Origin of the sequence: Pseudoalteromonas sp. Cn5-37, assembly GCF_021532495.1 — a bacterium.
Lineage (GTDB): Bacteria > Pseudomonadota > Gammaproteobacteria > Enterobacterales > Alteromonadaceae > Pseudoalteromonas > Pseudoalteromonas simplex.
The window spans coordinates 173015-230685 of sequence record NZ_JAKGBA010000002.1 but is presented as its reverse complement, the minus strand read 5'-3'; the positions used below and the strand labels follow the sequence as shown (position 1 = coordinate 230685).

The 57671-nt window shown below is 41.9% G+C and carries 51 protein-coding genes (2 of these 51 running past the window's edge); 14 read left to right on the top strand and 37 right to left on the bottom strand.

Annotated features, from left to right (window positions below):
- The 6 genes from epd to L1266_RS05800 all read right to left on the bottom strand — a co-directional run.
- Window positions 1–482 carry the start of an erythrose-4-phosphate dehydrogenase gene (gene epd / locus L1266_RS05825; RefSeq protein WP_054551164.1) on the bottom strand. Its footprint begins 535 nt before the window's first position, so only the first 482 of its 1017 coding nucleotides appear in the window; its start codon is at window positions 480–482; its stop codon lies off the left edge, out of view.
- A gap of 529 nt (window positions 483–1011) precedes the next feature.
- Window positions 1012–1473, bottom strand: coding sequence for a methyltransferase family protein (locus L1266_RS05820; RefSeq protein WP_235377070.1), 462 nt, complete (start codon window positions 1471–1473; stop codon window positions 1012–1014).
- Window positions 1470–2093, bottom strand: a complete 624-nt coding sequence (locus tag L1266_RS05815) for a 3'-5' exonuclease (protein WP_235377069.1) — start codon at window positions 2091–2093, stop codon at window positions 1470–1472. The genes L1266_RS05820 and L1266_RS05815 overlap by 4 nt, the downstream gene beginning before the upstream one ends.
- Before the next feature lie 8 nt (window positions 2094–2101).
- Window positions 2102–3940, bottom strand: coding sequence for a DUF294 nucleotidyltransferase-like domain-containing protein (locus tag L1266_RS05810; protein WP_054551335.1), 1839 nt, complete (start codon window positions 3938–3940; stop codon window positions 2102–2104).
- 119 nt (window positions 3941–4059) lie between these two features.
- A complete protein-coding gene (locus tag L1266_RS05805; RefSeq protein ID WP_054551161.1) occupies window positions 4060–5784 on the bottom strand; it encodes a sodium:solute symporter family protein in 1725 nt (574 codons plus the stop codon).
- Between the two features lie 10 nt (window positions 5785–5794).
- Window positions 5795–6058, bottom strand: a complete 264-nt coding sequence (locus L1266_RS05800; protein WP_054551160.1) for a DUF4212 domain-containing protein — start codon at window positions 6056–6058, stop codon at window positions 5795–5797.
- A 386-nt stretch (window positions 6059–6444) separates the two neighbouring features.
- On the opposite strand from L1266_RS05800, the gene L1266_RS05795 reads away from it, so the two are divergent.
- Complete coding sequence (locus L1266_RS05795; RefSeq protein ID WP_199530159.1) at window positions 6445–9885, top strand: PAS domain-containing hybrid sensor histidine kinase/response regulator; 3441 nt, start codon at window positions 6445–6447, stop codon at window positions 9883–9885.
- Window positions 9886–9934: 49 nt separating this feature from the next.
- On the opposite strand, the gene L1266_RS05790 is transcribed toward L1266_RS05795, so the two are convergent.
- Window positions 9935–12538 (bottom strand): DUF2339 domain-containing protein, encoded by a 2604-nt coding sequence (locus L1266_RS05790; RefSeq protein ID WP_235377068.1) that lies wholly within the window; start codon window positions 12536–12538, stop codon window positions 9935–9937.
- A gap of 105 nt (window positions 12539–12643) precedes the next feature.
- Window positions 12644–14005: a hypothetical protein gene (locus L1266_RS05785; RefSeq protein ID WP_235377067.1), complete on the bottom strand. Its 1362-nt coding sequence runs from the start codon at window positions 14003–14005 to the stop codon at window positions 12644–12646.
- Window positions 14006–14345: 340 nt separating this feature from the next.
- On the opposite strand from L1266_RS05785, the gene purU reads away from it, so the two are divergent.
- Complete coding sequence (gene purU / locus L1266_RS05780; protein WP_054551156.1) at window positions 14346–15176, top strand: formyltetrahydrofolate deformylase; 831 nt, start codon at window positions 14346–14348, stop codon at window positions 15174–15176.
- Between the two features lie 52 nt (window positions 15177–15228).
- Here the strand turns inward: purU and L1266_RS05775 are convergent, their stop codons facing one another.
- Both L1266_RS05775 and acs read right to left on the bottom strand, forming a co-directional pair.
- Window positions 15229–15879 carry a response regulator transcription factor gene (locus L1266_RS05775; RefSeq protein ID WP_054551155.1) on the bottom strand — a complete coding sequence of 217 codons (651 nt, stop codon included), beginning with the start codon at window positions 15877–15879 and terminating at the stop codon, window positions 15229–15231.
- Between the two features lie 96 nt (window positions 15880–15975).
- Window positions 15976–17916, bottom strand: coding sequence for an acetate--CoA ligase (gene acs, locus L1266_RS05770; protein ID WP_138618556.1), 1941 nt, complete (start codon window positions 17914–17916; stop codon window positions 15976–15978).
- Between the two features lie 292 nt (window positions 17917–18208).
- Here acs and L1266_RS05765 point away from each other — a divergent pair, with 292 nt between their 5' ends.
- The 3 genes from L1266_RS05765 (at window position 18209) to L1266_RS05755 (ending at window position 22191) form a co-directional block, all read left to right on the top strand.
- Complete coding sequence (locus L1266_RS05765) at window positions 18209–19375, top strand: DcaP family trimeric outer membrane transporter (RefSeq protein ID WP_138618554.1); 1167 nt, start codon at window positions 18209–18211, stop codon at window positions 19373–19375.
- 191 nt (window positions 19376–19566) lie between these two features.
- Window positions 19567–21684 (top strand): TonB-dependent siderophore receptor, encoded by a 2118-nt coding sequence (locus L1266_RS05760; protein WP_235377066.1) that lies wholly within the window; start codon window positions 19567–19569, stop codon window positions 21682–21684.
- A 183-nt stretch (window positions 21685–21867) separates the two neighbouring features.
- The gene (locus L1266_RS05755; protein WP_235377065.1) at window positions 21868–22191 is read left to right on the top strand and encodes a hypothetical protein; all 324 of its coding nucleotides are present in this window, start codon (window positions 21868–21870) and stop codon (window positions 22189–22191) included.
- Window positions 22192–22392: 201 nt separating this feature from the next.
- On the opposite strand, the gene recA is transcribed toward L1266_RS05755, so the two are convergent.
- Window positions 22393–23439 (bottom strand): recombinase RecA, encoded by a 1047-nt coding sequence (gene recA, locus L1266_RS05750; RefSeq protein WP_054551150.1) that lies wholly within the window; start codon window positions 23437–23439, stop codon window positions 22393–22395.
- 58 nt (window positions 23440–23497) lie between these two features.
- On the bottom strand, window positions 23498–23995 hold the full coding sequence (locus L1266_RS05745; protein ID WP_138618550.1) for a nicotinamide-nucleotide amidohydrolase family protein: 498 nt from the start codon (window positions 23993–23995) through the stop codon (window positions 23498–23500).
- 21 nt (window positions 23996–24016) lie between these two features.
- On the opposite strand from L1266_RS05745, the gene mutS reads away from it, so the two are divergent.
- On the top strand, window positions 24017–26590 hold the full coding sequence (gene mutS, locus L1266_RS05740; RefSeq protein ID WP_138618548.1) for a DNA mismatch repair protein MutS: 2574 nt from the start codon (window positions 24017–24019) through the stop codon (window positions 26588–26590).
- A gap of 101 nt (window positions 26591–26691) precedes the next feature.
- Here mutS and rpoS read toward each other — a convergent pair whose 3' ends face one another.
- The 11 genes from rpoS to L1266_RS05685 are packed head-to-tail and all read right to left on the bottom strand — an operon-like array spanning window position 26692 to window position 34268.
- Window positions 26692–27675: an RNA polymerase sigma factor RpoS gene (gene rpoS / locus L1266_RS05735; RefSeq protein ID WP_054551147.1), complete on the bottom strand. Its 984-nt coding sequence runs from the start codon at window positions 27673–27675 to the stop codon at window positions 26692–26694.
- A 60-nt stretch (window positions 27676–27735) separates the two neighbouring features.
- The gene (locus L1266_RS05730; protein WP_054551146.1) at window positions 27736–28560 is read right to left on the bottom strand and encodes a peptidoglycan DD-metalloendopeptidase family protein; all 825 of its coding nucleotides are present in this window, start codon (window positions 28558–28560) and stop codon (window positions 27736–27738) included.
- A gap of 42 nt (window positions 28561–28602) precedes the next feature.
- Window positions 28603–29181 (bottom strand): YqaA family protein, encoded by a 579-nt coding sequence (locus tag L1266_RS05725; RefSeq protein ID WP_054551145.1) that lies wholly within the window; start codon window positions 29179–29181, stop codon window positions 28603–28605.
- Between the two features lie 11 nt (window positions 29182–29192).
- Window positions 29193–29831 (bottom strand): protein-L-isoaspartate(D-aspartate) O-methyltransferase, encoded by a 639-nt coding sequence (locus L1266_RS05720; protein ID WP_054551144.1) that lies wholly within the window; start codon window positions 29829–29831, stop codon window positions 29193–29195.
- The gene (gene surE / locus L1266_RS05715; protein WP_138599729.1) at window positions 29821–30585 is read right to left on the bottom strand and encodes a 5'/3'-nucleotidase SurE; all 765 of its coding nucleotides are present in this window, start codon (window positions 30583–30585) and stop codon (window positions 29821–29823) included. The genes L1266_RS05720 and surE overlap by 11 nt, the downstream gene beginning before the upstream one ends.
- Window positions 30586–31614 carry a tRNA pseudouridine(13) synthase TruD gene (gene truD, locus L1266_RS05710; protein ID WP_235377064.1) on the bottom strand — a complete coding sequence of 343 codons (1029 nt, stop codon included), beginning with the start codon at window positions 31612–31614 and terminating at the stop codon, window positions 30586–30588.
- Window positions 31611–32093 carry a 2-C-methyl-D-erythritol 2,4-cyclodiphosphate synthase gene (ispF, locus tag L1266_RS05705; protein WP_054551141.1) on the bottom strand — a complete coding sequence of 161 codons (483 nt, stop codon included), beginning with the start codon at window positions 32091–32093 and terminating at the stop codon, window positions 31611–31613. The genes truD and ispF overlap by 4 nt, the downstream gene beginning before the upstream one ends.
- A complete protein-coding gene (gene ispD, locus L1266_RS05700; protein ID WP_138618540.1) occupies window positions 32090–32791 on the bottom strand; it encodes a 2-C-methyl-D-erythritol 4-phosphate cytidylyltransferase in 702 nt (233 codons plus the stop codon). The genes ispF and ispD overlap by 4 nt, the downstream gene beginning before the upstream one ends.
- Window positions 32781–33071, bottom strand: coding sequence for a cell division protein FtsB (gene ftsB, locus L1266_RS05695; protein ID WP_054551139.1), 291 nt, complete (start codon window positions 33069–33071; stop codon window positions 32781–32783). Before ftsB ends, ispD begins: the two co-directional genes overlap by 11 nt.
- A gap of 22 nt (window positions 33072–33093) precedes the next feature.
- Entirely contained in the window at window positions 33094–33726 is a 633-nt protein-coding gene (locus L1266_RS05690) for a hypothetical protein (RefSeq protein ID WP_054551138.1), read from the bottom strand.
- A 59-nt stretch (window positions 33727–33785) separates the two neighbouring features.
- Window positions 33786–34268: a DUF2947 domain-containing protein gene (locus L1266_RS05685; protein WP_054551137.1), complete on the bottom strand. Its 483-nt coding sequence runs from the start codon at window positions 34266–34268 to the stop codon at window positions 33786–33788.
- Window positions 34269–34331: 63 nt separating this feature from the next.
- On the opposite strand from L1266_RS05685, the gene L1266_RS05680 reads away from it, so the two are divergent.
- From L1266_RS05680 to L1266_RS05670, 3 genes are read left to right on the top strand one after another with little or no spacing between them, the layout of a single operon-like run.
- Window positions 34332–34565: a DUF1653 domain-containing protein gene (locus tag L1266_RS05680; RefSeq protein WP_419177722.1), complete on the top strand. Its 234-nt coding sequence runs from the start codon at window positions 34332–34334 to the stop codon at window positions 34563–34565.
- 52 nt (window positions 34566–34617) lie between these two features.
- Window positions 34618–35466: an AAA family ATPase gene (locus L1266_RS05675; RefSeq protein ID WP_138618538.1), complete on the top strand. Its 849-nt coding sequence runs from the start codon at window positions 34618–34620 to the stop codon at window positions 35464–35466.
- 1 nt (window position 35467) lies between these two features.
- Window positions 35468–36655, top strand: coding sequence for a vWA domain-containing protein (locus L1266_RS05670; RefSeq protein WP_138618536.1), 1188 nt, complete (start codon window positions 35468–35470; stop codon window positions 36653–36655).
- 34 nt (window positions 36656–36689) lie between these two features.
- Here the strand turns inward: L1266_RS05670 and L1266_RS05665 are convergent, their stop codons facing one another.
- From L1266_RS05665 to tkt, 8 genes are all read right to left on the bottom strand, one after another.
- Window positions 36690–38867: a putative Ig domain-containing protein gene (locus tag L1266_RS05665; RefSeq protein WP_166340601.1), complete on the bottom strand. Its 2178-nt coding sequence runs from the start codon at window positions 38865–38867 to the stop codon at window positions 36690–36692.
- Window positions 38868–39049: 182 nt separating this feature from the next.
- On the bottom strand, window positions 39050–40282 hold the full coding sequence (locus L1266_RS05660; protein ID WP_235377063.1) for an NRAMP family divalent metal transporter: 1233 nt from the start codon (window positions 40280–40282) through the stop codon (window positions 39050–39052).
- Between the two features lie 340 nt (window positions 40283–40622).
- Window positions 40623–40979 (bottom strand): ribosome hibernation-promoting factor, HPF/YfiA family, encoded by a 357-nt coding sequence (hpf, locus tag L1266_RS05655; RefSeq protein ID WP_054551132.1) that lies wholly within the window; start codon window positions 40977–40979, stop codon window positions 40623–40625.
- 182 nt (window positions 40980–41161) lie between these two features.
- The gene (ppnP, locus tag L1266_RS05650) at window positions 41162–41473 is read right to left on the bottom strand and encodes a pyrimidine/purine nucleoside phosphorylase (RefSeq protein ID WP_054551131.1); all 312 of its coding nucleotides are present in this window, start codon (window positions 41471–41473) and stop codon (window positions 41162–41164) included.
- Between the two features lie 89 nt (window positions 41474–41562).
- Window positions 41563–41889 carry a hypothetical protein gene (locus L1266_RS05645; protein ID WP_235377062.1) on the bottom strand — a complete coding sequence of 109 codons (327 nt, stop codon included), beginning with the start codon at window positions 41887–41889 and terminating at the stop codon, window positions 41563–41565.
- A 173-nt stretch (window positions 41890–42062) separates the two neighbouring features.
- Complete coding sequence (locus tag L1266_RS05640) at window positions 42063–42548, bottom strand: winged helix-turn-helix domain-containing protein (RefSeq protein ID WP_235377061.1); 486 nt, start codon at window positions 42546–42548, stop codon at window positions 42063–42065.
- Entirely contained in the window at window positions 42502–42738 is a 237-nt protein-coding gene (locus L1266_RS05635) for a hypothetical protein (RefSeq protein WP_235377060.1), read from the bottom strand. Before L1266_RS05635 ends, L1266_RS05640 begins: the two co-directional genes overlap by 47 nt.
- A gap of 264 nt (window positions 42739–43002) precedes the next feature.
- The gene (tkt, locus tag L1266_RS05630; RefSeq protein WP_235377059.1) at window positions 43003–44994 is read right to left on the bottom strand and encodes a transketolase; all 1992 of its coding nucleotides are present in this window, start codon (window positions 44992–44994) and stop codon (window positions 43003–43005) included.
- 266 nt (window positions 44995–45260) lie between these two features.
- On the opposite strand from tkt, the gene metK reads away from it, so the two are divergent.
- Window positions 45261–46412 carry a methionine adenosyltransferase gene (gene metK / locus L1266_RS05625; RefSeq protein WP_054551125.1) on the top strand — a complete coding sequence of 384 codons (1152 nt, stop codon included), beginning with the start codon at window positions 45261–45263 and terminating at the stop codon, window positions 46410–46412.
- Window positions 46413–46453: 41 nt separating this feature from the next.
- Here the strand turns inward: metK and L1266_RS05620 are convergent, their stop codons facing one another.
- Entirely contained in the window at window positions 46454–47065 is a 612-nt protein-coding gene (locus L1266_RS05620; RefSeq protein ID WP_171041494.1) for an START domain-containing protein, read from the bottom strand.
- A gap of 37 nt (window positions 47066–47102) precedes the next feature.
- Window positions 47103–48623 carry a CYTH and CHAD domain-containing protein gene (locus tag L1266_RS05615; protein ID WP_054551123.1) on the bottom strand — a complete coding sequence of 507 codons (1521 nt, stop codon included), beginning with the start codon at window positions 48621–48623 and terminating at the stop codon, window positions 47103–47105.
- Between the two features lie 213 nt (window positions 48624–48836).
- On the opposite strand from L1266_RS05615, the gene L1266_RS05610 reads away from it, so the two are divergent.
- Window positions 48837–49436 (top strand): TIGR04211 family SH3 domain-containing protein, encoded by a 600-nt coding sequence (locus tag L1266_RS05610; protein ID WP_235377058.1) that lies wholly within the window; start codon window positions 48837–48839, stop codon window positions 49434–49436.
- Window positions 49437–49510: 74 nt separating this feature from the next.
- Here L1266_RS05610 and L1266_RS05605 read toward each other — a convergent pair whose 3' ends face one another.
- Complete coding sequence (locus tag L1266_RS05605) at window positions 49511–49711, bottom strand: hypothetical protein (protein ID WP_054551121.1); 201 nt, start codon at window positions 49709–49711, stop codon at window positions 49511–49513.
- A gap of 120 nt (window positions 49712–49831) precedes the next feature.
- Between L1266_RS05605 and L1266_RS05600 the strand changes: the two genes are divergently transcribed.
- Window positions 49832–50359, top strand: coding sequence for a TetR/AcrR family transcriptional regulator (locus tag L1266_RS05600; protein ID WP_054551120.1), 528 nt, complete (start codon window positions 49832–49834; stop codon window positions 50357–50359).
- A 72-nt stretch (window positions 50360–50431) separates the two neighbouring features.
- On the opposite strand, the gene L1266_RS05595 is transcribed toward L1266_RS05600, so the two are convergent.
- On the bottom strand, window positions 50432–50914 hold the full coding sequence (locus L1266_RS05595) for a winged helix-turn-helix transcriptional regulator (RefSeq protein ID WP_054551119.1): 483 nt from the start codon (window positions 50912–50914) through the stop codon (window positions 50432–50434).
- A gap of 166 nt (window positions 50915–51080) precedes the next feature.
- Between L1266_RS05595 and putA the strand changes: the two genes are divergently transcribed.
- A complete protein-coding gene (putA, locus tag L1266_RS05590; protein WP_235377057.1) occupies window positions 51081–54884 on the top strand; it encodes a bifunctional proline dehydrogenase/L-glutamate gamma-semialdehyde dehydrogenase PutA in 3804 nt (1267 codons plus the stop codon).
- Window positions 54885–55036: 152 nt separating this feature from the next.
- Complete coding sequence (locus L1266_RS05585) at window positions 55037–56245, top strand: HD-GYP domain-containing protein (RefSeq protein WP_235377056.1); 1209 nt, start codon at window positions 55037–55039, stop codon at window positions 56243–56245.
- A 20-nt stretch (window positions 56246–56265) separates the two neighbouring features.
- On the opposite strand, the gene L1266_RS05580 is transcribed toward L1266_RS05585, so the two are convergent.
- On the bottom strand, window positions 56266–57315 hold the full coding sequence (locus tag L1266_RS05580; RefSeq protein WP_138599683.1) for a general secretion pathway protein GspB: 1050 nt from the start codon (window positions 57313–57315) through the stop codon (window positions 56266–56268).
- 13 nt (window positions 57316–57328) lie between these two features.
- Window positions 57329–57671, bottom strand: the 3' portion of a protein-coding gene (locus tag L1266_RS05575; protein ID WP_138599682.1) for an ExeA family protein. Its footprint extends 578 nt past the window's final position; the window shows 343 of its 921 coding nt (coding positions 579–921); its start codon lies beyond the right edge, outside the window; the stop codon is at window positions 57329–57331.

Below are 57671 nucleotides of genomic sequence, written 5' to 3'. Positions count from 1 at the left end.
ACAATACAGTTTGTGGTACATGAACCGTTTGAAACAATCGTATGTTCAGCTTTTAGCTCATCATCATTAATACCATACACAATTGTGGCATCGACATCAGCATCTGCAGGCTGCGAAAACAATACTTTTTTTGCACCAGCAGCTAAGTGTAGTTCTGCATGTTCACGAGAGTGATACACCCCAGTACATTCAAGAACCACATCAACATCAAGCGTTTGCCATGGCAGTTCTGCAGGGTTTTCTTCTGCAAATAAGGCTATAGAGTCGTTAGCAACCGTTAAAGTATCTTCGCCAAGATTAACTGGAAATGAAAAGCGGCCATGAGATGTATCGTATTTAAGGAGATGGGCAATGCCCTTAGGGTCGGCTAATTCGTTAATAGCGACAATTTTGATTTGATCTTCAAGCCCAGACTCATACAGAGCACGGACGATGTTGCGCCCGATTCGACCAAAACCATTAATTGCAAGTTTGATTGCCATGAAGAAGAAAATCCACTCTATTTGCTTGCAGATAAAGGCAGCTGCCTTTTAGATGGCGGTATTGTAATCGACCTTTGAAGTTTTTATAAGAGGGCAAGGTAAATAAAACTACTTTAACAACCCTAGATGGCTCAATTTTGGTAATCGACCTGAAGAGTTTTTATAAGAGGTCAGGTGAAATAAAAGTTGCTTAGTATGTTTTAGATGGCGCAGTTTTGGTAATCGACCTTACACATTATTATAAGAGGTCAGGTGAAATAAAAGTTGCTTAGCATGTTTTAGATGGCTCAATTTTGGTAATCGACCTTTGAAGTTTTTATAAGAGGTCAGCCAAAATAAAAATTGCTTAGCATGTTTTAGATGGCGCAGTTTTGGTAATCGACCTTAGACATTTTTATAAGAGGGCAAGGTAAATAAAGCTACTTTAACAACCCTAGATGGCTCAATTTTGGTAATCGACCTTAGACATTTTTATAAGAGGGTAAGGTAAATAAAACTGCGTTAGCAACCTCAATCTTACTTTTTTCCTTTATAGCCAGCGACGAACAGATTTTTGGTATTGCTGGTATGCTGACCCAAACTTCTCAGCCATAAACGTTTCTTCTGGCATAATTTGAAATCGATTCATATAGAGAATAAATACTGGCAGCATTATAAAACTCGCAATATTACCAAGATAAATTCCCCAACCAACTAGCATTAATAACATACCAACATACATTGGGTTACGGCTAAAATGATAAACACCACTTGTAACAAGGCTCGCCGACTTTTCTGGAATTCGAGGGTCAACAGTCGTACCTTGCTTACGAAATTGATAAACACCTAATAAAGCAAACACCACACCTAAAAATGCAATGAGTAGTGCTACAAAAGATGATACGAAAAACGAGAAGCTAAAACTCGTAAACAACTCTGCTATGCCCCACATCATCAACGCAATGATCAGCAGTAGCGCGACTGGAGGAATTTTTAATTCTAACTGATTCACACAAGCTCCCCTACTTTCAATGCCTTACCACGACTGATTTGATGACACTGGGCTAAGAATAACTCGGCCGTTGCCATGGCATCAGTCAGGGCATGGTGCGAGCTGTAATGCGGTAAGTTGTAGCGTTTACGGCATTCGCTAAGTGTTAAATCATCGTGGCCAATTTCGTGGCCTTGCTGGTGCAGGCGTTTTTTTTCAATAACAAAGGTATCAAGAATTAAACGCGCTTTTGCATCTAAGCCAAGCGTTCTGCAGGCCTGTTTTAAAAACCCCCAATCAAGTGCCGCGTTATGAAACACTAAAATGCACTCACCAAAATGCTGATGCAGCTTGCCAAGAATGCTTTCGAGGCTTTCACCTGTATCTATATCTTGTTTTGCAATACCGTGATAAATCGGACTTTGCTCTAAGCTTTGCACGTCTTTATTTATTAAGTGCTGCGCACCGCTGAGTTTAATGCATTGATCTTCTATCATCACCCACGCCACCGAAACAATTTCGTGCTGGCGAGGATCTAGGCCCGTTAATTCCATGTCTATCACTATGTAGCGTTCTTTATAGGCATCGGCTGCCAAGAGTTGCTTGCGCGCTAAATACCGACTTAACCAGCGTTTAACCATACCCTCTCCTATAAACTACCGCGAGCAAATTTAAATGCGGCGGCTTGCTGTGCCTGTTTAACCAAATAAAATGCTTCTTTTAATTGATGTCGCTCTAATGAATTCAACGCATTTGGGTTAATACAGTTGCTTGGCAATCCCTCTTCGTTAATTTGTGTGCCTAAACGCAGCTGGGTTAAAAAGCGCCAACAGTCTTTTAGGTTATATAAGTCATCTTTATTGAGTAGCGAAAATTTCATTAATGCATCAATACGCTCTTGCGTATTAGCGCGCTGAATACCCGCTTTGAGGGAATATAAACGCACTATGTCGTTGATGATCACCACACCGCGTTTTTTTAAGTCGAGGTACTTATGCTGCTTTTCGTCTTTCTCTAATTTAAATTGATTAAACAAACCAATGGGCACTGGCGTATTTTTAATGTCGCTCGCCATAGCCGCATAGAATAAGTCATTTTTAGAAATGCGTTTTAGCTGCTCACAAAAGCGCGCATATAAGGTAGTGGAACCTTCAATAAAACGTAGGTCAAAAAATATCTTACAATTGAGCATCGCCTCTGGTGTAGGTGAGGTGATCCACTTATGAAACTTTTCTGTCCAAGCATTAATGCCCATACGGCACTGTGCATTGCTCGCCATAATATTGCCAGGGCAACGTTTTATACCGCACTCAATTAAATGCTCACAGACATACTCGCCCATGCGCTTAAAGTAATCGTGTTGTTCTTCTGTTAAATCATCAGGTAGCAACAGGCCATTATCTTGGTCAGAATGCAGTGTTTGTTCTTCTCGTGCTTGTGAACCAAAACAAATAAAACTAAAGCTGGTTGGTGCCGCACCATTATCTTCTTGGAACAAACGAATTAACCGCGAAGTCAACGCATCGGTTAAGCCACTTAATAATTTACCAATCAAGGAGATGTCATCAATATTGTTTGAAAAACCTTTTAATAAACCGGGTATCTCTTGCGAATAACGCTTTAAATCAACCACGCTGTGCGCTTTGTAAATTCGTCCAATTAATTGTACTGGGTCGCTTTTTTGCTGACGCAGTAAATCAGTACTGGTGAGCATACCAAGCGGTTTGTGATGTTCATCAAGCACAGGTAAATGGTGAATATTGTGCTTAAGCATTAAGTGTAGCGCCGAAAACACGCGGTTATTTTCAAAAATAAACTTGGGCTTACACGTCATGATGCTACTTACTGACTCTTGTGGGTCAACCTCATCGGCTAATACGCGGTTGCGTAAATCTCGGTCGGTCACGACTCCTACAAGACGCTCATGTTCAGTCAACATAATTGATGAAACACCCTGTTGTTTCATTTTTTTAGCGGCTTGACGAATACTTGCATCTGGCGCCAAGGTGACGGCTTTGCGATTCATCAACTCGCAAATTTTTTTCTCCGACCAACTGTCGTTTTGACTTTTATAATGAGACGACAATAAACGGTTTTTATGGGCACGAACAAAGTATTGCTCAAACACCTTATACTCACGGCGTAAGTAATCAAATGCCGCTTGGTTCAGCATGTAAACAATGCCTTCCTTTTGCACTGAAATACTATTTTGAATTGCTTCGCCAGTTAACAATGAAGGAAAACCAAAGTAATCGCCACTTGATAACTTAGTGATCACATCGCCTTTTGGGTCAACTAAATCATAATCGCCAGAGCGAATTAAAAATAATCTTAGATTATCCGAACTTAACCACTGATTTTGATTCTCACGGGTCAAATAAATAATATCGAGATGGTTTACAAAATACTCACTGGCAGCGCCATCAAGCTGATTAAATGGCGTTTGCTGCATCACAAATTGGGCGACTTCCTGTTGCTCGGTATTCATGGTCATTCTCGCTATAAAATAGAGACAATATCTACACTACCCCTGTTTGAAATAAATAAAAAGCCCGACTTAAGTCGGGCTTTTAAACGTCAAGAGTGTGTTCTTATAAAATGGTTTTATTAGTGCGCGTGTGCTGCGCTCGAACCTTTAGGGTTACGGATACCTTCAACCATTTCTTGGATTTCAACTGGTGTTTCAGCCGTTAGTTTAAGTACGATAGCTGCAACTACAAAGTTAACAATCATACCAATAAGACCGATACCTTCAGGTGAAATACCAAATAACCAGTTTGCCGGTGTATTCAACTCAGGGCTTACGAACTTGAAGTAGATAATATAAGCCGCTGTGAATGTAATACCTGTCACCATACCCGCAATCGCACCTTCTTTATTCATCTTCTTAGAGAAGATACCCATAATGATGGCTGGGAAGAAGCTCGCCGCTGCTAAGCCGAAGGCGAAGGCAACAACCGAGGCCACGAACCCTGGCGGGTTAATACCAAAGTAAGCTGAAATCACAATCGCTATCATCGCAGCTAAGCGCGCTGCAAGTAGCTCTTGTTTGTCACTTATATCTGGTTTTAAGGTGCGTTTTAATAAGTCATGCGATACCGAGGTCGAGATCACCAATAGTAAGCCTGCTGTTGTTGATAGCGCTGCTGCGATACCACCTGCTGCGACTAATGCAATCACCCATGCTGGTAAGTCTGCAATCTCAGGGTTTGCAAGTACCATGATGTCGCGGTCAACTTTAACTTCGTTTGCGCTATTTGGATCATCAATCTTACCTGCTGAGTAGAACATTTTGCCGTCACCATTTTTATCATTAAAGGTGATTAGGCCTGTTCTTTCCCAGTTTTTAACCCAAGCTGGTGCTTCTGCGTACTCGGTACCGCTACCGTCTTTACCGTTAATTGTATCAATCATGTTTACACGAGCGAATGACGCTACAGCAGGTGCTGTTGTATAAACGACTGCAATGAAAACAAGTGTCCATGCAGCTGAGATACGCGTGTCTTTAACACGTGGAACAGTGAAGAAACGAACGATTACGTGCGGTAAACCTGCAGTACCAACCATTAACGCGCCTGTAATTGCGAATACATCAATCATGCTCTTCGAGCCTTCGGTGTACTGCGCAAAGCCAAGCTCGGTACTCAGCCCATCTAGTTTATCAAGTACAAACTGTCCTGAGCCATCGCTAAGGGTTGCACCGAAACCGGTTTGTGGGAAGAAGTGACCTGTCATCATCATTGAAATGAAGATTGCTGGAACAAGGTAAGCAAATACTAGTACACAGTACTGAGCTACTTGCGTATATGTAATCCCCTTCATACCGCCTAATACAGCGTAGAAGAATACAATCACCATACCAATGTAAACACCGGTCTCAATATCTACTTCTAAGAAGCGAGAGAAAACCACACCTACACCACGCATTTGACCTGCGATATATGTGAAACAGATAAAAATAGCACATAAAATTGCAACAACACGTGCAGCTTGTGAGTAATAACGGTCACCGATGAAATCAGGTACCGTGAACTTACCAAACTTACGTAGGTAAGGAGCTAAACAAAGTGCAAGTAGTACATAACCACCTGTCCAACCCATTAGATATACACCACCGTCATAACCCGCAAACGAGATAATACCCGCCATTGAGATAAACGATGCCGCACTCATCCAGTCAGCAGCGGTTGCCATACCATTTGCTAGCGGCGGTACACCGCCCCCTGCAACATAGAATTCATTTGTTGACCCAGCACGAGCCCAGATTGCGATGCCGATATAAAGCGCGAAGCTTAAACCGACGATAATAAACGTGAGTGTTTGAACATCCATTGCTTAGCTCCTATTCGTCTACGCCGTATTTTTTATCTAACGTATTCATTTTGAAAACGTAAACAAAAATCAAAGCAACAAAGGTGTAAATAGCGCCTTGCTGGGAGAACCAGAAGCCGAGTTTAAACCCAAAGAAACGTATCTCGTTAAGTACGTCTACCAGTAAAATGCCGAAGCCAAATGACACGACAAACCAAATTGCTAATAATTTAAATAGCAGTGCGAGGTTTTCCGCCCAATAAGCTTTTGCTTGTTCTTCATCTTTAAAAGCCATTTTTATCCCCTTATGCATTACAAAAAAGTAATGAGTGGTATTAGTTGTCATTAACTAAGTTAGCAAGGGTTCTGATTTATGGAATTGAGACCATAGTCGTAACAGTTAGTTTACGTTTACGTAAACTGCAAAACACCGTTTGTTAACGAATGGTAAAAAACAATATTTAACAACAACTTAACCTATAAAGATAAATTTGCGAAATAGCGAAAATAGTAAAAACGAATGATCTGCGACATTAGTCTAATAACAGCGCATAAAACAGTACTATCTTTTAAATATCAATAACTTGCTTTTTATTAATTTTTATTGCAAAAAATCTAGCCATCGAAATCGCGCATAATTCTGGTAAGGTAGTGTTATTACAATAATTACTGAATTTAAACATGACAGCTGCGCTTTTATTTGTTGCACTCGCCTATATTGGCGTGTTGTTTTGGTTGGCAAATTGGGGAGACAAAACCACTCCTCTTGCAAAAAGAATTAGTCACCACCCATTTGTCTATTCTTTTTCACTAGGGATTTACTGTACGTCTTGGACCTACTATGGTTCGGTTGGTACAGCAGCCACCAGCAGTTGGAACTACTTACCTATTTTAATTGGCCCTGCGCTGCTATTTTTCTTCGGCCAAGGGTTTTTACGTAAATTAGTACTGGTCAGTAAAAAGCAAAATATCACGACCATCGCCGACTTTATTTCTGCTCGCTATGGTAAACGGCAAACCACCGCGATTATGGTAACGATTATCGCTTTATTAGCGACTATTCCGTATATCGCACTGCAATTAAAAGCACTAAGTAGCAGCTTCTTACTGCTGCAAAACGACGATCGTATTTCGGGATCTATGCTGGCCCTTTCAGCAACACTTATCATGGCAATGTTTGCGATATTCTTTGGTACTCGTAAGGTGGATGTAACCGAATATCGCTCGGGGCTGATGCTGGCTGTTGCCTTTGAATCTATGATTAAATTACTGGCTTTAGTGGCCGTTGCTGGGCTTGCTTTATACACATTATTTAATTTAACTACGGTGCAAACCGAGCAACTAAAGGGCTCTATTTGGCAGCACTGGCATAACTTCGACTTTTTTAGCTTTAACTTTATCGGTCAGTCATTAATGGCAGCTGCGGCGATTATCTGTTTACCAAGGCAGTTCCATGTAACTGTGGTCGATAACCAAGATAAACGCCATCTTTATACAGCCCGCTGGGCATTCCCCCTGTATTTGTTACTGACTGCGGCAATGATTTTCCCTATTGCAACAGCAGCTATACACCCAGGCATTGGTAGTGGCTTCTCTCCAGATAGCTTTGTATTAGCCCTACCGCTGATGCACGAAAACGCCTTTTTAACGACCTTTGTATTTATCGGGGGTCTATCAGCGGCTACAGCGATGATTGTTGTAGCCACACTCACGCTCAGCACTATGATCTCAAACGATGTGGTATTGCCGCTAATGCTGCGTCGTAAGTTTAAACGTAATCTCATCACCAGCAGCTATAAGTCGCAAATTCTATTAGTAAGACGCTTCACGATTGCCGGCATTTTGATTTTGTCGTATTTCTACCAACAATGGTTTGGTCATGGTAAAGCATTGGCTAGTATGGGTTTAGTGGCCTTTTCTTTGGTATCGCAATTACTGCCTGCTATTGTGGGTGGTCTATATTGGCGAAAAGGCCATGCTTATGGGGTTTATGCGGGATTATTAGCAGGCTTCATTTGCTGGGTTTTATTCTTAATGCTACCTATTTTAGATGCAGGCAATACCTTAAACGCAGAGCTACAACAAACACTCATTACTCGTGGCACCCTCATTGCTTTATTTGCCAATATTGGCTGTTACATTAGTTTTTCGCTCGGTGCAGATGAGCGTTTAATTGATAAAATTCAGGCAGCTGCCTTTGTTAATCCTAAAGATCAAGCTGTGTTTGCTAGACGCTTGAATAAAAATGTGAAAGCCACCGTCTACGACTTTAAGGTTCTGCTACAAACCTTCTTGGGCGTACAGCGCTCGCAACAAGTTTTAGCCCATTACTCCTTAACTCATAACTTAGATAATAATAACGCACACCCAGAACCTGAGTTTATTGCCTATTGTGAACGCGCCTTAACTGGTGTGCTTGGTGCCTCTTCAGCACAGGCGCTGATCCACACAGTTGCCTCTGGTAAACGCATGGCCTTTGAAGAAGTCGTTAACTTTTTTGATGAAACCACACAAGCTCTGCAATTTAACCAAAACCTATTATTCACCTCACTTGAAAACCTCAGCCATGGTATTTCTGTTGTTGATAAAGAGCTTAATTTAGTGGCATGGAATAAGCGCTACGCAGAAATGTTTGACTACCCAGAAAACTTTTTAGAGGTTGGTCAACCCATAGAGGAAGTGATCCGCTACAATGCCGAGCGCGGCGAGTGTGGTCCAGGTGAAGTTGAGCGCCATGTAGAAAAGCGCGTGCAGCATCTTAAAAACGGCACGCCCCACCACTTTATTCGCCACCGCCGTAATGGCCAAGTGTTCGAAATGATTGGTAACCCACTGCCAGATGGTGGCTTTGTAACAAGTTTCTCTGATGTTACCACGCATATCGAAACGCAAAATGCGCTTGAAGAAGTAAACATGGACCTTGAAAACCGTATTGAAGCGCGTACTCAAGAAATCCGTACTATCAATAAAGATTTACAAGCACAAATCGACAGCCGAGTACAAACTGAGCAAGCACTTACTTTAGCTAAAAAAGAGGCAGAACAAGCTAATGACAGTAAGACGCGATTTTTAGCCTTAGCAAGCCACGATATCTTGCAACCGCTAAATGCGGCGCGTCTGTACCTTGCAGCCATTGATGATAAAACCCTTTCGAGCAACAACTTAAATAACTTTGAAAAGCTTGGCGCAAGTTTAGATTCAACGGTGCATTTGATGTCTGCGCTGTTAGAAATTGCCAAGCTCGAGCAAGGGGCAATGACGCCGACTCCGCGTCACTTTAGTATTGATGACATACTTGCCCCGCTTAAGAACGAATACGCCATTATGTCGAGCGAAAAAGGCTTAAAACTCACGGTGCGTTCAAAAGGAGTTATCGTTCACAGTGATATCACTTATTTACGACGAATTATTCAAAACTTGGTGTCAAATGCAGTTAAATACACTGATAGTGGCCGAGTTTTAATTGCTTGTCGCAAACGCAAACATCATTTACGTATTGAAGTATGGGACACAGGCCCCGGCATTACAGAAGTAGAGCAAGCGAAGATCTTTAATGACTTTTATCGTATTGAAGCGGGAGATAACAAAGGGGTTGGCCTTGGCTTAGGAGTTGTAAAACGAATGGCCGACTTACTCTCTTTACGATTAGATGTCAGTTCAAAGCCTGGCAAAGGTAGCCGCTTTAGTATTGAAGTACCTTATGGTGAAAGCCAATTTATTCAACAAAAAGAGGCACCTAAAAAAGGTGTTGAGAACCGCAGTGCAATGAATATTATTGCGGTGGATGATGACCCAGAAAACCTTAATGCCATGGCAAGCCTATTGCAAAAGTGGCAGGCCAATTACCAACTCTTTGATCAAGTTGAAACCGTGATGGCCTATGCCAAAGAGCACCGAGCGCCCGATGTGATCTTAATGGATTATCAGCTCGGTCATGATTGCGATGGCATCACGCTTATTAAAACCCTACGAGAAATTTGGCAAAGCCCAGTACCGGCGATTTTAATCACAGCGGTACGTGATGAAGCGCTAAAACAGCAAACCAAAGAAGAGCAAATTCATTACCTTAGTAAACCTGTTAAGCCCGCAAAACTCAAAGCACTGCTTAACCACAGTACTTAACAAAAGCGCTTAACTAACGTTTTTAACAACAGCGCTTAACAATACCAATTTAAGGTAAAGCTGCGGGCTTTGCCTTAAATTTTTGGAACAACCAACTAAGCGCAACTAACGACAAGCCTAAGCCGATAAACGAAATAGCCCGCAATAATCCAGTTAAGTTTGCCATATCAATCAAGAACACTTTTAACACTACCAGCGCCAATAAGCCAAGGCCAAGCTTTTGTAATAACGTAATGGTTTTTAAATGCCCTATCACAACCACCAATGCACCGATAACAAGCCAAACTAAAGAATAACTGTAAAGCTCGGCATCTGAGGTTGGCAAAGCAATATTTATAAACTCGCCTTGCCAGTTGTGGCGAATTTCCGCATTGATATATAAAACACTCATCACACCTGCAAGTGCTGTAAACAGCTTTTGTAAATAGTGCTGAGATTTCGTCAGTCGGCTTGCCCAAATTGCAATTAAAGCTGGTACTAACCAAAGTAATAGTAACCAGTTAATAATCGGCCAGCTGCCTATATTTATCGGTTCAAAAAACGGATTTACAGCGGTAAAGCTTTTCACTACTAGCAAGCCGCTTAATGTTAATAACGCAAAACCAGCCATTTGATAGAGCTTAACCAATTGCGCAGTAAAGCGTGAGCGCAGTAAGTAAACACAGCCCAAGATGCCCCAGTTACAGGTCAGTAAAATATGCTCATACACAGACAAATTCTCAAAGTCAGGATAGCGCCCTACTAACTGATAGCTCGTCTCTGTGGTAATAAATAAAGCAATGCAATGTAGGGCTGCACCCTCTAGCCACATTCGAACAGATTGCTGCTGCCAATGCCTTGCTGCCAAGTAAAATAAGCAAGCACATACAGGATAAACAACCAAACTCCAATGTACACCGAGCAGCAGCGCATCACTGTAATCCGCTGACCAAGGTGCAAAACTTAATCTAATGAGTAAAGCACCAACTAAACCTTTAAGCGGCCAAGTCAGTATGCTGAGTGACTGTTTATTCACATAAAAACTGATCAACAACACTTGCACAGCAAGCGCTAAGGTCAAGCTGTTACCTTCAAGGAGCATGGTTAATGCCAAACTAATATTGGCATTACCGCCGAGCCAGTAACTAAATACTCGCATTGGATTTGTGCTATTGATGGATAACTTAAATAGCCAGGCAGACAGTGCCAGTAATACAAAGCACCAAACCGGGTATGCCGTCATCAAGGCATGGTCGGGAGTGATGAGATATAAGCAACTAATAATCACAAAACTTGAAAGTGATGCAAGTAACGTAAAGCCAAAGCGTTTAGGGTATTTACGACCAAATAAAAAACCATAGCCTGCAAACAGAGCAATAAAGAACAGCCCTGCTCCGTAGTTTTGCCGAAATACAAAAAGTTGCTCAGAATAATCAACAGTATTATTTTGCCCTGTCAGCAAACACACCACACTCACCACAGATATTATTAGCCAGTGATCCCATGCACTGTTTTTTAATACCAAAAACAACAGTAAAGCCACTAACAACAACATACTCAATTGCCAAGTAAGCAGTTGGTTACTACTCATGAGTAAAAGATAAAGTGGTACGACAACCGCTAATAACAGAGGGTTGTCGGGCAGTTGTTTCAGTAGCGTTTTAAAGCGATGTGGGCGGTATTCAATTTGCTTAAAGCCCAGCCCAAGGCGTGGAATAGCAATTAACAATATGATGCTAAATAGAGCATAAAGATTAATAAACCAATGCAGGTTTTTAGATACTGTAAATGCAACTAAAATGTACCAACCTAAATGACCTGCCCATAACAGATACCACAGCCAATGACGTTTTACATAATGCGCTACCAGCGAAGCAGAAACACTAACAAAAGCAACATAGGTAAGCAGCGCTATAAAATCATTATTCCCAGTATTGACCCAAACCGGCACGCTGTAGGCGCCAATAATACCAATGACCGCAAGCACTGGACCAAAACGCAGCGCCATCCAGCTTGCAGCTACAGAGATTAAGGTTAAAACGCTAAATGCAGGTAATGCTTGGAGTAAGCCATAATGGCTGTAGGCCAGTAAAGTGAGCGCAAAACAACTGATAAAGCCGCCGCTAGCAAGCGCAGCGGGAATATAGTTACTAAACCCATCAAAGATAATACCTTTACGATGTAACACCTCAGCCGCAACAATTAAGCTCAGACCAAAAATAGCCCCAAGTGTGAGTCGCATAGTTTCGGATAATAAGCCTGCTTCCAGTGAATAGCGGGCTAAAAAGATACCACCAAAGGCAAGTGCAACCGCTCCTACCCAAGTTAGCCAATTGGCTTTGATTTGTGTAACGAGTTGGCTTACTAGCGGATTTAAAATGGCAGGCTTGGGTTTTGTTGGCTCTGGCTTTTTAGCGATAACCTCAATCGGCTTAATAATGACTTTCGGCTTTGGTTCAAATTTTGCTGAGTCAGTCAGATCTTCGTTTGAATTTTCAAACGTGTTTGCAGTATTTGTTTGAGGGTTATTAACAAATGTCGCGTTAAGTTTTACTCGAAGAGCAGCCACCTCTCGCTTTAAACTGGAGAGTTGAAAAAAGGCAAAAATACCAGCAATTGAGCCACCTACAACAACTAGTGCTAGTAAGACTAGTAACGCAATACCGCCGTCCATACTCTCTCCTTGTGTATACTTTAAACAAAAAAGCAAAAGCCTTAATTGTTTATACAATAAACACTTAGCAAGAGTAAATAAACAACGATATTGCGTTTTAGCCGGTTAAGACTGTTCAGTCACCGTACGCTCTAAGGTCATCTTGTAACCTGAATCAGTGGTTTCATCGTGTTCAATCACCAAGATATAGTTACCTTCTTCGGTAAAATCCATATCACTTTGTTGCAAGAGCACAATCTGTTGGCCGTTATCTTCAAACACCACATAAGTTGTATAAACTTCGTTATCAACCACCTGCTCTTGTTGGTCGTATTGATCTAACCCTTCAACAACATTGCTAGTATCTTCAACCGTTTCGCCATTGAGGGTAAAGTACACATCGACTTCGTCTATCTCTTGCCCTGCATAGCTATCAATTAAGTTAACCACAGTAACTGCGTGGCTGTAGCTGCTTGGTGTTAGATTTTCTTCAATGGTCATCATACGAGGGCCGTAATCTTTGTCATTGTAGAAAAGACCAACCGCACTTTGCTCACGCTCTAATGTCATTAAGAAATTATCTACAATCGTGTCGCCAGCTTCATCTAACATGGCGACGCTGTAACTATTTGGCGACATGTTCATGTATTCAGAGTAACTATCGTTGCTAACAACTTCGGTGTTAGTCGCCGTTGTGCCTCGGGTTACTTTAAACTGGGTTTGTGTGTAATCATCAATAGTATTGATAAAACGCAGCTGACCTTGCGCGTCTTGGTGGTTTAGTTGTGTTACTGAACTACTTGCCGTCACGACGTCAAGCGTAATGCCATCTTCTTCTGTTGCATAACTTGGGCGGATCATCGCCATGTACGTTGCTTCATCATTAAAGTACACGGTTGGTGATTCAAAAATCACATCAGTGCTACCGCTAGCGGTAATATAAATAGTGTAATAACCTTCCTCAAGCGTCGCTAATTCTGGCTCAACGAGGTATTGCGAAGTCATTAATAACTCAGCGGTATCAAATAACCCGTCGTCAGTGGCAACATATACATCGTAAAGATTGTCTTCGCCAACGATATTAAAAAAGCCAACATTGAATTCATCTTCATCGCTTGACGTCGGCACACTTAGCTCAGTAAACATTGGTTCAGCAAAGTCACCATTCATTACTAATAACTGAGTTTGATCATTTTTTATATTGATAGTTTCTTCGTCAATCGTAATATAACTGTCGTTGGCATCAACATATTCAAAACTGAGATCATACTCCCCCGAACTGTAGTTATGACGAGTTGATACATCACCAAAGTCTGCCCCCGAGCGCTCAGTGTCATCAACAAATAAACGCGTGTATGGGCTGTTGTAAGAGCCATTGTACAGTTGCACATAGCCACTGTTGCTACTGCTGCTGTCATCGCTTGAGCAGGCAGCTAGTACCGAAAGCAAACTTGAGGCAACAATTGTTTTAAGCAGAGTGCTTTTCATGGAATTTTTTCCTTATTGTTTGTAATACCCCATTTTGACTTGAATAAATCGAAATAATTCTATGTTTTACAAACTATTACCTTCACTTACAGTTACTTACGATAAGGTTAAAAAGTGTAGAAAATGATGTAGAAAAGCACTTAATTAATCATAATTATGGACAGATAATCACATTTATAGTGAAAGCAGCTTACTTTTACACGAAAAGCAAATAATGGTTACATTTTAGGCGTTTATGCAATCAAATCAGATAAATTATTAGATAGTTAAATTTGCGCTATGCAGCACAAAAAAATTAGCAAATAATGGTGTTCACACAAACGGGATTAGAATGAGGACTATGAACACGATTTTAACCACTCAATGCGATGATGATGTTGGTCTAATAGCCAAGATCACTGGCCTTTGTCATCAGCATAATTTAAACATTACGCGTAATAACGAATTTGTAGATAAAGACGCTAAACGCTTTTTTATGCGTACAGAGTTAAGCGGTGTTATTGCTGAGGACTTTTTACCAAGGCTTGCTGAGCTACTTCCTGATGGCGCAGAGCTTGCCCTGCACAGCAGCGAAAAAACGAAAGTGGTATTGCTTGCCACTAAAGAAGCGCACTGCTTAGGTGGTGTATTACTTAAGCAGTTCGAAAAAGCCTTAAACATCGAAGTACTGGCTGTGATTGCCAACTACGCTGATTTAGCGCCATTGGCTGCAGGCTTTGGCGTGCCATTTCATGTGGTATCGCACGAAGGTTTAAGCCGTGCGGAGCATGATCAACAAGTCGGTGATTTAATTGCCAGCTATCAGCCTGATATTATCGGCCTTGCAAAATATATGCGTATTTTAAGCCCTGAATTTGTGGCGCGCTTTGAAGGTAAGATTATTAATATTCACCATTCATTTTTGCCTGCCTTTATTGGTGCAAAGCCTTACCATCAGGCGTTTGAACGCGGTGTAAAAATTATTGGTGCGACCGCCCATTTTGTTAATAATGAGCTTGATGAAGGGCCGATTATTTTACAAGATGTGACGCATGTCAGCCATGCGGATACCGCAGAGATGATGGCAAAAATGGGTAAAGATGTAGAGAAAACAGTATTCTGTAAAGCGCTGCAACTCGCATCTGAACATAAACTGTTTATCAATGGTAATCGAACCGTGGTGTTCGCTTAAGCAATAAAATGAAGAGGCTGAATGGCCTCTTTATTATTTTTATTATCGTTTGTTATGCCGACTCAATAGGCTCTAGTTGCAATTTAGAGGCAATTAATACCGCTTGAGTACGGTTATACACACCTAGCTTTCTAAAAATTGCTGTAATGTGTGCTTTAACGGTTGCTTCAGAAATATGTAACTCGTAAGCAATCTGTTTGTTTAACAAGCCTTCGTGCAAGTATTGCAACACCTTGTATTGCTGCGGTGTCAGTGAAGCCACTTGCGCTGCAATTTCTTTGTCTTCGCCATCTACGGCAGCCACTTTATCTTTAAGTTCAAGTGGCAGCCAAACATCGCCTTCAAGAATGTGGTTGATTGCCAGCGCAATATCATCTGATGAAGATGATTTAGGAATAAATCCCATCGCACCATAACCCATTACTTTAGAAACTACATTGATGTCTTCGCTGCCAGAAACAACAGCTATTGGTAAGCTTGGATAGTCTTCGCGAATGCGAATAAGGCCGTATAAATCGCCATTGCCTGGCATGTGAAGGTCTAGTAGTAAGATATCAAGATCTTCTTGCTCGCTCAGCACCTGCAAGGTGGTATCAAAGTTTTCCGATTCAAACACTTCTAAATCAGCGAACTTAGCACTCAATGCCCCTTTCAGCGCTTCACGAAATAACGGATGATCGTCCGCTATTAAAAACTGACTCATGGTTCACTCCTAATAAATTCGGCTGACACCTATTTCTAAGTGACAGCCGATATATTACGTTTAGAATCAACTTCTAATCAAGTTTTTAACGCGATTTTAACGATTTAATCGGTTTTCGATTAGCTCATCAACAACGCTCGGATCGGCTAGTGTAGAAGTATCTCCAAGCTGTTGGTGCTCATTTGCCGCAATTTTACGTAAAATTCGACGCATGATCTTACCAGAACGAGTTTTCGGTAAACCCGGAGACCATTGGATCATATCTGGTGATGCAATTGGGCTTAACTCTTTACGAACCCAGTTACGTACCTCTTTTGTTAGTTCATCACTCACTACAACACCCTCATTTGGAGTGATGTAAACATAGATGCCCTGACCTTTAATATCATGCGGGTAACCAACTACAGCCGCTTCTGCTACTGCTTCGTGAGCAACCAATGCACTCTCGATTTCGGCAGTACCTAGGCGGTGGCCTGATACGTTAAGTACGTCATCTACACGGCCTGTGATCCAGTAGTAGCCATCTTCATCACGACGACAACCGTCACCAGTGAAGTACACACCAGGGTATGCTGAGAAATAGGTTTGTTCAAAGCGCTCATGGTCGCCATAAACTGTGCGAGCTTGTGATGGCCAGCTGTCTAAAATAACAAGGTTACCGTCAACCGCGCCTTCTAATGTGTTGCCTTCAGCATCAAATAGTGCCGGTGCAATACCAAAGAACGGACGAGTTGCAGAACCTGGTTTCATATCTGTCGCACCTGGTAATGGTGTGATCATGATGCCACCAGTTTCTGTTTGCCACCAAGTATCGACGATTGGGCAGTTTTCGTTACCAATATGCTCGTAATACCATGCCCACGCTTCTGGGTTAATTGGCTCACCTACAGAACCCATAACACGAAGACTTTTACGAGTTGAAGTCGCTGTTGGCTCATCGCCTTTCGCCATTAGAGCACGAATAGCAGTCGGTGCTGTGTAAAGGATAGTCACGTTGTGCTTATCAATTACTTCACCCATACGCCCCGCTGTTGGGTAAGTTGGTACACCTTCAAATACGACTTGCGTGCAGCCATTCACTAATGGGCCATAAGCAATGTAGCTGTGACCTGTGATCCAGCCCACATCGGCACTACACCAGAAAATATCGTCTTCTTTAAGATCAAACACATATTCATGTGTCATCGATGCATAAACAAGGTAACCACCGGTAGTATGAACCACACCTTTTGGTTGACCCGTTGAGCCTGAAGTATAAAGAATGAAAAGCGGATCTTCTGCATTCATTGGTTCAGGTTCGCACTCAGCTGGTAAATCAGCGACAAGCTCATGCCACCAAACATCATGACTATTCCATTCAACTTCACCACCCGTTAGCTGATGAACAATAACGTGCTCAACGGTGGTTACCGAGTCTTGTGATACCGCTTCATCAACATTTGCTTTAAGTGGTACGCAGTTGCCAGCACGGCGACCTTCGTCTGAAGTAATGACCACTTTAGCGCCTGAGTCATTAATTCGGTCAGCAATCGCTGATGGAGAGAAACCACCAAATACTACAGAGTGAATCGCACCAATACGCGCACACGCTTGCATAGCGTAAATAGCCTGCGGTGTCATTGGCATGTAAATAGCGACACGGTCACCTTTCGATACACCTAATTTTTTAAGGCCATTAGCTAATTTAGCGACTTCGTCGTGAAGCTTTTGGTAGCTGATGTTTTCGTTATGTTCAGGGTTGTCGCCTTCCCAAATGAGGGCTGTTTTATCGGCTTTAGTAGCAAGGTGGCGGTCAATACAGTTATAAGATGCGTTTAGTTGGCCGTCTTCATACCAGCGAATACTGATGTGGCCTTTGTCGAATGAAGTATTCTTTACTTTATTGTAAGGAGTTGACCAATCAAGGCGTTTACCGTGCTCTCGCCAAAATCCCTCAGGGTCATCAATCGATTGCTTATACAGTGTATTATATTTATCGTTATCAACTAATGCAGCATTCTTGATATGCGCTGGTACTGGATAGATACTTTCTGACATTGTTGTCGTCTCCATTTTAATTACTTGCCTACGGCCTGCATCAAGGATCACTCAGCAAAGCCCCTGAAAGTATTAGACCTTAGTTGTATATCTTGTCATTTAACAAAAAACGTCGAAATCGCCTTCTATAATCTAGTTCAATGTTAGATTGGTTGTGATTTAACCAGATATTCCACCTTAGTCTAATAGACCAATAGATAATTGAGAGAAGTCTTATCTTAAACAACAGTGGTACAACAACATTATTAAAAAATCATTAATGCAACAAGTAGCTTCGACAGGAATACACATTATGACAACAACAAAAGTAACCGCATTAAAAACACTAGCAGCTTCAGCTGTTTTATCAGCACTTGCCAGCAATGCTAACGCTGCAAACATTGGTAACACAGAGGTTTCTTATGGTGGCTATGTAAAACTTGATGCCATGTGGAGTGATTACTCAGCAGGCGTACCAGCCGGTGGTAGTATTGGCCGTGACTTCTATGTACCAGGTACAACACCAGTAGGCGCAGACAGCGACAGCGATGCTGTATTTGACATGCACGCGCGCCAATCTCGCTTTAACCTAGGTACCGCAACAAAGTTAGACGATGGCAAAACCATCAAAACTAAAATTGAAATCGACTTTATTGCTTCAGCACCAGGCGGTAACGAACGTGTAAGTAATTCTTATGCACCACGTATTCGTCAGGCATTTGTAACTTATGATGGCTGGTTATTTGGTCAAGCATGGTCAAACTTTCAAAACGTAGGCGCATTACCTGAAACACTCGACTTCGTGGGACCTGCTGAGGGTACCGTGTTCGTACGCCAAGCACAGGCACGTTACACTACTGGCAACTGGTCATTCTCTATCGAAAACCCAGAGAGCACAGTCACAGTAGACGGCGCTCGCGTAGCCACTGATGATGCATCAATGCCAGACTTTACAGCACGTTATGCACATAAAGCTGATTGGGGGGAATTAGTATTTACCGGTCTTGCTCGTCAATTAACTTACAAGCAAAATGGCATTGATGCAGATACATCATCGTTCGGTATCAGCGCCTCAGGTAAAGTTAATTTTGGCCAAAACAACCTAAAATTCATGCTAACTCAAGGCTCAGGTTTAGGCCGCTACATTGGTTTAAACGTAGCAAATGGTGCTGTGCTTGATGGTGATGATTTAGATGCGATTGATTCAACATCAGGTTTTATTGCCTACCAACAACACTGGAACAGCCAATGGCGTTCTACTTTCCTTTACTCATTCTTCTCAGCAGATAACAACACAGATTTACTTGCAGTGACTGGCGACCCTACAGAAATGAGCCAAAGCTATAGTGCCAACCTTTTATACTCGCCTGTTAAAAAGCTCACCTTTGGTGTTGAGTTTAAACATGCCGAGCGTGAGTTAGAAAGCGGTGCTGACGGTGATATGGATCGTCTACAGTTTTCTGCAAAATACGTTTTTTAAGATTTAAACTTATTTACTTCCTGAAGCGGCTTCGGCCGCTTTTTTTATATCTCCTTTTTATATTTCTGTGCCCTTTAAACTTTTTTGCAATCAATTATTCATTAAAACAGCAAACCTTAATTGCAAATTATTTTCATTTAGATTAGATTACGCATTAATTTCACTATTCATTGAACTAATTGGAACTTTGCATGTCATCAACAAAATTTTTGCGCTTATCTCAATTAAGCCTTGTGACCTCAGCACTTTTAAGTGGCCACGCTTTTGCAGAACAACAAAAAGAAGAACAAGCAATTGAAAAAATTGCCGTGTATGGCCAGCATCATAAAAACTACATCACTGAAGAAGCACAGTCAGCGACCAAATTAGGGCTAACAATTAAAGAGACACCACAGTCAATCTCTGTTATTTCACGTGCATTAATGGATGACTTCTCACTCGATAACCTTAACGCAGTTCTTGAAAGCACACCGGGTGTGACTGTTGAGCAAATTGAAACTGATCGTACTTATTTTAAAGCTCGCGGTTTTGAGATCACTAACTTCCAAGTTAATGGCATGGGTATGCCGCAAGACAACGGTTCAATCCAAGGTACTCTTGATACCTCTATTTTTGATAGTGTTGAAATTGTACGTGGTGCCAATGGTTTAATGACAGGTGCGGGTAACCCTTCAGCAACCGTGAACATGGTTCTAAAACGCCCTACTTATCAAACACAAGTAAATGCGTCTGTATCGTATGGCTCTTGGGACAACAAACGTTTAGAGCTTGACGCTTCAACAGCTATCAACGAAAACCACGCTGTACGTGCAGTATTCACTAAGCACAAAACTGAGTCATACCTTGACCGTTACGAGCAAGATAAAACAATTTATTACCTAGCCTACGAAGGTCAATTAACTGATAGCACAGTAGTCACTGCAAACTATGTAAATCAAAAGAAAGATGCCGACAGCCCACTTTGGGGTGCCTTACCACTTTATTACAGCGATGGTTCAGCAACAAACTTTGATGCGTCAACCAGCACTGCTTCAGATTGGTCATATTGGAATAACACAACTGAGCAGCTGTTCTTATCAATTGAGCAAGCAATCACCAATACTTGGTTCTTAAAAGCCAGCTACGCGCACTTAGAAAATGAGCAAGATTCTGAGCTTTTCTATGTTTACGGCACACCAGACAGAGAAACAGGTCTTGGCCTAACTGGTTATGCTAGTGAATATGACCACAAAGATAAGCACGACATTTTAGATATCTACGCAACAGGTAAATTTGATTTATTTGGTATGGAACATGATCTGTCGTTTGGTGTAAACCAAGCAGATATGGATAACAAAGATAAATCATTGTATGACTACACTACAGGCAATGGTTTCCCTGCAATGCCTGAGCTAGGTGGTTGGGATGGTGTTGCACCAGTGCCAACACTAACCGATGGTTTAACAGGTGCTGATATCACTAGCCGTCAACGCTCTGCATATATTTCAACACGCATTCGTGCAACTGACGCATTCAGCATTTTAGCGGGTGTAAGCCAAGTAAATTGGGAAACGGAAGGTGCCTCTTACGGCGTTGCAAAAGACAAAGATAGCGACCAAACGGTGCCTTACTTCGGTGCTGTGTATGATATCAACGAAAGCTTCTCAACTTACGCAAGCTACACAGAAACCTTTGTTCCGCAAACAGAGCGTGACGTAAACGGTGATTATTTAGATCCAATCACAGGTAAAAGTAGCGAAATTGGTGTAAAGGCACAGCTACTTGATGACGACTTATTTGTAACTGTAGCCTACTTTGATGCAAAACAAGTTGGCCTTGCTGTTGCTATCCCAGGTTCATTACCTGATGACACTCGCTACTATGGCGCAGATGGTATTAACAGTGATGGTATTGAAGTAGAGCTTAGTGGCAAAATCAACGAAACGCTGAGCGCGAGCTTTAGTTTCAGCAATCTAAACATTGATGGTGATGAATTAGTTAAAAACTACACACCTGAAAACCAATTTAAACTTGCTGTCACTCATAAGGTACCTGAGGTTGACGGCTTAACCTTTGGTTTAAACTACCAATGGCAAGACGACACTAAACGTGTACAACCTACTCAGCCGTCTGGCGTTGTTCCTGTTACTAAGCAAGATGCTTACGGCTTATTAAATCTAATGGCAACATACGATATTAATGACCACATGAGCGTTAACTTAAACGTTAATAACGTAACTAACGAAAAGTACTTACATAGCTTGTTCTGGGAGCAAGGTTATTACGGCGCACCGCGTAGTTATTCAGTATCTTTCAACTGGCAGCTATAATTTTATAAAGCGACAAGTTTTAAGCTTTAAGTACATGAAAAGCCGCATCATATGCGGCTTTTTTATTACTCCATTTTACTCTAAGAGCAAAAAACATAGCGAATAGCCTTCACTTCATTGCACCTTATAAATTTTTCTGTAGTTTATTAAAAAATGAATATTTTAGTTATTTGGTACAGATTAATGGATGCTAAAAAATCGAAACGCTCTAGAAGATGTCCAGATTGTGGATGGAAGTTTCTAATAGCCAAAGCGAGAACACCAATAGACAGGGTTGACGGTAAACTATTCACTTGCCCTGATTGCCAAACAGCTCTCATATATCGAACTGATACAGAACTTATGTATCGAATTTTCACGCTGATGACAATTCCGGCTATTACCTTGGCATTCATATATGACGATAATGCGCTATTTGAAACAATAGCGATTTTTTTGATAATCCCTCTGGCAACCCTTGCTGCTATTTTATGGCGTCGTAGCGAATATATTGAACGTGTAAAATAACTTAAAATTGTCACTGAATTGAAAATGAGACAAACTACTTCCTACTCCAACAACTGCGTGTATATCCCGCATTAAGTTCTGCAATTAAACGCGATATAAAATCGCAACTACAAGCAACCATAAAAAAACCGCTAACTGTGTAGCGGTCTTTTTGTGTTAAGTGCGGGTCAAATCACGCTTAACTATACTCTTTTGCGGTGTTTATAGCTCGTCTTCAGCTAATAGGCCTGCATCTTCACCATCTTCTGGTTGCACAGTTGCTTGAAGTAATAGCATCTCACGTAACTTACCTTCGATCTCATCTGCGATCTCTGGGTTGTCTTTTAAGAACTTAATTGAGTTTGCTTTACCTTGACCAACTTTGCTGCCATTGTAGCTGTACCAAGCACCTGATTTTTCAACAATCTTATGCTTAACGCCTAGATCGATTAGTTCGCCTTGTTTAGAAATGCCTTCGCCATACATGATGATGAACTCAGCTTGTTTAAACGGCGGAGCAACCTTGTTTTTAACAACTTTAACGCGGGTTTCGTTACCAACAACCTCATCGCCTTCTTTCACTGAACCAATACGACGAATATCGATACGTACTGAAGCGTAGAATTTAAGTGCGTTACCGCCTGTTGTTGTTTCAGGGTTACCAAACATAACACCAATTTTCATACGGATTTGGTTGATGAAAATACATAGTGTGTTTGAACGCTTGATGTTACCTGTAAGCTTACGTAAAGCTTGTGACATTAAGCGAGCTTGTAGACCCATGTGTGAGTCACCCATGTCACCTTCGATTTCAGCTTTAGGTGTTAAAGCTGCTACCGAGTCAACAATCACAACATCAACAGCACTTGAACGAACTAACATGTCACAGATTTCTAATGCTTGCTCACCCGTGTCTGGCTGAGAAACAAGTAAATCATCAATGTTTACGCCCAATTTTTGTGCGTATACAGGATCTAAAGCGTGCTCAGCATCTACGAATGCACACGTTTTACCTTGCTTTTGAGCTTCAGCGATAACTTGTAAAGTAAGTGTTGTTTTACCTGATGATTCAGGACCATACACTTCAACAATACGGCCTGTAGGTAAACCACCAATACCTAGTGCGATATCGATACCAAGTGAACCTGTTGAGATTGCTTCAATATCTAGGGCTTTGTTGTCGCCCAGTTTCATAATTGAGCCTTTACCAAATTGACGCTCAATTTGTGATAAAGCAGCGTCTAAGGCTTTTTGTTTGTTATCGTTCATTCTGTTCTCCAAATCCGGCTAATGCAGACAGTATACTGTATGAAATCACAGTATCAAGCTAATTTTCAGATTTTATCAATTCAATTATGTTTTTTAACGAATAAACAATAGCTTGCAGTCTAACTTCAGCTCTATCACCAGCGAAAACCTGTTTGCTTGAGTAGTTTTGACCAGCCAAATGAATACAAAACCACACTAATCCCACAGGTTTATCCAGTGTTCCACCACCGGGGCCTGCTATCCCCGAAATAGCTATTGCAATATCGGCGTTTGCAGCTTTTGCCGCCCCCGATGCCATTTCAACAACGGTTTGTTCACTCACCGCGCCAAAGCTGTTTAAGGTTTGCTCGCTAACGCCAATGAGCTCATGTTTTGCTTGGTTACTATAAGTAACAAACGCTCGGTCAATATAATTAGAACTGCCCGGGGTATCGGTGAGCGCATAACTCACTCCACCGCCAGTGCATGATTCTGCGGTAGTGATCCATAAGCGTTTATCCGTTAAAATAGCTCCTAATTTCGCAGCAAGTGTTTTAATCTCTTGATGTAATTCCATATTCAGCCTTTGGGTAAATACATGTCGTTTGATCTTTATGCACCGCACACTATAAAACAACAAACCCCTATGATGCAGCAGTATCTAAAAATAAAAGCCGAGCATCGGGATATTTTATTGTTTTATCGTATGGGCGACTTTTACGAACTTTTCTTTGATGATGCCAAGCGTGCAGCACAACTTCTTGATATTTCTCAAACCCACCGAGGTAAAGCCGGTGGCGATCCCATTCCAATGGCGGGTGTGCCCTATCACGCAGTAGAGAACTATTTAGCTCGCCTTGTACAAATGGGTGAGTCGGTGGCTATTTGTGAACAAGTTGGCGACCCAGCTACTAGCAAAGGCCCTGTTGAGCGTAAAGTTGTGCGCATTGTTACACCGGGCACTATTTCTGACGAAGCGTTATTACAAGAACGCCAAGACAACTTGCTAACCAGTGTGTGGCAAAGTAAACAAGGCTTATATGGTATTGCTTATTTAGATATTAACTCTGGCAGATTCAATGTGTTAGAAGTAAATACTGATGAAGCATTTAGCTCAACATTACAACGTTTAGCCCCTGCTGAGCTGCTCTATAGTGAAACATTTGCAAATGTGCATTTAATTGAACATATCAAAGGCGCACGTCGTCGCCCAGAATGGGAATTTGATTTAGATACTGCACAGCATTTACTTTGCGACCAATTTGGCACCAAAGATTTAGTTGGTTTTGGTGTAGACAAAGCACACGCTGCATTGGTGGCTGCGGGCTGCTTAATGCAATATGTAAAAGACACTCAACGTATTGCCCTGCCGCATATTCGTGCGATTACCCTTGAGCAAAACGAACACGCGGTGATCTTAGATGCCGCAACCCGTAAAAACCTTGAACTAACAGTTAATTTATCAGGCGGCTACGAAAACACGCTTGCACAAGTACTTGATAAAACAGCGACTGCGATGGGTTCACGCTTATTAAAGCGTCGTATTCATACACCAGTGCGCAGCAAAACAGAGCTCAACTCTCGACTAAACGCTATTAGTGCAATTATCGATGCGCAATTATGTGGTGAGCTACAAGAGTCATTAAAGCAAATTGGCGACATTGAGCGTGTTATCGCCCGTTTAGCGCTTTGCACAGCACGCCCGCGTGATTTAACGCGCCTGCGTAGCGCACTGCAAGCTCTGGCACCATTACACGAATTACTTTTGGACGCCAACGATCCGCGTATTAGTCAAATAATAGCGCAATCACAGCAATTACCTGAGCTACAAGACTTACTAGAGCGTGCTGTCATCGAAACCCCACCGGTGCTTATTCGTGATGGGGGTGTTATTGCCCCGGGTTATAACAGTGAGCTTGATGAATGGCGTGCCCTAAGCCAAGGCGCAACCGATATTCTCGAAAAGCTTGAAGAACGTGAGCGTGAACGCACAGGCATTAGCACTTTAAAAATTGGCTATAACAAGGTGCATGGCTTTTTTATTGAAGTAAGTCGCGCTAACTCGCACTTGGTTCCTGCCGATTATATTCGCCGTCAAACGCTAAAAAATAATGAGCGCTATATTATCCCTGAGCTTAAAGAGCACGAAGATAAAGTACTTGGTAGCCAGTCAAAAGCGCTAGCACTTGAAAAACAGCTTTACGAGCAACTCTTTGAGTTTATTGCTCCGCACATTGAGCAGTTACAAACAATGGCAGCAGTTTTAGCAGATTTAGATGTACTTAATAATTTAGCCGAACGTGCGCAAGCGCTAAATTATGCTAAGCCAACACTGTGCGACAACGATAATATCAGTATTAAACAGGGCCGCCACCCAGTGGTAGAACAGGTAATGAAAGACCCGTTTATTGCCAACCCTGTAGAGCTTAATAACGACCGTAAAATGTTGATTATCACAGGTCCAAACATGGGTGGTAAATCAACCTATATGCGCCAAACCGCACTTATTGTTTTGATGGCTCACATTGGTTGTTACGTTCCTGCTGATAGTGCAGAAATTGGTAATATTGACCGTATTTTTACGCGTATTGGCGCAAGTGATGACCTAGCATCAGGGCGCTCAACCTTCATGGTTGAAATGACCGAAACGGCAACAATTTTAAATAACGCCACAGCACAATCACTGGTACTGATGGATGAAATTGGTCGCGGTACTTCGACTTATGATGGCTTATCGCTTGCCTATGCAACGGCTGATTATTTAGCATCAAAAATTGCCGCTAAAACCTTATTTGCAACTCACTATTTTGAGTTAACCGAACTGGCCGAACAAAAAACGGGATTGGTTAATGTGCACCTAGATGCTATTGAACACAACGACACCATTGCCTTTATGCATACCGTGCTTGAAGGCGCAGCAAGCAAGAGCTTTGGTTTACAAGTTGCTGCTTTGGCTGGTGTACCAAAAGCGGTTATCCAACAAGCAAAACAAAAGCTTAAAATGCTTGAGAATCATCAACCTGTTACTGCCCCTATTGAGCAACAACAGCAAACATTAAGTTTTGATGATGAACCTTCAGAGCTTGAATTAACCTTAAAACAGCTTGATCCAGATAGCTTAACGCCAAGACAAGCACACCAACTACTGTATCAATTAAAAGATTTACTTTAAATTTTGAGTGGATATAAAAAAAGCTGACGTAACGTCAGCTTTTTTGTGTGTTCTGAACCCGTGGGTTCGATACCCTTGATCAGGTATACATTGTTGTCAAATCAGGTGAATTGGTCGAATAGGCTATCTGTACTTAAACCTTCGTGTTGCAAAATGTCTTTTAAGCGACGTAATGCTTCCACTTGAATTTGTCTTACACGTTCACGTGTTAAGCCAATTTCACGACCAACATCTTCAAGGGTTGATGGCTCATAGCCCAGTAAACCAAAACGACGAGCAAGTACTTCACGCTGTTTCGGGTTTAACTCTCCAAGCCAATCAACAATGTGCTTGTTGATGTCATTGTTTTGTACTTCGCCTTCTGGACCGTAGTCTTTCTCATCGGCGATAATATCTAATAACGCTTTGTCATTTTCACCACCGATAGGTGTATCCACCGAGGTGATTTTTTCGTTTAAACGCAGCATCTTAGTAACATCTTCAACCGGCTTATCTAAGCACTCTGCAATTTCTTCTGCTGTGGGTTCATGGTCAAGTTTCTGCGTTAATTCACGGGCTGTTCTTAAATAAACATTAAGCTCTTTGACCACATGAATAGGTAAACGAATCGTACGTGTTTGGTTCATGATGGCACGTTCAATGGTTTGACGTATCCACCAAGTTGCATAAGTTGAAAAACGGAAACCTCGTTCTGGGTCAAATTTCTCAACGGCTCTGATAAGGCCTAAATTACCTTCTTCAATAAGGTCTAGTAGCGCAAGGCCACGGTTGTTATAGCGGCGGGCAATTTTCACCACTAAACGTAAATTACTTTCAATCATTCGCTTGCGAGAGGCTTCACAGCCTTTCAGTGCTTTTCGAGCAAAATAGACTTCTTCTTCTGCGCTTAACAGCGGAGAAAAACCAATCTCACCAAGATACAGCTGTGTAGCATCTAAATTCTTGGCAACTTCTTCTTTTGCAAAAATTTCATCTTCGTTGTCGACTTCTTCAAGTAATTCAGAAGACTCTTCTTCGACTACCGTGTCATCAAATTTATCGTCAATCGCGTCAGTTTTTTTCTCAAGTTTTGCTGTGTGACCCATAAGCGTCCTCCCGAGCAAATATGTGATTGAGCTAAATCACTTTATCAATACCCTAAATGGCTAAGGTAGATACTTAGCAGGATTGACTGCTTGACCCCGATAACGAATTTCAAATCTCAAAGCCGTAACCGTAGAGTCTGAACTGCCCATTTCTGCTATTTTCTGCCCCGCCTTTACTTCCTGTTTTTCCTTTACAAGCAACTTTGAATTGTGCGCGTAAGCACTTAGGTAATCATCATTGTGTTTCAAAATGATTAAATTACCATACCCCCTCAATGCGTTGCCCGCGTATACCACAGTTCCATGTGCAGCAGCTACAACAGAAGCCCCTTGTTTATTAGTGATCTGTAACCCTTTAAAGCCGTTCTCTTTATTAGAGAAGCGTTGCGTTACTTTACCTTTAGCAGGCCAGTTCCATACAACTTTTGCATTAGAATTACGTTTTTTTTCACTAATTATTTTGTTGGCTTGTTTCTGAACATACTCTCGTTGTTTTGGCTGATCAAGCTCTTTCTTTAATTTTTTGTTATTTTTTTGTATAGAAACGGTAGACTTTTTACTCGAATTCGTATATTTTTTCGTCTTTTTTTGTTTTTGTGCCGATTTTATGAGCGAAATATTCTGCCCAGGGAAGATGGTATAAGGTGCTGGAATATCGTTTATTTTTGCGAGGGTTCGAAAATCTTGCTGAGCGCTAAAAGCAATTGAATATAAAGTATCGCCCTTTTTGACTACATATTTTGAGCCAGAGATATTTACTTTGCGAGTGGCGGGTTTAACTTTATTGTCTAAACTACTAACCGGTGCTGGGGCTTCGCGAGAAGTACAACCAAAGAGCAAAATACTAAGAAACAAAGTAACATAGACTGTTATCTGCCTGCTCATCGTAAAATGCTCCTTATCGTACTAGTTTAATGGTTTTACGGGTTATCGCAGTAAAAAGTACGCAACCACAACTAAAACAACTAACCCCCAGCCAAGCGCTTCAACATATTGACGTAATTTCTGCTCCATTTTAACGCCGCCCCACTTCATTAAAGCCGACACTAAGAAAAAGCGTGCGCCACGACCAATTGCCGAAGCAATTAGAAACGGCAGAAATGCCATTTGCATCAAACCAGCACCTATGGTGAAAACCTTATAAGGTATGGGGGAGAAGCCCGCTAAAAACACCACCCACACACCGTAGTTTTCAAACCAACTTAGCGCTGTGTCAAATTTCGCTTGCCAACCCATTTGCGCAATCAGCGGCTCGACCACAGGTTCGAATAACCAAAAGCCAAGTAAGTAACCTAAAATACCACCAATCACTGAAGCAATCGTCGTAAAGCTGGCAAAACGCCATGCTTTATCTGGTTGAGCAAGTGACATAGGTGCTAGCATGACATCCGGTGGTACCGGAAAAAAAACAGATTCAGCAAAACTCATCCCTGCTAAATAACGCTCTGCATGGCGATGTTTAGCCCATACCAGTGCCATATCATATAACTTAGTAAACAACTTCAAAGTTTAACGTCCTATTCAATATCACCAGGTACCAAAGGTACAAATCTTACTGGTGCAACTTTATGTTCTGTGAAAGTATCGCCATTTCTAACAACCATCATTAATTGCTGATCTTGCTCACCGATAGGTGCAATCATAACGCCCCCATCAGCAAGTTGAGCAAGTAACCCTTGTGGCATAGTGGCGGCTGCAGCTGTAACAATAATCCCCTCAAACGGCGCTTGTGATTGCCAGCCTTGCCAACCATCACCATGTTTCATGGTGACATTATATAAATCGAGTTTGTGCAAACGGCGTTTTGCTTGCCACTGTAGTGCTTTTATACGCTCTACCGAGCACACTTTAGTGAACGTTTTTGCCAGTATTGCCGTTTGGTAGCCAGACCCTGTGCCAATTTCGAGCACTTTATCACGTACGCCCGCTAAGCGAAGTAGCTCAGTCATACGTGCGACAATATAAGGCTGCGAAATCGTTTGTCCTTGACCAATTGGCAATGCAGTATTTTGATAAGCTTTGTGCTGTAAAACATCATCGATAAAAATGTGTCTGGGTGTTGAGGCTATCGCTTCAAGCACAGTGCTGTCTTCTACACCTTCGCGTTTCAATAACTCTGCTAATGCCAGTGCGCTGCGATTATAATTAGTCAGCACTATTAATCTCCATATTTGCTAACCAGCTATCGACTGCTTGTAAACTTTCTTTCGCTGTCATATCAACACTAAGCGGGGTCACTGATGCGTAACCATTATTTATGGCGTAAAAATCAGTGCCTTCACCTGCATCACTTTCAGCACCAAGGGTACCATACCAATAAATGTCACGGCCCCATGGGTCTTGTTGTTTCGTCATGGTTTCAGCTTTATGACGCGAACCTAAACGGGTTACCTTAACTCCTTTTAGCTCAGTAAGTGGAATATCTGGTACGTTTAAGTTGATGATTTGATCTTTCGGTAATGGGTGCGATGCCAACTCTTTGATAATACTCACCGCAATCGCAGCTGCAGTTTCAAAGTGATTTCCTTCTTTAGAGCATAACGACACAGCAATCGCTGGTAGTCCTAGGTGGCGGCCTTCAGTGGCGGCGGCAACAGTACCTGAATACAAGGTGTCATCACCTAAATTGGCACCGTGGTTTATTCCTGCTACCACGAGATCTGGCTGCTGCTCAGTTAACTCGTTAACCCCTAAGTGCACACAGTCAGTCGGCGTGCCATTAATTGAAATGAAACCATTATCAAGGGTAGTTGCACGCAGTGGATTCATTAACGTTAATGAATTACTTGCGCCACTGCAATTGCGATCTGGCGCCACTAAGGTCACATCTGCAATTTGCGTTAATGCATGATACAAAACCGCAATCCCTTTAGCATGTACGCCATCATCATTGCTCAATAAGATTTTCATTTACGCATCCTTTTGTTTTTGTTCTCTGGGACTTGCATCTTGATAGTCCACCAACTCACGCAGTAAGGCGGTAGCAAAACAGCCTTTTGGTAAACCAAAGCTTAACTTTAAAGTAGTTTCATCAATCGTTTCAACAGCTAATGAATCAGGAATAAGGCGTAACATTCTACGCTCATTCTTAAGGCCAAGTTCGCTAAGGCCCTCTATCCAAGATTGATAAGGCTCGAGCCACACTTTTTCGGTTTCGGTTAGGCCTTTTTCGCCTTTACCAACCATAGGGGCCGACATCACAATATCGCCAGATGCTAAGCGAGCAATATTGTCATCACTAATGTTATCTTCAAAAAAAGCATTACTACCGCTGAGCATAAACACTTCACGGTGCATTGTTTTTGCAAGACCATGCTCTTCAACTCGCATGCTCACGATTTCATTAAACACATAAGAGCGCGCCGCTGAAATAACTAAACCACGCAATTTTTTATCGCGGATACGCTCTCCAGCAAACATGCGCTTTGCCATTTCAAGGTTGTGACCACCATGCCCAAAGCGCTGCTCACCAAAGTAATTAGGCACCCCTGCACGCACCGCGTTGATACGGCACAAAATATCCAGCGGCTCAGTCACGTTGCGTAACGTAATGGTAAAGCGATTGCCTTTATGGCAACCCGTTCTGAGCTTACGATTATGGCGCTGTTGCGAAATTACAAAAAATTGCTCGTTATTCAGTTCACTAAATTCTATGTGCTTTTTAATTGGTACTGGCACGCTAAACCACTGTGTACACACGCCATGACGGTCTTTTAAGCCTGCATAACTCACGTCACGAGGGGATACCCCTGCTTTTTCGGCAATGCGTTTCGCAATAAACTGAGTATTTTCGCCTTTTTTTACAACCTGCAAGCAAACATGCTCACCAGAACCAGTAAACTCAATACCTAAGTCTTCATCAACCATGAAGTCTTCGGCGTGAGTTTTAAAGTCAGCCTTAGAAAGAGGTTTACCGTATAGGTAGTTTAACTCACTCATGCGCTTAGTTTGCTCATAATCACCACTGCGTGGCTTGAAATACCTTCTTTGCGGCCTTCAAACCCAAGCTTCTCTGTGGTTGTTGCTTTCACATTAACTTGTGAAATATCAGCTTCAAGGTCTTGGCATAAGTTTTCACGCATTGCTTGAATATGTGGCAACATTTTTGGTGCTTGCGCAACAATCGTGACATCGGCATTGCCAAGTACGTAACCTTGCTCTTTAGCAAGCCCAACCACGTGGCGTAGTAAAATTCGGCTATCAATATTTTCGTATTCGCTCGCAGTGTCTGGAAAATGCTTGCCAATATCCCCCATTGCTAATGCACCTAAAATAGCATCACACAATGCGTGAATGGCAACATCACCATCTGAATGCGCTAAAAAGCCTTGTGGGTAATCTATTTTTTCACCACAAATTACCAACGGGCCTTCGCCGCCAAATTTGTGTACATCAAAGCCATGGCCAATTCGAATCATGAGGTACTCTCGTTTTGTTGTTTTTGCAGTAAAAATGCTGCTAAATCTAAATCTTCTGGGGTGGTGATTTTAATGTTGTCACTGCGACCGGCAACCAGCTTAACAGGCTGCTTAGCCCATTCAATTGCCGATGCCTCATCAGTGATAGTCACACCATTTTTAAGGGCACTCGATAGCGCATTAGTCAGCGCTTGATAAGGGAAAAACTGAGGAGTGAGTGCCTGCCATAAATCATCACGAGGCACTGTTTGCTCACTGTGGGTATGACCGCGCTTAATGGTGTCTTTTACTTTTGACGCTAAGATACCGCCTTCATTGGCAGCGATGCATTCTGTCATTAAACGCTGAATATCAGCCAAACACACTAACGGCCTTGCCGCATCGTGCACAAGTACCCAATCAGGTGGATTATCAGCAAGTGATAGCAAGGCGTTAAGCACTGAATCAGCGCGCTCTTTACCACCACTCACACGCTCAATACGCTTATCTATGTGTGGTAAATCAGCAAAGTAGCCGTCATCATCACTAACTGCTACTTTGATGGTGTTTAATTCGTTAAGTTCTGCAAGTTTACTCAGGGTGTGTTCTAAAATAGTTTTACCCGCCAGTTCAATATACTGCTTTGGCGCCGAATGCTGCATTCGACTCCCTACCCCCGCAGCGGGAACAATGGCGGTTATAGTTTGCTTAATTTTCATTTTGTTGTTGGCCCGGCAAAACGCGAATAAAGGTTTCGCCAGGTTTAATCATTCCTAATTCATTACGCGCGCGCTCTTCGATACCTTCTTGACCAAGCTTTAGATCTTTTATATCTGCTTTAAGTACAGTATTGCGCTTTAATAATTTCGCGTTAGTGTCTTGATGAGAGGTAACCGCTTGTTTCAGACGAGTGTAATCTTGCACACCATTATGCCCAAACCATAAACGATATTGCAGAAATAAAGCCAAACATAACAAGGCGAATTGAAAAACCCGCATTGAACACTCCTTCGCGGTAAAATTAAGTCAAAGGGCGTTTTAAATTACGCCAATTTATATTGCTTGCTAGTAGCATTTCTCTTAATGACAAACGCTTAGGTGTGATGCGTTTATTAAATTGCCATTGATGACCGCAACACGCCGCCGCCATCACTGCCTTTGCAGGCTTAAGCAGTTGAATATGCGTGCTTTCTAGCGATTCACCTGAAGTATCAAACCAACCAAGCTCGTTGCAATGTACCTTATTGTCGCTTACTTGATCTAAGCTGTCTATGCGCACAGTTGTACATTGCTCGTCATTAATTAGCACGGGAACAATTAACCCGCGCTTAGCATGTTGACTATAAAAGTCTTTTGAGTCTTTTTTATTATAAACAGGTGGCGTTGTTTTTTGTTTTTCAAGCCAACTGCCATTTTGTGAATCAAGCTGTAATGGTGCATCGCCACTAACTATACGCATGGCTAAACGCTCAATATAGTAAGGCAAACTTGCTAATAAGCGTTTAAGTCTTGCAGTATCAGGTTCATCGACTAAACGCGGGATCTCACGAGCATAAAATGCATTACATAACTGCGCATACAAAGCACGCTCGGCATCAGTTTGCCAAATTTCGGCTTGTTGCGAGTGTTCGCTCTGTGAAGTTGGTTTAGACAATGCGCGCTCTTATAAAACAATTGCTTGACTGTTTTATAGCATAGAGCGTTTATTGAGCGCTACTTTACTGCGCCTTTTTTACCCAATTTTGCGTTACCAGTTTCTAAAAACTGCACCACCGCATCACGCTTTTTACCTAGTAACAAACTACCATCAGCTAAAAACATAAAGTTTTGCCAACAACGCTTAAAAACGGCAAAGCTGGTTTCAATGATATTGTCGCGAGCCATACAAAAATAAACAGTGGTATTAGCTTCCCACGCTAAGTGGTTTAGGATTTCTTCTGGTAACTGCTCATCACCCGCTTCCCAAGCGTTTTCCCAATTAATAGTCTCTGAAAAGCTGTCGTCTTTGCCGCACCAATCTGTTTTATCAAAAAAGTCAGGGTGATCATGTTCGCGGCTCACCATAGTAGTCCATAAGACCGCAGCGCGTTCAACGCTCATTGGTTTTATTTGCGCTGCGTCTTCGCTGCTTATCGGCATATCTTTATGACGAAAAACCCAGGCTTTTTTGTATTCATCTAACGAAATATAATTCATAGTTTAGGCAGTTTGTTTCAGCGTAAAATGTGCAAACTGCAATTATACCCAAATGACTCCAAGATGCGAGATAAACACATGACAATCAAACCCGGTATTTACCAACATTACAAAGGCCCAAAATACAAAGTTGAATATATTGCTACCCACAGCGAAACGAATGAGCCACTGGTAATTTATCAAGCGCTATATGGCGAATTTGGTATGTGGGCACGCCCACTTAGTATGTTTACAGAAACAGTTACTGTAGAGGGTAAAACAGTACCGCGTTTTGCATACCTTTCAGACGCCGACTAACTGTGGCATCATGACGTTATTAATCACTGCTCAGACCAGATAAGGTGACATCGTGCTTTTTAATTCAACCGATAACTACATTGCCAGTAACTCATTAAAACAAGCGGTTAACGCAGCAATATTGCTCGAAAAACCCCTGCTAATTAAAGGTGAACCTGGCACAGGTAAAACCATGCTGGCCGAGGAGCTTGCTAAAAGCTTAGACACCACGCTAATTCAATGGCATATCAAATCAACCACTAAAGCGCAGCAAGGCCTGTATGAATATGATGCGGTATCGCGCCTTCGCGATAGCCAGTTAGGTGATGAGCGTGTGCACGATATCAGCAACTACATTGTAAAAGGGAAATTATGGCAAGCCTTTACCTATGGTGAGCAACATAACAAGCGCCCTGTGCTATTGATTGATGAAATAGACAAAGCCGATATTGAATTTCCCAACGACTTGCTATTAGAGCTCGATAAAATGGAGTTTCATGTTTATGAGACTGGCGAGCGCGTGGTTGCAAAGCAGCGTCCGATTGTGATCATTACGTCAAATAACGAAAAAGAACTGCCAGACGCCTTTTTACGTCGTTGTTTTTTCCATTACATTGATTTTCCAAGTAGTGAAGAAATGGCACAAATTATCGATGTACATCACCCGCATGTTAAACAAGATTTAGTTCGCCAAGCACTTGAGGTGTTCTTTAATCTACGTGACGTAAATGGCATTAAGAAAAAGCCATCAACCAGCGAACTACTCGATTGGTTAAAGCTACTGATGGCCGAAGATATAGACGCTAAAACACTGCATGATAAAAGCCAAAAAGGCGGCTTAATGCCCATGTTTGGCGCACTATTAAAGAACGAGCAAGACATTAGCTTAATCGAAAAACTTGCGTTTATGAGCCGCCGTTAAGATGTTAATTGCGTTTTTCTTTAAGCTTCGCGAATACCGCTTACCAGTTAGTTTGCGAGAGCTACTTGATTTGATCAATGCGCTCAAGCAAGGGGTTATTTTTGCTGACGTTGACGCGTTTTATTATTTAGCGCGTACCATCATGGTCAAGGATGAAACCCACTTTGATCGTTTTGATAAAGCCTTTGCAGATTACTTTAGTGGCGTGGCCGACCTTGATCTGCTCGAAAGCTTAAAACAGCAACATGCCTTGCCTGATGATTGGCTACGCAAAGAGTTTGAAAAGCACTTAAGCGAAGAAGAAAAAGCGCAATTACAAGCCATGGGCGGCCTTGATAAACTCATGGAAACCCTCAAGCAACGCCTTGAAGAGCAGCAAAAGCGCCATGCTGGAGGTAATAAGTGGGTAGGTACCGGTGGCACTTCGCCATTTGGCGCCTATGGGTATAACCCTGAAGGTGTGCGCATAGGCCAAGACGGTAACCGACATCGCCGTGCGGTAAAAGTGTGGGATAAGCGCAGCTACCGAAACCTTGATAGTGACCGTGAAATCGGCTCGCGCACCATTAAACTCGCTCTAAAAAAACTGCGTAAATTTGCCCGTACTGGCGCCAGCGACACTCTCGATTTAACCGAAACCATCCGCGCAACCGCAAAACAAGGCGGCATGCTCGATGTGAAAATGGCACCTGAGCGCCACAATGCAGTAAAAGTATTGATGCTATTTGATATCGGCGGTTCAATGGATGATTACATTCATACCTGCGAAGAGCTATTTAGCGCCGCCCACAGCGAGTTTAAACACCTTGAGTTTTACTATTTTCATAACTGTTTATATGAGCATGTTTGGCAAGACAACGAGCGTCGTCACTCAAACATCATTGATACCATGACCTTGATTAACAAGTTCACCAGCGACTACAAGGTGATCTTTGTTGGCGATGCCACCATGGGTCCCTACGAAATCGCCTACCCCGGTGGCAGCGTTGAGCATTGGAATGAAGAGCCCGGTAGCGCTTGGTTAAACCGCATAACCAATCACTTTGATAAAGTCGCTTGGCTCAACCCACAACCCGTTGAACACTGGCGCTATTATCAATCAATTGATTTTATAAAGCAGTTAATGGACAACCGCATGTACCCACTCACGCTAGATGGGATTAGTAATGCGATTAGGGAGTTGAGTTAATAAGCCTCAAGTACCTATTGAGGCTTATTATTAGTTATTTTGCGTAATACTTACCACTAACTAACTTTTTGAACATTTGCTCATAAGGCTGAGCTTTTCTCTGAGTTGAAAACTGACGATTTTGCGCTGAAGTATACAAAATTAAGTCATCTTCAAACTTATTCACTTCGACAATTTCAACAGCCCCTGTTTCACTTACAACCAAATCAAATACATACCACAAATCCTCGACTCCACTACTCGGAGGTGTAAACACACGGCGTTGGTTGTTTATAACAAGCTCTACTTTTGCTGTGGTGCTGTCAATCTCTGGTGTATTTGAATAATTGTGTACTTTATAGGTGTAAGTTCCAGGTAGCGGAAATTCTGGGATTGAAATAACCTCAGGGCCATAACTTGTTATGTCATCAACGTCTAAAAACATAATAATATCGTTTACAGTCGCTGTATCACTACCAAAATAAATATGGAACTGTTCACCTTCTGTCGCTGTTGGGCCCCATAAATGAGAATCTAGATCCGATGGAGTCGCCCCCCAGTTAAGCTTAATTTTGGTAAATACTTCATCTAACACAATACATTCATCAAGAGTTAAATCGGTTAAATTCGTTTCGACAGAGAATGTGCGGCTCAAACCACCTGAAGTTGATGAAATTAAGACGGTACTGTCCATCTTAACAGGAATTGAAAAGTCTCCGTTAACGTCTGTTACAGCAGATGATGACCCGATGTAATCACGTCCTTGGGAGTTCACTAAAGCACCCGCGATTCGATTTTGGTTATTATCTTCTAAGCAACCATGAATAAATACCGTTTCATAAATTCGGTCGGCATTCCAAGTAGTAAAGTGCGAAACGGAACCTGTGTAGAAATTACCTTCTGCGCTGTTAACAAGTTGGGCTTCACCCTCTTTAACCCATAAACCTGTCTGCTCATTGTAATAGTAAAGCGGCACGGTACTCGCTAGCTCTCCTACAGCAGGAATATTGATAATAGCTTGGTTATTTTCAGCAAGATTTAGGGGTTCACCATTTTCATCTTCAAATGTGACAGTTATAGCTCCAAATGATTCGATTGGTTTTATTTCTCCATTCTCATCCGTTGTGAGCATTTCACCCGGCATCAAAGACACATCAACCGCAGGATTAATAATCGTTAACTCTGCGCTCACAGGCCCCGTTACTAGCGAGTTGTCAGCTCTAACTAAACTATTCGCTGGTAGTTCAACCAACACAGCACCTTCTACTTGTAAGTTGCTGGCAATGGTGGGATCAAATGTTACTTGCGCATGTATAGGTTGCAATAAAATATCAGTGGGTAAAGATAAACGTGTTTCGTTTAATAGTGCAGCCATTTCTGCATAACCATTAGCATGACTTGTTATAACCATATGGTTAGTAATTGTTATATCTTGGACTGAAAAAGATACCTCACCGTTACCATCGGTAGTTCCTGTTGCCAATATCCCATTACCATTTGTTATCGATGCGGTTGCGTTAGAGATAGCATCTTCTGTGTAGTAATCTTTAATTCGCGCAGTAACATCTACAAAATATTGAGCATCAAGATTGAAAGACGCGGTTGCAGCACTAGCATTATCTTCACCGCCATCATTTATTTTAATATTTACGTTATATGCTGTTGTTTCAGTATTATTGGCTTGATAGCTTAATAAGCCAGTGTCAGAAACAGCCATGCCTTCAGGACCAGACAATAATGTGAAACTTATCCCACCTTCAATAGTATCATCAGGATCTGTTACATTAAGCTGGTAATTAAATAACTCACCATTTTTGATAATCTGATCTTCGATATCAGCAACCATAGGGGCATCATTGACTGGTGTCACCGTAATTTCGAATATTTGAGTCACCTTATCGTTGTGATTATCACTAACACTTACGATCACCTCACCTGAAGTTAAAACGCCTTCTGTAGGCAGCCACTCAATCTTACCCGTTTGAGATATGGTCATGCCTGTAGGTGCTGTATCTAATGCAAAACTTAACTCAGAGTCGTCGTCTTGAACTAAAACCGTGTAGCTATAGTTTTCGTCTTCAGTTGCAGTAGTTACTGCTTCTGAAGTGATGGTTGGGATAGAATTACCAGATGATGTATCTTTATCATCATTTGAGTCTGATGAGCCACATGCTGTTAAAAAAGCAAAAGCGGGTACGATAACAAAAGGTTTGAGCTTAAATATCCTTTTCATAGGAATTTCCTTATATAGTTACAAATCGAAACATATGTTAACCAAAAAGTACCACTTTTGGCAACACATAAGAAACACCTAATTCTCAAGCTATTTTATTATTGAGTAGTCAAACCTTGAACTTTATAGTTTTGTAGCCTTAAACCACAATATTCCTTACGCATAGTTAAATGCCAAGTAATCTACATTACCTTCCAAACCAAAAACACTAGCGCAAAGCCCACTAAATAAACTAAGCCTAGCCAGCTTAGGGTGCGTAATAAAGGTGAGTGATGAATGCTGGGTTCTGAGCGCACTAAACTAAAGTTCAGCCATGCAAATACAGGAGTGGTTACAAAAGCGAGGGTCATGGCAAAAGTAAGCATTGGGCCAAGGGCTGATTTAAAGAATAAAATCACTGCCATACCTGCAAATGCTTGTAGTAATAACCACATATTTAAACTGTGCTTAGATTGTTTAATCGGTAGCAGTTTATGTGACTCATTTAATGTTCTGGCGTAGCCGTCAAGTACCGTAAGCGTGGTGCCAAACATACATAAAAAAGCGATACCTGAAACCAGTGGCCTTGCCCACTCGCCCATAGTAAGGGCATACATATCAATTAGCTGCTTTGCAAAGGCGACTCCACCTAATTGCACAGCTTGTGCTTGGCCATATTGCACTAATACGCCTAATGAGAAAAACACTAACGCAAGTGCTGCGGTAAGCCAGTAGCCCAAATTAAAATCAAACAAGCCTTGTTGTTTTGTCACTGGTTGTTGGTGCTGCTTTTCTTTTAGCCACAGTGAGCTAATTGCTGATATTTCGATAGGCGCAGGCATCCAGCCCATGAGAGCGACCATAAAGCCGAGCATAGCAAGTTCGTACGGCGACGGCCCCACATAGTCAACTGGCGCCATAGCACCATTATTAATTGCCACTACCAACGCAGCCACAGTTGTAACCGTTAACAGCCCCATAATGAGCTTTGAGACATTATCGAGCGCTTTAAAATGCCCTAACAACAAAATAAGCAAACACACAGCTAAAATCAGCCAGCATAATAAGGTTACAGAAACAGTGACAGGTAATGCATAGTGCAGTAGGCTGGCCGTTAATAATAAAACTCCCGCAGTATTTACTACGGCGGCGACAATATTAAGCGCAATAAAGCTATAGAAATACCCAGGTCCTTTTTGCTTGTAGCCCTCAACTAAACTTTGTTTGGTCGCAAGGGTGTACTCCATACCGAATCGAAAGAATGGATACTTCAATACGTTTACTACAATGATTAGCCAAAATAGCTGCCAGCCAAATAACGACCCAGCCTGTGTTGACGCCACTAAATGTGAACCACCAATGGCGGCTGTGGCCATTAAAATCCCCGGCCCTAAAGCATTTAATTTAGACTGCCAATTTGATACTGCTGATTGCATAAGTTGTGTGTGTTTTATTCTTAGTAACAAGCAACTTACAGCGTTTTAGGTGAGATTGGAAGCTGAGCAAGTTAGCAAGTTAGCAAGTTAGCAAGTTAGCAAGTTAGCAAGTTAGCAAGTTAGCAAGTTAGCAAGTTAGCAAGTTAGCAAGTTAGCAAGTTAGCAAGTTAGCAACACTAGACTGCCAACCACTTGTGTCAAGCCGTTGTTTTTAAAATCTGACTTCTAACGACTGATAGCTGATAGTTAAATATTAAAACCAAAAAAGCCAAGCGTTTCGCAACGGTTGGCTTTTTCAGATTTAGTTTTAAGTCTAGCCGCTTAGGCTAGTGCTCTGTAATTAGCTCAGGTTCATTTCCTGAATGATTTCGTGGGCAATTTCCGGAGTTGTACTGACCGGCTTTTCGTGTAGCTTGGCTTTCATTTGCCCTTTACGATGTTTCAGTGATGCATCGAGTTTTTTTGCAGCACCTGCGATAGCTGGGTACATCACATCATCTTCAGCTTTTACTGATAAACGTGCGCCTTCATAGGTTGTACTAATCTCAGCCTGATACTTATTGTGTTCTTTTGAAAGAATAATATCGAGTGATATTAATGATGGAAAATGGCTAGCAATTTTCGAGAACTTCTCGTTGATATGAGCTCTAACAGCCTCAGTAACGTCAACATGATGACCAGAAATATTAATCTTCATAGGGTATCCTTTTTTCTTGTTACCTCACAGTTAGTATTGGGGGCGAATTGAATTAACACAAGCGAAAATTGCAGATAATTAGTAATTGATTGTAACCACAGATGATTTAGATCATGCGTTTCGGATAAAATATGCAAAAGCCCGCATCACACGGGCTTTTCAGAGAGGTTAACAACTGCTCACTAACTGTACGAACAACAATAATCAGCAAATTCGCTGACCTTTACTAGAAAGGTAACATTTGCATCAACGGTAAAAGACTCTCCAGCTTGCATCGTTTGCCATTCGCTCTCACCGGGTAATAGCACTTGCCAACTGCCACCGTTAAGCTCCATCAACTCTTTTTTGCTCGTAGCAAACTCAAACTCACCCGGTTGCATAAAGCCTAACGTCTTCGTGCTGCCATCAGCAAATACCACAGTCCGGCTAGACACTTTACCGTCAAAATACACATTGGCTTTTTTCAGCACACTTACATTATCAAATTGAGACATCCTCACTCCTGTTGTTTTGTTAAATCTAATCCACCCTGCCCGAATTTTAAGCGTGCAGCAACTGAAGATAATTCAATTAATACTTATATTTAAGCTGGCTTTTTATTATCTTTAATAAACTGAACAAGTAAGAAAACAAAGAAAGTTCCAGGTAGACCAACAATAAACAACAATGGAGTTAATACTCTTGGAGGTGTTCCATTAATGTAAAACTTACCATATAAGAAATTACAAATTAGCCAGCCAGCGAGAATAAGATACGATAACAAGCTCGTATTTTCAGCCTTCAATTCGCAGCTTCCGAAAGCAACTTCGACTAATAAAAGATCGAAAGATATACACTGACTAGTATTTAGTGCGTAAAAAGTAAGTGCTGCCATAGATATTAAAGCGATGGCTGTAACGATGTATTTCATGGTCATTTCCTTATTAAATTAAAAGTAAAAAGAAGCAAGCAACTGCCTCTGTCATTTCAATTTAAATGACTCTGAAAATTACACCATAATTTAGCCATTACTTAATCATCACTTACTTATAACCAAAGTTATAACTATAATCACACCAACAATAACACCAATAAATCAATAAGTTAGCTAAAAACTTCAGCTATGAATTGATACCCTCTTTTCATCTGGGACTTTATATATTTAGGGTTTTTTGTATCAGTATCTGAAAAGGCATTTCGCAACTTACTAATTACTCGGCGAATAGCAGTGTCGGTGACTATTTGATTTTGCCAAACATTGCTGTGTAGCTCTTCTAAGCTGACGACTCTAGGTTGTTGCTCTATTAAATAGCTAAGTACTTGCATCATTTTTGGTTCTAAATAAGTTACTTGCTCATCTTTTGAAATGCTTTTTTCTTCGTAATTAAATGTATATTCACCGATCATCAAAGTGCTTTGGTCTGAAAGAGAAAAGCTTTTTTCCTCTACTTCTTGAGTATCTTCTTGCTCACTTTTTCTCAATACTTTTTTATAATTTCTACTAATTAACTTAAAGCTGTGAGTCACTAAAAGAACAATTGGGCTAAGTGGTAGAGAGAGAATAAAAAAGTAAAGATAGTAAGTAAGCATTAACCTTGCTTTTTACTAATAACTGCCCAAATAAAACAACCGCAAGCACCCATAAAATAAATGGTAAATCGATACTAATACTTTCAAGATCGTCTCCACAAACACCCACTCGAAAAAACGACATATCAAAACATAAAGCAAAGCTATTAAAACTAGCTAACAGTAAAGCCAGCATATACAACCATTTCATTTTCATTCCTTAAATATTACTTTGACTGGACGATAATATAGCAGAAAGCCACTATTAACCAATCCCTTATAATACATAGGGAAAGCTTAACAATTTGCATGATGTGATAATTGAAGATCGTACTTGAGCACGCCACGAGGAGTAAGGTTTATGTGCTAGCAAATGTGTTGGGTTTCACTCCGTTCTACCCAACCTACCAGTCAAACACAAAAAAGCCCGCGCTGTGCTATACAGGGCGGGCTTTTAAATTTTAGCGGCTTAAGCTTAGAACAAAGCGTTTGCTTTGTTTACGATGTTTTCAACAGTGAAACCAAAGTGCTTGAATAGCTCGCCTGCAGGTGCTGACTCACCGAATGTCGTCATACCAACTACTGCACCATTTAGACTTACGTATTTGTACCAGTAGTCTGCGATGCCCGCTTCGATTGCTACGCGGCGTGTAACGCTTGCTGGTAGTACGCTTTCTTTATACGCGGCGTCTTGCTCATCAAATAAATCAGTTGAAGGCATAGATACCACGCGTACTTTTTTACCTTGTGAACGAAGTTCTGCAGCGGCATCTTGTGCAAGCTGTACTTCAGAACCTGTTGCAATAAGGATAAGCTCTGGCTCACCGTCACAGCTAAGTACGTAACCACCTTTTTTCACATCGGCTAACTGTTGTGCAGTACGCGTTTGTTGCTCAAGGCCTTGACGAGTGAAAATGAGTGACGTTGGGCCATCTTTACGCTCAATAGCTTGTTGCCATGCAATCGCTGACTCAACTTGGTCACATGGACGCCAGTTCACTAGGTTAGGCGTTAAACGCATGCTTGCGATCTGCTCTACCGGTTGGTGCGTTGGACCATCTTCACCTAAACCAATTGAATCGTGCGTGTATACGAAGATACTTGGTTGTTTCATTAGTGCCGCCATACGTACTGCGTTACGTGCGTATTCCATGAACATTAAGAATGTAGCACCGTAAGGAATAAAGCCTTTATGCAGTGCAATACCATTCATAATCGCTGACATACCAAATTCACGTACGCCGTAGAAAATGTAGTTACCGCTTGCATCGTTTGCTTCTAGGCCTTTTGAGCCATCCCAAAGTGTTAAGTTAGAACCAGCAAGGTCAGCAGAGCCACCCATGAATTCTGGTAGTAACGGACCAAACGCGTTTAATGCATTTTGTGATGCTTTACGTGTTGCAGGGTTTGCAGGGTTTGCTTGTAGCTCTTCGATGTAAGCTTGTGACTTTTCAGCCCAATCTGCCGGTAGCTCACCGTTTGTACGGCGCTTAAACTCAGCAGCAAGTTCAGGGTATGCACTTTCATAAGCTGCAAATTTTTCGTCCCAGCTTGCTTCTAGTTGCTTACCTTTTTCTTTACCATCCCACTCGCTATAGATATCAGCAGGGATTTCGAATGCATCGCCAGTCCAACCAAGGAATTCACGAGATGCTTTAATTTCGTCTTCACCTAGTGGTGCACCGTGACAATCATGGCTACCTGATTTATTAGGTGAACCATAACCAATCACTGTTTTACAACAGATTAATGATGGCTTATCAGTAATGCTACGCGCTTCTTCGATAGCGGCGCGAATTGCATCAGGGTTATGACCATCAACATCGCTAACTACGTGCCAGCCGTATGCTTTGAAGCGCGCTGGTGTGTCATCGCTGAACCAACCTTCTACTTCACCATCAATTGAGATGCCGTTGTCATCCCAAAACGCAACTAGTTTACCTAGGCCTAATGTACCGGCTAATGAACAGGCTTCGTGTGAAATACCTTCCATTAAGCAGCCATCACCCATGAATGCATACGTGAAGTGATCAACAATATCGTGGCCTTCACGGTTAAACTGTGCAGCTAGCGCTTTTTCGGCAATTGCCATGCCCACTGCATTTGTGATCCCTTGACCTAATGGACCCGTAGTAGTCTCAATACCTGGTGCATATCCATACTCTGGGTGACCCGGTGTTTTTGAGTGCATTTGACGGAAGTTTTTAATTTCCTCTAGTGGTAAGTCATAGCCACTTAAGTGCAGTAGAGAATAGATCAGCATTGAACCGTGGCCATTCGAAAGAATAAATCGATCTCGGTCTGCCCACTCTGGATTCGTTGGATTGTGCTTTAGATAATCGCGCCATAGTACTTCTGCGATATCTGCCATGCCCATAGGGGCGCCAGGGTGACCAGATTTGGCCTGTTGTACTGCGTCCATTGATAAGACGCGAATAGCATTTGCAAGTTCTTTGCGTGATGGCATGAATTCTCCTACCTTTATGTATTTGCGCTGGTTGTTTATGAAGCCCCATTCTTACTTATTGTAAGGGTACAGTGCAATTAAAAATCCGCATTAAATGCACCATTTATGGGCGTTTGTTAAGAACAATACGTTATTACTAATTTTAAATGGACGTCTAGGCGTAAAATTACTATGCAAACATATTTGTTTTAGATAAAATACGCCCCTTAATTTTTTAGCGCTATTACCGACGTTTGTGAAGCGCAATATTTGTGAGCAGAAATACAATGGCAAAACATTTATTTACTTCTGAATCTGTTTCTGAAGGTCATCCGGATAAAATCGCGGACCAAATCTCTGACGCGGTTCTAGATGCTATCTTAGAGCAAGATTCTCATGCCCGTGTTGCATGTGAGACTTACGTTAAAACTGGCATGGTGATGGTTGGTGGTGAAATCACAACTAGCGCTTGGGTTGATATCGAAGAAATCACACGTAAAACAGTACGTGAAATCGGTTACACACACTCAGACATGGGTTTCGATGCTGACTCTTGTGCAATCCTAAACACTATCGGTAAACAATCTCCAGACATCAACCAAGGTGTTGACCGTGCTCGCCCTGAAGAGCAAGGCGCTGGTGACCAAGGTCTAATGTTCGGTTACGCATGTAATGAAACTGACGTTTTAATGCCTGCACCAATCACTTACTCACACCGTCTAGTTCAGCGCCAAGCTGAAGTTCGCAAAAGCGGTGAGCTTAACTGGTTACGCCCAGATGCAAAATCTCAAGTAACGTTTGCATACGAAAATGGTAAGCCTGTTGGTATTGATGCAGTTGTTCTTTCAACTCAACACTGTGATTCAATCTCACAAAACGACTTAGTTGAAGCGGTAATGGAAACGATCATTAAGCCAGTTCTTCCAGCTGAGCTTATCTCTAGCGCAACTAAGTTCTTCATCAACCCAACTGGCCGTTTCGTAATCGGTGGCCCAATGGGTGACTGTGGTCTTACAGGTCGTAAAATCATCGTTGATACATACGGTGGTATGGCTCGTCACGGTGGTGGTGCTTTCTCAGGTAAAGATCCATCAAAAGTTGACCGTTCAGCGGCATATGCTGCTCGTTACGTTGCTAAAAACGTGGTTGCTGCAGGCCTTGCTGACAAATGTGAGCTACAAGTTTCTTACGCTATCGGTGTTGCAGAGCCAACATCTATCAGCATCGAGACATTTGGTACAGGTAAATTAGAAGAAGCGCGTCTAATCGAATTAGTACGTGAGCACTTCGACCTACGTCCTTACGGCTTAATCCAAATGCTTGATCTTGAGCGTCCTATCTATCAACCGACTGCGGCTTATGGTCACTTCGGTCGTGATGAGTTCCCTTGGGAGCGTACAGACAAAGCAGACGCACTTCGCGCAGCTGCTGGCCTGTAATAGGTTAGATAAAATGAAAAAAGCGCCTTTTGGCGCTTTTTTTATGAACACGAACCTAACTGACTTATTAAGTTATCTCGCGAGAACTGATTATTGGTTAATTGCTCTGTCAGTGCTTGTAGCGTTTTATAAACGCTCTTTAGCGATACCTTATTGCTCAACCAATGCGGGATTGAGCCACCCGGATCAGCATAGGCCTGATGGCTTACCAATAAATTACTTTGCTGCTCTTCTAAACGCCAATAAGCCCTGAGCTCTTTAATACGCACAACCCCAGAGACTTCTGCTTTAGCGTATGGCTGACTGATAATTTTTAGCTCTGTTTTATGTTCACCTAAGGCATGATAACAAGAGTAACTCACCAAATCGCGATCTAACACCGGCCAAGGCGAGTTAAAGTGAGTGTAAACAAGGGTTTCTGAGGGGCTTAAGCGCTCCATTAAAGTCACGCTTTTAACATTTTCGAGCCAATTGGGCGCGTTGTCGGTATCACTTAACAGCGCCATAAAGTCACTGGCCTTAGCATTTTTTACCAGCACAGAAGCATTAATTTCTATAATGCCAGTTTCGTGCTTTTTATAGCTAACCTTTATATCGTCTTGCTGTTTGTAGGTTTGCCATTCAATAGGGTTAGCCACTGCCGAGAGACTCAAACATGCTAACCCTACCCATAGGCACAAGCGCATTTATTTAAAACCAATAAGGGTCTGTATTAAATGACGCGTGGCGACTTTGCTCCATTGCACTGACCAAAAACTCTGACTTTTGATCAAGCCATGATTGAATTTTTGTTAGCTCTAAGTCGTCTTGCCCTGCACATAACTGCTTTAAGTACTCAAGGGTGCTTAACTCATAAATACCATGAGAGATATCAACCCACGGCATACGAAACTCGTTTCGATCTTCTTTATCGAACAAAGCGCCTAAGCAGTTGCCGCTGAGTAATGAGTTTTCAAGGCGGGTGCGCAGTGCCAAATAGTCTTTATCTGTAAACACTTGCTGCTCAGGAATAAGTTCGTGCATATCGTGCCAATCTTTAGCAAATAAACGCTTAGCAATATCGGCAACAGGTTTTTCAGCAGCTTGAAACTCAGTTTGCCCCCATGACTTACGCCATTGTTTTTCAATCAACCAGGTTGTTAACTGTAATAATAAGCGATTGTATCGGGTGCTATGGAAAAGTTTTTCGATATCTTCAATGCTTGGCTGCAACTCTTTTAAGTCATTAATAACTTGAGTGAGCTCAGGCGCACTGTTGATTTTTTTGTAGTACGCGTGGCGCTTAGATGTGTAGGTTTTTAGCTGAATAGCATTTTCAACCCATGCTAATTCGCTTAATAACCACTTTAATTCTGTACGTAATGAGTCGGTATCGTCTTTACTAACAATATCGTCAAACAGCCAAAATGTATGGCGAATTAAACGAATACCGTCGGTGACACGCTTAAGGGTTTTTAAGCTTGGTTTTATGAAGTAGCAGGCTTCATGTTTTTGTACAAAGCGAATCGCGTAGTTAATGCTTTCTACTAAGGCTTGTTCTTGGGTTGCACCACGTTTTAGTGGCACAAAGCCAATTGATTTGCTTGCTTTTAATGGTTTGTCATCTGCAAGACGATAACCTCGAGCAGCTTTAGAATAAAGCCCTAAGCGAACATGGCTTTCACTTACCAGTTTATCTGCCAAAGCAAACAACTCATTGCGACTACCTTCAATCAGTTCGATTTCAAGTTCAGAGATTGGCTCAACTTGGCCCGATGCCGCCACTTCACCTTTATCTAATACCACTTCAATTTTTGCGCCATTTTCGGTTTCGAGTAACCAAGTACGGCGTATAAAGTTAGTGCTAAAAATTGGGTATAGGTTTTCTGCGATGGCAGGCACTTGCATACCATGCGGCCAAATAGCAGCATCAAATGCAAGTAAATCAGGGCGATTACCTGACAGTGGCAAATTGTATTCAGGGCGCTGATGTAAGCCACCAACCACTTCGCCAGCAAGCTTGATGGTTTGCTCACACTCACCATCACAACAGCGAGTACGAAGGCCAATATCTAAAGCACGTAATTCTCGGCTTGGCGTATCGTAATAAGCATTTTGTAAGTTGCGTGACGGTTTATTGGTAACGGTTTTTGCAAATTGGGTAATTAATGCGGGGATCAGTGGAACAACGGCATCTGACACCAAAAACTTCAGTTCTATCTCAGTATCCATTCGCTTTGCGGAGTACATTTAAAATAAATAAGTGATCAAAATAAACAAAGCAGACTGTTAATGCAAATTTTTTCCTGTTTTTTGCGGTTAAGCCCACGCACGGATTACAATATCAGCCTTGCTATTAATAGTTGAAATCCCTACTATCTCTATACATAAAGAAATTATAAATTTAGCCACTTATAGGCAAGATCACATTAACAAGGTAGATTGATGTTAAAACAGTGTATTTTTGGGTTGCTCCTTGCGGCCACCTCTTTTATTAGCTACGCAGAAGAAGCACCAAGCAGCGACAGCCAAAACACCGCCTACATAGTCGATAACCTTTACACCTTTATGCACTCAGGTCCAAGCAAAAACTACCGCATTTTAGGTTCAGTCGATGCAGGTACACAAATAGTGTTATTGTCGGGTGAAGATAATGGCTACTTTAAAATTCGTGATGATAAAGATCGTGAAGGTTGGGTAGAGTCAAAATTTGTTACTGAAAACGCAGGTATTCAACAACAGTTTCAAGCGCTGAATAACGACATGACGGTAATGCAAGAACAGCTTCGTCAAGCTGAAATTGAACTACCACAACTACAAGAGCAGAACAAATCACTAACAGAGCAAAACCTAGTGCTTAGCAAGCAAATTGAAGCACTTAAAAGTACCATTGAGTCTGAGCGTAACGCTAAGCAAACAGCCAGTGCCAAAGAGAAACGTCAGTTATTAACTTATGGCGGCGCAATTGCGTTCATCGGCTTACTACTTGGTATTATCCTAACCGTGGTGTTATCTCGTCGTAAACGTTACGACGGCTGGGCATAAACCTCCTCCTCATTTTGACAAAAATAAACCCTGCATTTTGCAGGGTTTATTTTTTAAACTTATCCACTTTTTACTCAAGAGCATTTTTGTCTAAGAGTATTAAACACTTCTTGCTTTAACACTAAAAACCCCTCTTTGTAACCTAAGATAAGCAATAACAATATCAAGCCTCCAGGCAATAGCACTGCAATAAGCAGAGGGCCTAAGATAAAGCTATAAAAGCAAATACCAGGTACGAATAATACATAACCAATTAAGCGTTTTAATTTATTCATAGTGCAACCATCCATTTAATTGAGCGCGCTCATTTTAATATTGAGCACGCTCAATTTACAACACCTTTGATTGAGTTTTTTTTAATTTCTGGTTAAATAGCATAAAAATTGGAGTGTTCAGTGACCAAAAAAGAGCAAACAAAACAACAGATACTTACAGCCTCATGGCAGCTTTTTTCAGAGCTCGGCTACCACCAGACCAGCACACGAGATATTGCAAGAGCAGCTAATGTCGCCAATGGCACAGTATTTAGTCACTTTGCGACTAAAGTTGAGATTCTTAAATACAGTTTTGAGAGTGAACTAGAAGACATTCTAAGCCGCGCTAAACACTCAGATTCGAGTACTACAGCGACAGATAGAATGTACCATTACGCTTGTTTTCTTTATGAGTTTTACCTTGCAAAAAAGGAGTTTAGCCGAGAGTTATTTAAAGAAATTATGTGGCAACAGAACGAGCTTGAACCGCAGCTTAAAGCATTCAAAAAGCGCCTGATCAATGACAATGAAGCAACCGCTTTAGATGCAGATATCATTATTGACATTTATTTTATGACGCTCATGGAAGGGCTTAATCAGGAAGACAGTTCTGTCGATTCGATGCTGGCAACACTCAAAGCAAAACTATCAAAAATTAATATCAATTAGGTTAGTTGTATAAAATGTAGCGCCGTTCGTTCAGTGCGACAGAAAGATAGGAAACCACTCGGTTTCCTTACGTTAAATATCGAATCTAAGGCCTGTGTCCTGTTTTATTTTTTCGATCACCATATAGGTGTGATGCGTACCCACTCCGGGAATATCTACTAAATCACCCAGTACTTGGCGATACTCATCCATATCTGAGACCCGTACTTTTAATAGGTAGTCATAGCCACCAGCGACCATGTCGCATTCAACCACTTGCGGAATATTCAATATATATTCGCGAAACACTTTAAATACCGATGTATTCGAGGTCACCAACGAGACCTGTACATGTGCTAACAAGCTCTGGTTAAGTTTTGCTTCGCTAAGCTTTGCGTAATAGCCTTCGATGTAGCCTTCTTGCTCTAAACGTTTTACACGATCTAGACACGGGCTTGGGCTCAGATTTACCTGTTTTGCGAGGTTTACGTTCGATATTCTGCCATTTTTTTGCAGAGCGTCTAAAATTGCTAAATCGATGCGATCTAACATGCGTAATCTATTCGGACTGGTCATAACAGAATTTTATGCGGCTAAGTTAACGGTATGCCCTGTAAATTATCGTAAATCGAAAAATTTAACCAGCATATTCTGCTGGATTTTAATTAGAATGCACGAATTATATCAATGGTAAGAAATGCAATAAGTTCATTTCTAGACTCCACATACCAGAGGGTTACATATGCTATTTAATGGCGATTTGACAACTGAATGTCCAATTAGACAAAAGATCCGTGATTTCTACCGTATTGACGAAAATGCGGTTATTGATCATATTTTGCCTTTGGCTGAAGTAGGCGTGAAAGCGCGTAGCCGAGCGTGGGAACGTGCTCGTCAAATGGTTTTAAATATCCGTCGCGATCAGGATGGTCAAAGCGGTGTAGATGCATTACTAAATGAATTCTCACTTTCGAGTGAAGAAGGCGTTGTATTAATGTGTCTTGCAGAAGCACTATTACGTGTTCCAGATAAAGCAACGCAAGAGTCACTAATTCGTGACAAACTTGCTAAAGGTGACTGGAGCTCGCATTTAGGTAGCAGCGATTCTTTATTTGTAAACGCCTCTTCTTGGGGTCTGTTAGTAACCGGTAAAATGGTTAACTACAGCGACAAATCAAAAGAGCAGCAATTCGGTGTTCTTAAAAAAACAATTGGTCGTTTAGGTGAGCCTGTTATTCGTAAATCTGTGAACTTCGCGATGAAGATCATGGGTAAACAATTCGTTATGGGTCGTACTATCAACGAAGCGATTGAACGTGCAGCCGATAAAGAGCAAAAAGGCTACGTATACTCATACGATATGCTAGGTGAAGGCGCACGCACAATGAAAGATGCAGAGCGTTACTTCAACAGCTACATGACAGCTATCCATGCAATTGGTAAAGCAGCAAATGGCCGTGGTCCAATCAAGAGCCCTGGTATCTCAGTTAAAATTTCTGCGATTCACCCACGCTATGAGTTCACACATCGTGAACGTGTTATTGCTGAAATCGTACCTAAGTTAAAAGAACTTGCACTTGCAGCGAAAAGCTACGATATCGGCTTTACTGTTGATGCTGAAGAAGCTGACCGCTTAGATATCTCTTTAGATGTTATTGAAGCAGTATTCAGTGATGACGATTTAGGTAACTGGAACGGCTTTGGTTTAGCAGTTCAAGCATACCAAAAACGCGCTATTTTTGTGGTTGAATGGGTTGCAGAGCTAGCTCGTCGCGTTGGTCGTAAACTAATGGTTCGTCTTGTAAAAGGCGCATACTGGGATACAGAAATCAAAACCACTCAACAAGATGGTTTAGATCACTACCCTGTATTCACGCGTAAAGCGACCACAGACGTTTCTTACAAAGCCTGTGCTATCAAACTACTTGAAGCACGTGATGTATTGTACCCGCAATTTGCTACACACAACGCCTACACTGCAGCAACAATCTTAGAAGTTGCAAAAGGTGATAACGAAGGTTTTGAATTCCAACGCCTACACGGTATGGGTGAGTCGTTATTCGACCAAATCGTAAGCCAAGAAAAAATTCAATGTCGTGTTTACGCGCCTGTAGGTCAACATGAAGACTTACTTGCCTACTTAGTACGTCGTTTATTAGAAAACGGTGCTAACTCATCATTCGTAAATGCGATTGTTGATACCACTAAGCCTGTTGAATCACTGTTACCTGACCCTGTAGAAACACTGCAAGGTTTACGTAACAAGTACAACACGCAAATCAAGATGCCAATTGATTTATACGGTGAAGAACGTGCTAATTCAAAAGGCATGGACTTAACTGATATCAACGTAATCACACCATTTAAAGAAAACCTTGATACCTGGTTTGCTGAGCACCGCATTGAATTAAGCGATGTGCCAGAAGGCTCTCTTCCGGTGAAGAACCCTGCGAATCACAAAGAAATCATTGGTCATGTGAAGCTACAATCTTCAGACGAAATGACTGCACTTTTAGAAAATGCAGAAAAAGCATTTGAGTCATGGTCACAAACGCCAGTAAAAGAGCGCGCAAACTTATTACGCCGTGTTGCTGATATCTTAGAGCGTCACCACGATGAGTTAGTGGCACTGTGTATCAAAGAAGCGGGTAAAGTAACTCAAGATGGTATCGATGAAGTTCGTGAAGCAGTGGATTTCTGCCGCTACTACGCTGCACGCGCAGAGGAACTTTCTGAAGACGAGCGTTTTGAAGCACGTGGTGTGATCTTATGTATCAGCCCATGGAACTTCCCACTTGCAATCTTCCTAGGTCAAATTGCTGCGGCAATCGTGACAGGTAACACAGTTATTGCTAAACCTGCTGAGCAAACAAGCTTAATTGCACTTCGTACCATTGAACTTATGCTATCTGTTGGCTTACCAGAGCACGTTGTACAACCTGTTATTGCTCGTGGTAGCGAAGTAGGTAAAACCATCGTTCCTGATGAGCGTATTCAAGCAGTTATGTTCACAGGTTCTACAGAAACCGGTACTGTTATTTCGCAAACATTGGCTGCGCGTAATGATATTCAAGTACCGCTTATTGCTGAAACGGGTGGTCAAAACTGTATGATCGTTGACTCAACTGCTCTACCAGAGCAAGTTGTTGATGATGTAATCAGTTCAGGTTTCCAAAGTGCTGGTCAACGCTGTTCTGCACTACGTGTATTATTCTTACAAGAAGACGTTGCCGATGGCATCATTGAGATGATCAAAGGCGCTTTAAAAGAACTTCACGTTGGCGACCCTTCATTACTTTCAACAGATATCGGCCCGGTTATCGACGAAAAAGCACTTAAAAACTTAAGTGACCACGTTGAATACTTAAAAGGTAATGCAACACTTCACTATGAGTGTGCTATTCCTGATAACAGTGAAAATGGTGCTTACTTCTTTGCGCCTCGTTTATACGAAATCAAAGATTTATCTGTACTTAAGCGCGAAGTATTTGGTCCTTGTGTACATATCATCCGCTTTAAAGGCACAGAGCTTGATAACGTGATTGACCAAATCAATGGCACGGGCTTTGGCTTAACGATGGGTGTGCATTCACGTATCGAAGAGCGCTGTGAGTACCTAGCGAAAATGTCACGTGCGGGTAACGTTTACATCAACCGTAATATGATCGGTGCGATTGTTGGCGTACAACCTTTCGGTGGCCGTGGTTTATCTGGTACTGGTCCTAAAGCGGGTGGCCCTAACTACCTACAACGTCTAGTGAAAGAAAAAGCATCACCAGATAACGTACAAATGACTAACCTAACACCTGATGAGTTAGATACTCACCACTATTCAGGTGCAGCTGAGCAAGTTGCTAAGCTAATGGATAACTCATTACGCGATGAGAAGATCTGGCGTGCGACACCACTAAATGACCGAGTTTCTGCTGTACGTCAATTACTTGCAAAAGTAGCGACTGTAGAAATTATTGACGAGCTTGCCGATGACTTAGCATTAACGCTAGCTGATGCACGTGCGCAACTTAACCGTCTTGAAAAACACATGCGTAAGCACACTGTGTTGCCTGGGCCAACGGGTGAGTCAAACACACTTCACTTAGAGCCTCGTGGTTGTGTGGTTTGTTATGCAGATAAGAGTACGTCATTTAACTTCTGGGCAATTTCGATTATCACAGCACTTGCTGCAGGTAACACGGTAATCACGGTTGCTTCTGAGTTATTCTTTGACGAAGCGGTTGCATTCAGAGACAAGTTTATCTCTACAGGTATCGCTGAAGGTGTATTCCAAGTTGCTAAACCTAATCAGTTACAAGCTATCTTAGCGCACCCTCACCTTGCAGGTGCGGTTGTTGCGGCTCGTTCATCACGTTTAGGCTACTTTAGCCAGCAGCTAGCACAACGTAAAGGTGCAATCCTGCCAGTGATCAGCTCTGAGTACTACGACACGCTAATCAAGCGCTTACTGACTGAGAAAACAATCAGCGTTGATACAACCGCATCAGGTGGTAACACATCACTAATGACCTTGGTTGAAGACGACGAGTAAGTTGTATTGCAATAACTAAATGAGAAAGCCCTCGCTAGTCGAGGGCTTTTTGTTTACAGCCATAAAAACCCCTCCTTTTTACTATTATTATTTACTGATACACGAACTTTCTGCTAATTTTATATTATTGTAGTCGTTTAGAAGTAAAGGTCTTGAAAACACTTCCTATCAATCAACTTAAGCCGGGCATGTTTGTACAGAGCGTGACAAAACAAACAGGCAAGATCCGTATAAAAAACCAAGGTTGGGTTAAAACACAGGGAAGTATAGACAAGCTGATCAAAGCTGGCATATTAGAAATTTCGATCGATCCAGACAAAACACTGACCTTAGACAGTGACAATAAAGTGGTTGAGCAGCAACACAATCCGCAACCAGTAGGAGACGCTGCCGCTTTCGATCCTTGGCACACCACTCACAGTGTGTCGGCAGAAATGACTAAAGCCAATAACTTATATAACGAAGCAAGATCATTACAAAGTAAAGCCTTTGACGATATTCGTAATGGCAACAAAATTGATATTGCCCCTTTTCAAGAGCTCGCGACTGGATTTATTGACTCGGTTTTTCGTAACCAAGATGCGCTTGCTTGTATCACCCGTATGCGTGACAAAGATACTTATCTACTTGAACATTCAATCAATGTTTCGATTTTAATTAGTATCTTTGCTAAACACTTAGGTATCGAAAAAACCATTATTGAGGAGCTTGCGACCGGTGCTTTACTGCACGATATTGGAAAAATAAATATTCCCGATGAAATACTCAATAAACCCGGAAAATTAACCGATGCCGAATACCAAACTATTCAAGACCATGCTCGTTTTAGTAAAGAAATTTTAGAACAAGCAGGCTTGAGCGGAATTGCTGTTGATATAGCAGGCTTCCATCACGAACGCTTAGACGGCAGTGGCTACCCATTTGGTAAAAGTGCTGAAGAGATTAGCTTGTACGTACGTATGGCTTCGATTGTTGATGTTTATGATGCATTAACCGCAGAGCGGGTCTATAAAGCTGGTATGGAGCCAATTAAGGCATTTAAGATACTTAAAGATGGCTGCCCCGATAGCTTTGACGGAGACCTAGTCACTAAGTTTATTCAGTGCATCGGTGTTCACCCAGTCGGCACCTTAGTGAAACTTGAAAGCCAAAAATTAGGTGTGGTCACTCACAGTAACCCTACTAGCCCTTTAAAACCTCAAGTTAAAGTGTTCTATAACGCTAAACATGCACGCTATACCGAAATACAGGATATAAACTTAGCAAATAGTCGCTGTCACGACAGTTTAGAAGCCGCCATCAGGCCGACTGAGTTCAACATCGACCTGATCCGCTTTTTTAAGAACTCAATTTTACCTTAATCCCTTAAGCTCAGGACTGGCTATTCAGGCCAGTCTTGTAATGCTTTTAAGGTAAACTCATAGCCATCGTAACTTAATAAGCTCTGCTCTGGGGTAATTTCAATTACTGATAACACGCCGATGTTATCGCCTTCATATAACTCTCGACCATTTAACTTGATCCAGCGCTTCGATGTTTCTGAAGCATAAATATGCGCTTGGTATTTAATGGTAGGAATAAGGCTTTGTAATGCGTCAGGCAAGAGCTCAATAGGCTCTGCATAAGACGTGTTTTTAGTGCTACGGGTAATATCAACACTATGTTTGTTATCAACATCTTCAACCGCTTTAGCAAAGGCATCTTTCAATGTATCTGGCACATCTCTTAATTCATCATTTGTTGATGGTTGAGAAGCTGGTTGACTTGGCTGACCATCAAGCGGCTTGCCTAGCACCTTATATTTACTTAAATCAATGCCATTACTGCTCATTTGCTGCGGATTGATTTGCTGCATTGGCTGCGAAAACTGTGGCTGTGATTGATACACGGGCTGATTTTGATACATAGCTTGCTGCTGGTACTGAGGCTGAACTTGATAACCTTGATTAGCATACACAGGGGCTGAATTTACCGGAACTTGCACCCACTGATATTGCTGACCTTGCACTGGAGTCTGCTGCATCATTTGTTGCGGTACAGATTGATGCACTTGCCCTTGTGGCATGGCAGGTGATTGCCCTGAGTTATTGGTCACTTGCGGGGTTTGGCTTTGTGCTACTTGCTGTTGCATCGTTGGTTGTTGTGTTTCAGGGTTTGCCTCAACTTCAGTCGCAACGCTTTCTGCGGCTTCATTACTGTTATTAACAACCTTTGGCTGCTCAGCAACTTTAGTTTGCTGTAACCATTTACCAATCGAAAAACCTGCCATAAGGGTTAATATCGCCGCCAGTAATAGGCCAAATGAAAAGGCCAAACGGCGATAGCGCGTTAATTCTTGCTGTTGTTTGAGCGCAAGAGCGGCTTGGTCATGATCTACAGCAGTTTGTGCATGCTGATCAGACTGTTTAATTGCATCTAATAATAAGGACATAAATGAACACTCGTTATATTAGGTAGGATAAACCAATACCCATTCCTAATACGGCTAAAAATGAAACTGGGTAAAGCCAAACATAACTCGGCTCTTTATTTGTTACTGTTGCAACAGGGGTACTGGTTGGAGGAAGAGCCTCAGCAGCAGAGAGCATTACAAGCTCACTGTCGATACTTAGCTTTTGCTGTGAAAATGCACCAACGAGGCACCGCTCACACAACAAATTGATTAATCTCGGCACCCCTTGAGTAACCTGATAAATCGCTTTTAACGCATCCCCTGAGAACAATGCTTGCTCTGTCCCCGCTTTAAATAAACGATGCTTAACATAGGCAAACACCTGCCCTTCAGTA

Excerpts from the sequence above, each read along its gene's own strand:
- L1266_RS05815 (WP_235377069.1), bottom strand. The coding sequence starts at position 2,093 with ATGGTTAAACGCTGGTTAAGTCGGTATTTAGCGCGCAAGCAACTCTTG.
- L1266_RS05810 (WP_054551335.1), bottom strand. The coding sequence starts at position 3,940 with ATGAATACCGAGCAACAGGAAGTCGCCCAATTTGTGATGCAGCAAACG.
- L1266_RS05805 (WP_054551161.1), bottom strand. The coding sequence starts at position 5,784 with ATGGATGTTCAAACACTCACGTTTATTATCGTCGGTTTAAGCTTCGCG.
- L1266_RS05800 (WP_054551160.1), bottom strand. The coding sequence starts at position 6,058 with ATGGCTTTTAAAGATGAAGAACAAGCAAAAGCTTATTGGGCGGAAAAC.
- L1266_RS05795 (WP_199530159.1), top strand. The coding sequence starts at position 6,445 with ATGACAGCTGCGCTTTTATTTGTTGCACTCGCCTATATTGGCGTGTTG.
- L1266_RS05790 (WP_235377068.1), bottom strand. The coding sequence starts at position 12,538 with ATGGACGGCGGTATTGCGTTACTAGTCTTACTAGCACTAGTTGTTGTA.
- L1266_RS05785 (WP_235377067.1), bottom strand. The coding sequence starts at position 14,005 with ATGAAAAGCACTCTGCTTAAAACAATTGTTGCCTCAAGTTTGCTTTCG.
- purU (WP_054551156.1), top strand. The coding sequence starts at position 14,346 with ATGAACACGATTTTAACCACTCAATGCGATGATGATGTTGGTCTAATA.
- L1266_RS05775 (WP_054551155.1), bottom strand. The coding sequence starts at position 15,879 with ATGAGTCAGTTTTTAATAGCGGACGATCATCCGTTATTTCGTGAAGCG.
- acs (WP_138618556.1), bottom strand. The coding sequence starts at position 17,916 with ATGTCAGAAAGTATCTATCCAGTACCAGCGCATATCAAGAATGCTGCA.
- L1266_RS05765 (WP_138618554.1), top strand. The coding sequence starts at position 18,209 with ATGACAACAACAAAAGTAACCGCATTAAAAACACTAGCAGCTTCAGCT.
- L1266_RS05760 (WP_235377066.1), top strand. The coding sequence starts at position 19,567 with ATGTCATCAACAAAATTTTTGCGCTTATCTCAATTAAGCCTTGTGACC.
- L1266_RS05755 (WP_235377065.1), top strand. The coding sequence starts at position 21,868 with ATGGATGCTAAAAAATCGAAACGCTCTAGAAGATGTCCAGATTGTGGA.
- recA (WP_054551150.1), bottom strand. The coding sequence starts at position 23,439 with ATGAACGATAACAAACAAAAAGCCTTAGACGCTGCTTTATCACAAATT.
- L1266_RS05745 (WP_138618550.1), bottom strand. The coding sequence starts at position 23,995 with ATGGAATTACATCAAGAGATTAAAACACTTGCTGCGAAATTAGGAGCT.
- mutS (WP_138618548.1), top strand. The coding sequence starts at position 24,017 with ATGTCGTTTGATCTTTATGCACCGCACACTATAAAACAACAAACCCCT.
- rpoS (WP_054551147.1), bottom strand. The coding sequence starts at position 27,675 with ATGGGTCACACAGCAAAACTTGAGAAAAAAACTGACGCGATTGACGAT.
- L1266_RS05730 (WP_054551146.1), bottom strand. The coding sequence starts at position 28,560 with ATGAGCAGGCAGATAACAGTCTATGTTACTTTGTTTCTTAGTATTTTG.
- surE (WP_138599729.1), bottom strand. The coding sequence starts at position 30,585 with ATGAAAATCTTATTGAGCAATGATGATGGCGTACATGCTAAAGGGATT.
- truD (WP_235377064.1), bottom strand. The coding sequence starts at position 31,614 with ATGAGTGAGTTAAACTACCTATACGGTAAACCTCTTTCTAAGGCTGAC.
- ispF (WP_054551141.1), bottom strand. The coding sequence starts at position 32,093 with ATGATTCGAATTGGCCATGGCTTTGATGTACACAAATTTGGCGGCGAA.
- ispD (WP_138618540.1), bottom strand. The coding sequence starts at position 32,791 with ATGAAAATTAAGCAAACTATAACCGCCATTGTTCCCGCTGCGGGGGTA.
- ftsB (WP_054551139.1), bottom strand. The coding sequence starts at position 33,071 with ATGCGGGTTTTTCAATTCGCCTTGTTATGTTTGGCTTTATTTCTGCAA.
- L1266_RS05685 (WP_054551137.1), bottom strand. The coding sequence starts at position 34,268 with ATGAATTATATTTCGTTAGATGAATACAAAAAAGCCTGGGTTTTTCGT.
- L1266_RS05680 (WP_419177722.1), top strand. The coding sequence starts at position 34,332 with ATGCGAGATAAACACATGACAATCAAACCCGGTATTTACCAACATTAC.
- L1266_RS05670 (WP_138618536.1), top strand. The coding sequence starts at position 35,468 with ATGTTAATTGCGTTTTTCTTTAAGCTTCGCGAATACCGCTTACCAGTT.
- L1266_RS05665 (WP_166340601.1), bottom strand. The coding sequence starts at position 38,867 with ATGAAAAGGATATTTAAGCTCAAACCTTTTGTTATCGTACCCGCTTTT.
- L1266_RS05660 (WP_235377063.1), bottom strand. The coding sequence starts at position 40,282 with ATGCAATCAGCAGTATCAAATTGGCAGTCTAAATTAAATGCTTTAGGG.
- hpf (WP_054551132.1), bottom strand. The coding sequence starts at position 40,979 with ATGAAGATTAATATTTCTGGTCATCATGTTGACGTTACTGAGGCTGTT.
- ppnP (WP_054551131.1), bottom strand. The coding sequence starts at position 41,473 with ATGTCTCAATTTGATAATGTAAGTGTGCTGAAAAAAGCCAATGTGTAT.
- L1266_RS05645 (WP_235377062.1), bottom strand. The coding sequence starts at position 41,889 with ATGAAATACATCGTTACAGCCATCGCTTTAATATCTATGGCAGCACTT.
- L1266_RS05640 (WP_235377061.1), bottom strand. The coding sequence starts at position 42,548 with ATGCTTACTTACTATCTTTACTTTTTTATTCTCTCTCTACCACTTAGC.
- L1266_RS05635 (WP_235377060.1), bottom strand. The coding sequence starts at position 42,738 with ATGAAATGGTTGTATATGCTGGCTTTACTGTTAGCTAGTTTTAATAGC.
- tkt (WP_235377059.1), bottom strand. The coding sequence starts at position 44,994 with ATGCCATCACGCAAAGAACTTGCAAATGCTATTCGCGTCTTATCAATG.
- metK (WP_054551125.1), top strand. The coding sequence starts at position 45,261 with ATGGCAAAACATTTATTTACTTCTGAATCTGTTTCTGAAGGTCATCCG.
- L1266_RS05615 (WP_054551123.1), bottom strand. The coding sequence starts at position 48,623 with ATGGATACTGAGATAGAACTGAAGTTTTTGGTGTCAGATGCCGTTGTT.
- L1266_RS05610 (WP_235377058.1), top strand. The coding sequence starts at position 48,837 with ATGTTAAAACAGTGTATTTTTGGGTTGCTCCTTGCGGCCACCTCTTTT.
- L1266_RS05605 (WP_054551121.1), bottom strand. The coding sequence starts at position 49,711 with ATGAATAAATTAAAACGCTTAATTGGTTATGTATTATTCGTACCTGGT.
- L1266_RS05595 (WP_054551119.1), bottom strand. The coding sequence starts at position 50,914 with ATGACCAGTCCGAATAGATTACGCATGTTAGATCGCATCGATTTAGCA.
- putA (WP_235377057.1), top strand. The coding sequence starts at position 51,081 with ATGCTATTTAATGGCGATTTGACAACTGAATGTCCAATTAGACAAAAG.
- L1266_RS05580 (WP_138599683.1), bottom strand. The coding sequence starts at position 57,315 with ATGTCCTTATTATTAGATGCAATTAAACAGTCTGATCAGCATGCACAA.